This window comes from Antribacter gilvus, assembly GCF_003946865.1.
Taxonomy (GTDB): domain Bacteria; phylum Actinomycetota; class Actinomycetes; order Actinomycetales; family Cellulomonadaceae; genus Antribacter; species Antribacter gilvus.
Genome location: NZ_QXTH01000002.1, coordinates 1 through 57,671, shown reverse-complemented (window position 1 = coordinate 57,671; position 57,671 = coordinate 1). Strand labels below are relative to the sequence as shown.

Genomic DNA, 57,671 nt, shown 5'->3' with positions numbered 1-57,671 from the left:
CGGTGACGGGTGATGTGCGGGTGTGGGTCGTGGGTGGTGACACTCCGGAGGAGGCTCGTGCGTTCCTGAAGTCGACGTTCGAGGAGCAGAACCCGGGTTCGACGCTGACGATCGAGGAGCAGGCGTGGGACGGTCTGGTCGACAAGTACACGACGGCGTTGTCGGGTTCGGACGCGCCGGACGTGGTGGAGATCGGTAACACGCAGGCTGCGGCGTTCACGTCGGCGGGCTACTTCGCGGAGATCACGGGCGAGCAGTTCGAGGAGCTGGGCGGGGACGACCTGCTGCCGGGGTTCGTCGAGGCTGGTGACTGGGAGGGCGTGCACTACGCGCTGCCGTACTACTCGGGTTCGCGTGTGGTGTTCTACTCCGAGCAGGTGCTGGGTGGCACGGAGGTGCCCTCGACGCTGGACGAGTACGTGGCGACGGCGTCGTCGCTGAAGACGGCTGACCGGTCGGGGATCTACTGGCCGGGTCAGGACTGGTACAACGCTCTGCCGTTCATCTGGGAGAACGGTGGTTTCATCGCCGAGCCCAAGGATGACGGGACGTGGGAGGCCGGGTTCTCGTCCGAGGGTGGTCTGGCGGGTCTGGAGCAGATCCAGGAGGCGTTCAACACCTCGAACGCGCCGAAGGACGGTCAGGAGACCGATCTGCAGGTGCCGTTCTGTGAGGGCAAGGTCGCGTTCCTGTCGGCTCCGTCGTGGATCCAGTGGGGGATCAAGGCCGAGGAGGACGCTGAGGTCCCGGGCTGCCTGGCGACCTATGGGTCGGACCTGAAGGCGTTCCCGCTGCCGGGCAAGGACGGTGGCGCTGCTCAGGTGTTCGCCGGTGGGTCCAACATCGCGGTGGCGAAGAACTCGCCGAACCCGGAGCTGGCTTACAAGGCTCTGCAGATCATGCTGTCGGACGAGTACCAGACGATGATCGCCGCGACGGGTCTGATCCCGGCGAAGGTGTCGCTGGCCGGTCAGGTTCCCCAGGACGACCCGATCGCTGCTGCCGGTGTCGAGGCGGCCAAGACCGCGCGTCTGACCCCGGCCTCGCCGAAGTGGGCCGACGTGGAGGCCGCGGGCATCCTGCAGGCCGCGTTCACCAAGATCGCCGCGGGCCAGGACGTCGAGACCATCGCCAAGGACCTCGACACCGAGATCGAGAAGATCCTCAACAGCTGACACCCGGCTGCCGGCGCGGCGCCGTCCTCCCTTCGGGCGGCGCCGCGCACACCCTGCGCCTCGCACCGCCCCTCGTCGTCGCGCCGCCGTCCAGGCGCCGCCCAATGGAGATTGCAGATGACCACCTCGTTCCTCGATGCGCCTGCGCCGGCATCGCCGCCGCCGACGCGCCGAAGCAGCCGGCCCCCACGGCGCCGGAAGCCTGTCCTGCCCTGGCTGCTCCTGTCCGCGACGCTCGTCGTGCTCGGAGTCTTCACCGGGTACCCGATCGTGCGCCTCGTCGTCATGTCGTTCCAGGAGTACGAGCGCGCCCAGCTCATGGGCACGCCGGCCGAGTGGGTGGGGTTCGACAACTACGTCAGCATCCTCACCGACCTGGACGGTTTCTGGACCGTCCTGCTCCGCAGCTTCGTCGTGATGGTCATCTGCGTCGTGCTGACCATGGTGATCGGCACCCTGCTCGCCCTGCTCATGATGCGGCTCGGCAAGGGCCTGCGGGTGCTCGTCTCGGTCGGCCTGCTCCTCGCGTGGGCGATGCCGCCGCTGTCCGCCACGATCGTGTGGGGCTGGATCTTCGACACCGAGTACGGCATCGTCAACAACCTGCTGACGCGGATCACGGGTGACCGCTGGTTCGGCCACTCGTGGCTCCTGGACCCGCTCACCTTCTTCATGATCCTCGTGATCATCGTCGTGTGGGGTGCCGTGCCGTTCGTCGCGTTCACGATGTACGCCGGCCTGACGCAGATCCCCGGCGAGGTCATCGAGGCCGCACAGCTCGACGGGGCGAGCGCCCTCCAGCGCTTCCGCCTCGTCCAGATCCCGTACGTCAGCGGCATCATCACGGTGCTGATCGTGCTGTCGATGATCTGGGACCTGCGGCTGTTCACCCAGGTGTTCGCCCTGCAGACCATCGGCGGCGACCGTGAGGCGACGAACACGATCGGTGTGTACATCTTCCAGACGGGCATGGCCCAGGGTCACTACGGCGTCGCGGGCGCCATCGGCGTCATCTTCGTGTTCATCATGATGGGTCTGTCGAGCTACTACGTGCGCCGGACGGTTCAGGAGGAGGAGCTGTGAGCGCGGTCGAGAGCCGGACGGTCCAGGCAGGGCTCGGGATCCGGCCGCAGGCAGGTCCTGCGCGGACGAGCGGGCGCGGAGGTCCCGCCCGCCGGGTGGGCGACGTGGTGTGGGGGCTGGTCGCGGTCGCGGTGTTCGCCATGTCGGCCTTCCCGGTCTACTGGATGATCAACACGTCCTTCCTGCCCAACAGCGCCATCCGTGGCGAGGACATCGCCTTCTTCCCGACGCCCGACCTCTTCACGATGCGCAACTACGTGAGCGTCATCACCGACGAGTCGCGGGCCGCCTTCACGCCGGCCATGTGGAACTCGATCTGGGTCACGACCCTGACCGTCTTCCTCGCGATGATCCTGGGCTTCCTGGCGTCGCTCGCGCTCACGCGGTTCAAGTTCAAGGGTCGCCGCACCTTCATCCTCCTCATCCTCGTGGTGCAGATGCTGCCCGGCGAGGCGATGTTCATCTCGCTCTTCCGCATCATCGACAGCTGGCACATGCTCAACACGGTCATCGGCCTGGTGCTCGTGTACCTGGCGGGCGTGCTGCCGTTCACGATCTGGACGCTGCGCGGGTTCGTCAACGGGGTGCCGGCCGAGCTCGAGGAGGCGGCCATGATCGACGGTTGCACCAAGGCCGGCGCCTTCTGGCGCGTGACCTTCCCGCTGCTGGCTCCTGGCCTGGTCGCCACGGGCGTCTTCGCGCTCATCCAGGCGTGGAACGAGTTCATCCTCGCGCTGATCATCATGTCGCGGCCGGAGTCCATGACGTTGCCGATCTGGCTCAGGACGTTCCAGCAGGCCAACGAGGCGACCAACTGGGGTGCCATGATGGCCGGCTCCACGCTCGTGGCCCTCCCCGTCGTCATCTTCTTCCTGTTCGTCCAGGGGCGTATGACCGGTGGGCTCGTGTCCGGCGCGGTGAAGGGCTGATGGCGGCGGCACAGCAGATCGGCACGCCGTCGTCCGGGCTCTGCTCGGTCGGCCTCGACATCGGGGGCACCAAGATCCTGGGCGCCCTCCTGGGGCCCGACGGCGAGGTGCTCGCCACGGTCCGTCTGCCCACCGTCCGCGGCGCCGAGGGCATCGTGGCAGGTGCGGCCCAGGCGGTCCGTGAGGTCGTCGCCCAGGCCGGTCGCACCCTCGACGACGTGGCCGGCGTGGGCCTGGGGATCCCGGGCATCGTCGACCACGCGGCCGGCACGGTGCGGCACGCGGTCAACCTCGGCGTCGACGGGGCGGAGCTGCCGCTGGCAGACCTGCTCTCGGTGGCGCTCGGCGGCCTTCCCGTGGTGGTCGAGAACGACCTCAACGTGGCGGCGGTCGGTGCTGCGCACATCCTGGAGCGCAGCAAGCCCGACCGCGACCGCGCCGCCGGGAGCGGCGTCGCGCCCAGCGAGGACCTCGCGTTCGTCGCGCTGGGCACCGGCCTGGCGGCCGGGCTGGTCCTCGAGGGCCACCTGCGCCGGGGCGTGAGCGGGGCGGCGGGGGAGATCGGCCACGTGCCGGTGGACCCGGCCGGGCCCGAGTGCCCTTGCGGCCAGCGAGGCTGTCTGGAGACGATCGCGTCGGGCACCGCGCTGGCCGCGGCCTGGCCGGCGCGGCACGGCAAGCCGGCGCCGGTCGAGCTGTTCGAGGCGGCGGCAGCGGGGGACGCTGACGCGGTCGCGGTCAAGGCTCGGTTCGCCGAAGCGGTGGCGAGCGCCGTCCGTCTGCTGGTGCTGACGGTCGACGTGCGGCACGTGGTGCTCGGCGGGGGCGTCTCCCACCTGGGAGAGCCGCTCCTGGAGGCGGTGCAGGAGGCTCTGCGTGAGCAGGCCAAGAGCTCGCCGTTCCTCACGTCGCTCGCCCTGCACGAGCGCGTGGTGCTGGCGCCGCAGGGCGTCCCGGTGGCGGCCGTCGGGGCCGCCGTCCTCGGAAGGAGGGGCTGATGGAGGTCATCATCGCGGAGGCGGACAAGCTGGCCGGGCTGGCCGCGGACGCCGTCGAGAAGCTGCTGCGGGCCCGGCCGGCCGCGGTCCTGGGGCTCGCCACGGGCTCCAGCCCGCTCCGGGTCTACGACGAGCTGGCGCGCCGCCACAAGGACGGGCTCTCGTTCGCCCAGGCGCGCGCGTTCATGCTCGACGAGTACGTGGGTCTGCCCGCGGACCATCCGGAGCGGTACCGCAACGTGATCGAGAAGGAGATCGCGTCGCGGGTCGACTTCGCGCCCGGTGCGGTCCAGGGCCCGGACGGCCTCGCCGACGACCTCGAGGCCGCGTGCGCGCGGTACGAGGCGGCGATCGCCGAGGCCGGGGGCGTGGACCTGCAGCTCCTCGGCATCGGTACCGACGGGCACATCGCGTTCAACGAGCCCGGGTCGTCGCTGGCATCCCGGACGCGGATCAAGACGCTGACCCGGCAGACCCGGGAGGACAACGCCCGGTTCTTCGGGGACGACGTCGGGCAGGTGCCACGGCACTGCCTCACGCAGGGGCTCGCGACGATCATGTCGGCGCGGCACCTGGTCCTGCTCGCGACGGGCCGGGCCAAGGCTGAGGCGGTGCACCAGCTCGTGGAGGGCCCGGTGAGCGCCATGTGGCCCGCGACGGTCATGCAGCTGCACCCGCACGCCACGGTCCTGGTCGACGACGCGGCGGCCTCCCGGCTCCAGCTCGCCGACTACTACCGTCAGACCTTCGCGGACAAGCCGGACTGGCAGGGCCTCTAAAGGGCCGACGCCGTCCGGCGAGAATTTCCCGGCTGGGCCGATGCATATGCATCGGCCCAGTCCCTTTTTTTGTGCCCGCGGGGCGGGCTCGCTGTTGCACTTCCGTTCAGCAAGCGTCCGACAGATGTTACTGGGATTAACTCAGTAAGTTGGCCGCAGAATCGACCCTTTGTATACCCAGAGTTCATGTCACAGGAGCGTAACTTTCCGGTCCCGGGTGAGTCGTGTTCGATTCCGCAGGATCCCGGGGAAGCCGCCGGGTCAACGGGTGATTTCGCGGGTGAACATCAGGTATCCGGAGCGGTTTGTCCGGAGTTGGGATGGTTGCGGAGTCTTCCACGTCGCTGGCAAGGTCTGGTCTCGCACCGGTCGCGAAGCGTGCTCGGGGCGTCGGACACGACGCCCCGGCGGGCTCGGGATGCGGTCACACGGTCATGCCTGTCATGACTTCTTGTGCGAATTGTGGTTCGGCTCGGATGCCGGCTGTGACAGACGAGATACCGCTTATCACTGCCCGTGGATGAAACGAGACGTGGGGCCATGCCAGAGTCTTTCGTACCGATGTCGCTCGCCCAGCAGGGAATGTATTTCGACAGCCAGCTGCGCGACGCTTCCGATTACCACGTCATTCTGCACCTGAGGACCGAGCCGGTCGCCGCCGGACGGTTGGAGCGTGCCGTGCGACAGGTGATGGCGGAGCAGCCCGCGCTGCGGAGCAGCGCACGGAACGGCAGGGGTGGCGCCGGCTACGTCGTCGCCGAGTCGCTCGACCCGCCGTTCACGTCGTTCGACCTGCGCGACCGGGAGCACACGCTCGACGCGACGGCAGCCGAGGTGACCGAGACGCCGTTCCGGCTGGAGGACGCGCCGCTCTTCCGGGTCGTGCACCTCCGGCTCGCGGGCGAGGACCGCGTCATCGTCGTCTGCCACCACCTGGTCGCGGACGGGCAGTCCGTGAGCCTCCTGGCCGAACGGATCGTCTCCCTCGCGCGTGGCGACGGAGCCACCCGCGACGGCGACGACGCGGCGGCGACCCCGCCCGAGGCCGACGCCGGCTTCCACGCGTACCAGGAGAAGCAGGCCCGAGCGCTCCCGACGACGAAGGAGGCTCAGCACAGGAGCTTCTGGGAGGAGAACCTCGCCCGGCAGGAAGCCCCCGACCTGGCGCACTGGATGCGGCCGGGAACGGGAGAGGCGGTCGGGCGGGAGGTCCGCCTGCCCGTGGACCCGGCCCTGGCCGAGGCCCTGCGTGCCTGCGCGCGAGAGGCGGAGGTCTCGGAGTACACGCTGTACCTCGGCATGTTCGGCCTGCTGCTCGGCCGCTATGCCGACGCCGACCACGTCTCGGTGGCCACCCCCTTCGCTGACCGGCCCGGGCTCGAGACGGAGCGGAGCATCGGCTGCTTCATCAAGACGCTCCCCGTGCGGGTCGACGTGAACCCGCAGCTCACCGTTCGCGCGATGCTCGAGTCGCTCGGCGCGGAGGTCCTGGGGAGCTGGAAGCACCTGGCGTACCCGGTGACGCGGCTCCTCGGCGAGCACCCCGCGCTGAGCCGCGTGTACGACGTGACCTTCGTCCAGGACCGCTATCCCGCGTATCCCGACGGCGTGCTGGGAACGGTCCAGCAGGACCGGGTGCACTTCCCCGGCAGGCTCACCGTCCTGGTGGAGCAGGTCGGGGAGAGCACCGAGCTGGTGTTCCAGTACAAGGAGCCCACGCTGTCCGAGGACAAGGTGCGGCGCTTCGCGCGGCGCTACCTGGCGCTCCTCGGCCAGGTCCCCGGCTCGCTGGACGGTCCGGTCGCCGCGGTCCGGACCGACTCCGAGGACGAGTCCGCGGAGCTGCTGGCCGCCCTCTCGCAGACCCACTACCTCGACTGGGAGCCGGCCCACCTGGGCACGGTCTTCCTGGACAGGACCACCGGTGACCCGGCGCGGATCGCCTGGTCCGACGAGGCGCGCGACTACTCGAACGCCTGGGCGCACGACGCGGCGGTCGTGGTGCAGCGGCGCGTCGTCGAGGCTGTCGGCCACGAGAAGCGACCGGTCGCGGTCCTCCTGCCCCGGAGCGCAGAGCTCGTCGCCGGGGTCTTCGGGACGGTGCTCGCGGGCTGCCCGTACGTCCCGCTCTCCGAGGCCATGCCCGCGCAGCGCGTGGCCGAGATCCTCGGCGACGCGGCGGTCGCCGCCGTCCTGACGACGTCCACCGCCCAGGTGGACCTGCCCCCGGGGGTCGCCCGGCTGAACCTCGACGAGTGGGACGAGCTGGAGGCCCTGCGCACGGACCGGCGCACCCAGGTCCGCGAGCAGCCCGCCGAGGTCGCGTACCACCCGGACGACGTGCTCTACATCGAGTACACGTCCGGGTCGACGGGGCGGCCCAAGGGCGTGGTGATCCGCCACGCCAGCATCCAGAACACGGCGCTGGACCTGGAGCGCCGCTTCCCGCTGGAGGCCGACGACGTCTACCTCCTGAAGACGGCCTTCACGTTCGACATCTTCGGCACCGAGATCTACGGCTGGCTCTTCGGCGCGGGCAGGCTCGACATCCTGCCCGCCGGGCAGGAGGGGGACGCGCCGGCCCTGCTCGGCGCGATCCGCGAGCGCCGCGTCACGCACGTGAACTTCTCGCCCACGATGCTCCGCGTCCTGCTGGACGCGGCCGAGGCGGGCGGCCGTGCGGGGGACCTCGCCTCGCTGCGGTACGTGTTCAGCGGCGGGGAGGCGCTGCGGGCCGACGTCGTCGAGCGGTTCTTCCGGCTGTCCCTGGCGTGCTCCCTGGAGAACGTGTACGGCCCGACCGAGGCGACGATGTGGGCCACGCACAGCACGGTCTCCGCGGCGGACCGGGAGGCGGTGGCGCCGATCGGGACGCCGCTGAACGACTACCGGGTCTATGTCCTGGACCGCGACGGCGGCCTGTGCGGCGTGGACGTGCCCGGTGAGGTGTGCATCGCCGGTGCGGGGGTGGCCGTCGGGTACCTGAACCGCGACGACCTGAACGCGACGCAGTTCGTCGAGAACCCGTTCTTCGACGCGACGTCGGACCCCGCGCACGTGCGCCGCATGTACCGCACGGGCGACCTGGGGTACCTGCGTCAGGACGGGCGCTTCGCGTTCGTGCGGCGCATCGACCGCCAGGTGAAGGTGGGCGGCGTGCGGATGGAGCTCGGCGAGATCGAGGAGGCGCTGCTGCGGGCGGACGGGGTGGTCGAGGCCGCTGTCGTGGTCGACGACGCCGCGGTCCCGGCGCGGCTCGCCGGGTTCTTCACGACGCGGGAGGACGTCCCGGCGGAGCGGGTGCGTGCCGCTCTGGCGGAGACCCTCATGCCGCAGATGATCCCGTCGGTGCTGATCAGGCTGGCGGCGCTGCCGACGTCGGCGGCGGGAAAGCTGGACCGCCGGGCTCTCGTGGCGCTCCTGCCGGCGCGCGGTGCGGCACGCACGGCGCGCACGGCGCGCTCGGAGGGCGGGGCGCGCGTGGCGCCCGGGTCCGCCGCCCAGGAGCGGTTGGCCGAGCTGTGGCGTCGTGTGCTGGGGACGGACCAGGTCGACGTCGACCGGTCGTTCTTCGAGCAGGGCGGCAGCTCGCTCAGTCTCATGAGCCTGCAGCTCGAGCTGGGGGAGGAGTTCGGGCGCGACGTCCGGATCACGGACCTGCTGAAGCACCACAGCGTCGCGGCCCAGGCCGCGCTGCTCGGCGACACGGTGCCCGACGCGCCGCCGGCCCGGGCGGAGGTGCGGCTCGGCGGGGACGTCGCGATCATCGGCATCGGCCTGCAGGCGCCCGGCGCCACGGACGTGCACGAGTTCTGGCAGAACCTCCGGCGCGGCGAAGAGTCCATCACGTTCTACGACGACGACGAGCTGCGGGCCCTGGGCGTCCCGGAGAGCGACCTGCGGGACCCGGCCTACGTGAAGGCCCGGGGCCGGCTGGCGGACGCCGACACGTTCGACGACAACCTCTTCCCGATCTCCCCTGCTGAGGTGGACGTCACCTCGCCGCAGCTCCGCCTCCTGTACAAGTGCTTCTGGCAGGCGTGCGAGGACGCGGGGTACGACCCGCGGTCCCTGCCGGGCCGGGTGGGCGTGTACGCGGGCGGGAACGACGACTTCGCCTGGTACCAGAAGGCTCTGCTGAGCCCGTCGTCGTTCAGCGACGTCTACCAGAGGTTCACGCTGGCGACGAACCACTTCCTCAGCACGCGGCTCTCGTACCACTTCGACCTGACGGGCCCGTCGATGTCGGCCCTGACGGGCTGCTCGACGTCGCTCCTCACGGTGCACCTGGCCGTGCAGGCCCTGCGCGCGGGCGAGTGCGACCTGGCGGTTGCCGGAGGGGTCACCCTCGAGCTGCCCCACGAGGGCGGCTACCGGTACGTCGACGGGATGATGCTGTCCCCGGACGGGCACTGCCGCCCGTTCGACGCGGACGCCCACGGCACGGTCTTCTCCAACGGGGCGGCGCTCCTCGTGCTCAAGCCGGTGGAGGCGGCGCTCCGGGACGGCGACCTGGTCTACGGCGTGATCAAGGGATCGGCCGTCGGCAACGACGGCCGGAGCAAGCTGTCCTTCACGGCGCCCAGCGAGGAGGGTCAGTACGAGACGATCCGTGCGGCCTACGAGCGGTCCGGGATCGACCCGTCGACGGTGTCCTTCGTCGAGGCGCACGGGACGGGCACGCTCCTGGGCGACCCGATCGAGGTCGCGTCGCTCTCGCGCGTGTTCGCGGGCGCCCCCGAGGGCGGGTGCCTGCTCGGCTCGGTGAAGGGGAACGTGGGGCACACGGACTCGGCGGCGGGCGCCGTCGGCCTGAGCAAGGTGGCGCTGAGCCTCAAGCACCGCTACGTGCCGGGCACGCGGAACTTCTCGGAGCTCAGCCCGCACATCGATCTGCGGGGCACCCCGTTCCGGATCACCGGCGACGGGCAGGCCTGGCGCGGGGAGCGGCTGCGCGCGGGGGTCAACTCGTTCGGCGTGGGAGGGACGAACGTGCACGTGATCGTCGAGGAGGCCCCGCACACCGGGTCGGCGGAGGACAACCCCTACGAGCTCCTGCAGTTCTCCGCGGCGACCCCCGAGGCGCTGGACCGCACCGCGGAGCGCATCGTCCGTCACCTCGCGGAGCACGACGAGGTCTCCCGGAGCGGCGCCGCGGTCACCCTGCGCGGCCGGGCCGAGCTTGCGTACCGGAAGACGATCGTCGTGGCGACCGGGGACGGCGGCGAGGCCGCCCTCTGGGGCGACAAGGTCGCGTCCGCCAGGCCGGTGCGAGCCGCGGGTGGCGGTCGCACGGCGCTGCTGTTCTCCGGCCAGGGGAACCAGCACCACGCCATGGGTCTCGGGCTCTACACGAGCGCGAGCCCGGCGGGCGCCGTGTTCCGGCGGTGGATGGACGAGCTGGTCGGTCTCCTGCCCGCCGGCGACCGCGAGACCTTCCGGGACGTGGTCCACGGCGGCGAGGACGACGGCCGGATCCACCGGACCGAGTGGTCGCAGCTCGCCCTCTTCAGCACGCAGTACGCGACCACCAAGGTCCTCGAGTCGTTCGGCGTCCGGCCGGACGTCCTGGTGGGGCACAGCATCGGCGAGCTGACGGCGGCGGCCCTCGCCGGCGTCTGGAGCCTCGCGGACGCGGTGCGGCTCGTCCGCGAGCGCGGCCGGCTCATGCAGGGCCAGGAGCCCGGGGTGATGGTGGCCGTGACGGCGTCCGCCGAGCGCGTCGGGAAGATCATCGACGGAATGTCCGGCGTGTGGGTGTCGCTGGACAACTCGGCGGAGCGCTCGGTCCTGGGGATGACCCGGGAGGCCTTCGGCGCGGTGGTGCAGCGCCTGGAGGAGGAGGGCGTCCGTGGCACCAGGCTGCACACCTCGCAGGCCTTCCACACCCCGATGATGGCCGCTGCTGCCGAGGCGTTCGGCACGGCTGTGGCGGGTGTCGAGTCGAGGGACCCGTCGGTCCCGATCATCTCGAACCGTTCCGGCCGCGTCGTGGAGCGGGGCGAGATGACGGACCCGTCCTACTGGAGCGAGCACATCAGCGGCGAGGTGCACTTCTCCGAGAGCATCCGCACCCTGCTGGCGCAGGGACCTGTGTACGGCATCGAGCTGGGTCCCGGTCGCAGCCTCTCGACGTTCGTGGCGCACGACCCGGGCAAGCAGCCGGACCAGGTGTTCGTGAACGTGCTGCGGCACGCGGCGGAGACGGTGCCCGACGAGGCGTACCTCCTCGCATCGCTCGGCACCCTGTGGAGCGCGGGCCTGGCGGTGGACTGGCGGCAGCACAGCACGGCCCGGAAGGTCTCGCTCCCCGGGTACGTGTTCGACCGGACGGTCCACGCGCAGGACGCCGGGATCGCCGTCGGCCCGACGGCGGAGAAGCCCGCGCCGGCCGTCCTCGGCGCGTCTGTGGGTTCCCTGGACGGGGTCCTCGAGGCCTTCCGGCAGGTGCTCGGGTACCGGGACGTGGCCCCGGACGCCGACTTCTTCGCCCTCGGCGGCGACTCGCTGAAGGCGACCAGCCTGGTGGCGCACCTGCAGAGCCAGGTGGGCCTCGACGTCACGGTGGCCGACGTCTTCGCGTCGCCGACCCCCGCGGCGCTGGCGCGGCGCTTCGCCTCGAAGGGCGCCTCGGCGGAGCTCCGGAAGGCCCCGCACGCGGACGACCATCCGCTGAGCCCGGCCCAGACCCGCATGTACGTGGCCGCGAAGATGGACCCGGAGACGCTCGTCTACAACATGCCGTCGGCGACCCTCCTCGAGGGCGCGCTGGACCCGGAGCGGGTGCGCACCGCGCTCCGGCGGCTGGTCGACCGGCACGAGCCGCTGCGCACCACCTTCGCGCTGCGCGACGGCGAGGTGCGGCAGACGGTGGCACGACCCGGGACGGCCACGGTGCCGGTGGTCCGGCTCACGTGCGCGGACCACGCCGCCGAGGGTGCCCTCGACGCGCTGATCACCGGCTTCGTGCGGCCCTTCGACCTGGCGGACGGCCCGCTGTTCCGGATGGAGCTCGTCGACGGCGGCCCGCGAGGCACCCTGCTCCTCTTCGACATCCATCACATCGTCGCCGACGCGGTGTCCGTCGAGGTCCTCACGCGGGACTTCAGCCGGCTCTACGTCGAGGACCTCGAACCGCTCGCGCTGCAGTACACGGACTTCGTGGCGCACACCCGGGAGCAGGAGCGCCGCGGCGCGCTCGCCGCCTCCACGGAGCACCTGCTCGCCGCGCTGGAGGACGTCCCCACGCTCGACCTCCTCACCCCCGACCACCCCCGCGGCGGTCGGCAGCCCGCGGCCGGGCGGGTGACCCTGCGGCTCGGCCGGTCTCGCGCGGAGGCCGTGACGGCGCGCGCGGAGGCGAACGAGGCGACGCCGTTCATGGTCATGCTGTCCGCCTGGGGCGCTGTGCTGGCGCGCTACGCCGGGCGCGAGGACCTCGTGATCGGCGTGCCGGTCACGGGCCGCACCCTGGCGGCGACCCGCGAGATGGTCGGCATGTTCGTCAACATGATGCCGATCCGGCTCCGGCCCACCGCCACCTCCTCGTTCGGCGAGTACCTCGCCGCGAGCCGCGAGTCCGTGCTCGACGCCCTGACCCACCAGGACGTGCCGTTCGACCAGCTCGTCGAGAGGCTCGACCTGCCCCGGGTCCTCGGCCGGCACCCGCTGTTCGACATCTCGTTCGACTACCACAACATGGACCACCACGAGGTGCTGATCGACGGGATCACCGCCCGCCCGGTGGAGCTGATGCCCCTGGCCGTCGGCATGGACGTCGTCATCACCTGCAGCGAGGACGCGGACGGGCTGACCGTCCACGTCGACTACGCGGCCGACCTCTTCGAGCGTTCCACGATCGAGCAGCTCGTCCGCCGCTTCGACGTGCTGCTGGACCGCGTGTGTGCCGACGACTCCCGGCCGGTCGCCGGGGTCCCGCTGTACTCGGACGAGGAGCACCGGGCGATCCTCGCCGGCCCGCCCGGCACGGCGGGGGCAGCCGGCCCGGCCGGTCCCTTCCTGCCGATCCACGACGCCGTCGCGCGGCGCGCGGCGGAGACACCCGGCGCGACGGCCGTCATCGACGGGGACGGCCGGCGGTACACCTACGCGCAGCTCGACGGGCTGGCCAACGCGCAGGCTGCCCGCCTCGTGGCGGCCGGTCTCGAGGTGGGCGACCCCGTGGCGCTCTTCACCGTGCGCGACGTGAACCTCCTGGTGGCCCAGCTCGCCATCCTCAAGGCCGGCGGCGCCTACGTGCCGCTCGACCCCACGCAGCCCGAGGCGCGGCACGAGAGCATCGTCGCGGACCTCCGGCCGAGGTTCGCGTTCGCCCCCGCCGGGCTGCGGGCCACCGAGCGCATCGGCACGGTCCTCGACCTCGCCACCTGCACCGACGAGACGCTGCCCGCGTTCGACGGCCCCGCCGTCGGCCCGGACCACCCCGTCTATGCCGTGTACACCTCGGGCTCCACGGGCGCCCCCAAGGGCATCTCCGTGAAGCACCGGGGACTGGCCAACCTCCTCCGCGACCACACGGAGCGTTCCCTGTTCGCGCCCGGCGACGTCATCATCAGCCTGGCCGACCCGACCTTCGACATCTTCGCCTTCGAGAGCCTGATCCCGCTGGCCTCGGGCGCGACCGTGCACCTGTGCCCCGCCGACGACCGGAAGGACGCGGCGGCCGTGGCGGCCCGCATCGCCCGCCACGGGGTCACGCATGTCCAGGCCCCCGTGTCGAAGATGGCGGCGCTGTGCGGCAACCGCAGCTTCCGGGCGCAGCTGCCCGCGCTGCGCGTCGTCGTCTGCGGCGGCGAGCACTTCTCCGAGAACCTGCTGACGCTCCTCCAGCAGGAGACCCGGGCCCGCATCTTCAACATGTACGGCCCCACCGAGACCACCGTGACGGCGACCGTCAAGGAGTTCGCGCCCGGCGACGAGGTGACGATCGGCAGCGCGGTCTCCGGCACGGCGGTCCTGGTCGTGAGCGAGAGCGGCACGATCCAGCCCGACGGCGTGCCCGGCGAGCTGTGCATCGCCGGCGAGGGCCTGGCCGCCGGCTACCTGAACAACCCCGAGGAGACCCGGCGCGCGTTCACCACGATCGCGGAGCTTCCGGGCGTGCCCGTCTACCGGACCGGCGACGTCGGGGTACGACGGCCCAGCGGGGAGATCTCGCTCAAGGGCCGCCTCGACTCGCAGGTCAAGGTCAACGGAAACCGCATCGAGCTCGGCGAGATCGAGCAGACCGCCATGCGGGCCGACGGCGTCTCCTACGCCGTCGCGACGGTCGAGGACGGCGACCTCGTCCTCTACTACACCGCGGACGGCTCGGCCGACGCGTCGGCGGCGATCACGTCGCAGATCACGCGGGCGCTCCCCACCTACATGAAGCCCCAGCGCCTGCGCCGGGTGCAGGAGATGCCGAAGCTCCCCAACAACAAGGTCGACCGGAAGGCGCTGACGAGCGTGCCCCTCGCGCAGGACGTCCCCGAACCCGTCGAGAGCCGCCCCGCCCCCGCGGCCCCCGACCTGCTCGCCGCGATCCTCGCGGCGTGGGAAGAGGTGCTCGGCCACCCGGCGCGGCCCACCGACAACTTCTTCGACGTCGGTGGCAGCTCCTACAAGCTGATGCTGGTCAACAACCGCCTCGGCGACACGCTGCGGCAGGACGTGCCGCTCGTGAAGCTCTTCGAGAACCCCACGCCGCAGAGCCTGGCGGACGCCCTGGGACAGCCCGCGGCGCCCGCGGTGCCCGCCACGCCGGAAACCGGCGCCACCCCGGCCGGCCACGACGCGATCACCCTGGACGACGTCGCCGGCTTCGGCTCGTGGGCGGACGAGGAGCGGACCGCCGACGCGCGCAAGATCGCCGTGATCGGCCTGGCCGGCGTGTTCCCCGGGGCCACCAGCGTCGCCGAGCACTGGGACAACCGGCTGAACGGCGTCGTGAGCATCTCCCGGTTCACCCGCGACGAGATGCTCGCCGCCGGGATCGACGAGGCCACGATCGACGACCCGCGCTACGTGAACGCCCGCGGCTTCGTGGACGCCTCCACCTTCGACGCGGAGTTCTTCGGCTACTCCACCAAGGACGCCGAGACCATGGACCCGCAGATGCGGCTGCTCCACGAGACCGCGTGGCACGCCCTGGAGGACGGCGGGTACGTGCCCGGCGACTATCCCGGCGACATCGCGCTCTTCGCCGGCAGCGGCACGAACTTCGCCTGGATGGCCGGGTTCCTCAACCGCCAGGACGACCCCATCGGGGCGTTCGAGGCCATGACGATGAACGAGAAGGACTTCCTGGCGACGAAGGTCGCCTACAAGCTCAACCTCACCGGACCCGCCGTCAACGTGCAGACGGCCTGCTCCACGTCCCTCGTCGCGATCCACGAGGCGGTCCGGTGCCTGCGGCAGGGCGAGGCCGACATGGCGCTCGCGGGCGGGGTGGCGCTCAACTTCCCCCGCCAGGAGGGCTACGCCTGGCACGAGGGCATGATCTTCAGCAAGGACGGCGGGTGCCGCCCGTTCTCCTCCGACGCCGAAGGAACCGTGGCCGGCCAGGGCGGGGGCGTCGTCCTGCTGAAGCCGCTCGACCGCGCCCTCGCGGACGGCGACCACGTCTACGCCGTGATCGCGGGCACCGCCACCAACAACGACGGCAGAAGCAAGGTGGGCTACACCGCTCCGAGCCAGAAGGGGCAGGAGCGTGTCATCCGCGCCGCGCTGGCCGACGCGGGCGTCGACGCCGACGGCGTCGGCTACGTGGAGACCCACGGGACCGGCACCACGCTCGGCGACCCCATCGAGTACGCGGCGCTCGCGGCCGTGTACGGCAAGGGCGGTCCGTGCGCGCTCGGCGCGGTGAAGGCGAACATCGGGCACCTGGACGCGGCGGCGGGCGTCGCGGGGTTCATCGGCGCCGTCGGCGTGCTGCACCGCGGGCAGGTCCCCCCCATGGCCGGCTTCCGCACCCTGAACGAGAGCATCGACCCGGCCGGCGCCCTCTATGTCCCCTCCGGCGACGCGCCCCCGGACCACGGCGTGCGCCTCGCCGCCGTGAGCTCCTTCGGCATCGGCGGGACCAACGCGCACCTGATCCTGGAGTGCGCCCCGCCGCGCGCGGAGGACGAGCCGGACCAGGACGACGCCGGGACGGAGCACCTGCTTCCCGTCTCCGCGCGGACCGAGGGATCCCGCCTCCGGATGCAGGACGCGCTCGAGGCCTTCCGCCAGGAGGCCCGCTCCGCGCGCGACCTCTCGTACACCCTGGCCCACGGGCGCGCGGAGCTCGAGTCCCGGGCGGTGGCGCTCGCCGCGCCGGGCAGGCCGCTCGTCTGGATCGAGCCGTCGGACCCGCCCCTGGCGCTCGCCGCGTCGGACGACGTCGAGCTGTCCGTACCGGCCACGCTCCGCCAGGACCGGACCCCCGTGGGGACGGCCTTCCTCGAGGCGGTCGAGCGCGAGCTGCGCGTCTTCGACGACGGGCTGCGCACCGCCGTGCGCAGGGCCGTGCTCGACGAGCGCTCGACGGACCTCGCCGTCGGCCGCATCTCCCAGCTCGTGATCCGGGCGGCGCTCGTCCGCCTCGGCGGGCCGGAGGTGCTCCACGCCCCCGCCGGGGCGAACCGCCTGCTCCGGATCGCGCGCGCCCTGGTGCTGGGCGAGATCGGGCCCGGCGAGGCCATGCGGGCCCTCCGGTCGGGCGCCGCCCCGGCGACCCCCGCCGAGGGCCCCGGCCGTACGCCCGAGGTGGTGGACGGCCCGCTCGACCCCCGGCTCCTGCGGCGGGTGCTCGCCTCGCGGTGGGTGCACCACGGGAACGTGGGGCGGAGCCTGTTCTGCGCGACGGGGAAGCGGCTGCCGATGCCGGGATACGCGTTCGAGCCCAGGCGCCTCGTGTCCGACATCAGCCTCCGCGACCTGCGCGCCGCGGGCGGGGTCGCGTCCGCCGCGAGCGGCGCGCAGGACGCGCTCCGTCAGGCCTGGCGCGACGTGCTCGGCACGGAGCCGGGGGACGACGACGACTTCCTCCGCTCCGGCGGGGACTCGCTCACGGCCGCCCACCTGTGCGCCCTGGTCGGGGACCGGACCGGCCTCTCGCTCACGGTCGCCGAGGTCTTCGCCGACGCTCGCTACGGCGCGGTCCGGGACCTCCTCGCGGCGAAGGGCGACCCCGGCCCGGCCCGGCGGCGAGAGCCCCGGGCGACCACGACGCCGTCGGCCACCGTGCCGGTGACCTCGCCGGCCTCGCCCGCGCAGAAGCGGATGTACGCGGTCTGCGCGCTGCAGGACGACACCACCGCCTACAACCTGGCGATCGCCTACAAGGTCACCGGACGGCTCGACCTCGACCAGCTCAGGACCGTCTTCCGGCGGCTGCTGGAGCGGCACGACCAGCTCCGGACGTCGTTCCACCTGGAGGGCGGAGCGCTGGTGCAGCGCGTCCATGCCGACGTGCCCGACGTCGTGTCGGTGGCCCGGGCCACCCCGGCGGAGGTCGAGGCGCGGCTCGCGGCCGAGCCCCGCCCGTTCGACCTCGCCACGGCCCCGCTCGTGCGGGTCGAGGTGCTGACGGTCGACGAGGAGCACCACTACCTGCTCGTCGACCTGCACCACATCGTCGGGGACCAGCGTTCGCTGGCGATCCTCGCCGACGACCTCGGCGACGCGCTCCAGGGCAAGGACCTGCCCGCCGCCCCGATGCGCTACGCGCAGTACGTGGAGGCCCTGGCGGCGTCCGAGGAGTCCGGCGCCTTCGAGGAGGACGTCGCGTTCTTCACGACGATGCTCGCGGGCGAGATCCCGAGGCTCGAGCTGCCCACCGGCACGACCCCTCCGGAGCCGTCGACCTTCGACGGCGCCCGCCACAGCTTCGTCTGCTCGGCCGGGCGGAAGGACGTCGTCGAGCTCGCCCAGCAGTGCGGGGCGACGCCGTACATGGTGTTCCTCACCGCGCTCACCAGGCTCCTCGGCCTGTACAGCGGCCAGCGGGAGTTCGTGCTCGGCACGGCCGTCTCGGGGCGAACCGTGCCGGGCAGCGACCACACCGTCGGCATGTTCGTGAACACCCTGCCGCTGCGGGTCACCGACGCGTCGGGGCGGACCGTCCAGGAGGCGGTCGCGGCCTCCCGCGACCACGTGCTCGCCGTGCTGAGCCACCAGGACGCGCCCTTCGAGGCGGTGCTCGCCGGGCTGGACCTCCACCCGGGCGGCGACACCCACCCGCTCTTCGACGTCCTCCTCAACTACGTGAGCTTCGGGACCGGCGAGCTGGAGCTCGACGGCGTGCGGCTCGAGCCGGTGCCCCCGGGGCGGATCAAGAGCCGGTACGCCCTGTCGATCAGCGTCGCCGAGGGTGCGGAGGGCCTGTCGGTCGACCTCGAGTACCGCACGGAGCTGTTCGACGCCTCGACTATCGCGCGTCTGGCCCGTCAGCTCGACCAGCTGCTCCTGGAGATGACCGCGGACGCCGGCCGCCGGGTCGCGGACCTGCGCCTCGAGACCGCCGACGAGCACCGCCGGCGCCGGGCGGCCCTGACCGCCCCGGGACCGTCCGTCGACGACTCGCTGCTCGACCGGGTCCGCGCCTCGTTCGCTCGGCACGCGGACCTGCCCGCCCTGCGCTGGGAGCAGCAGGAGTGGACCTACGCCGAGGTGGACCGCCTCACCGACGCGCTCGCGGGCGGGCTCCAGGCCGCCGGGGTGGGTCCAGGGGACTTCGTCCTGAGCCTGACGGAGCGGGACGCGTGGCAGGTCCTCGCCCGGGTCGCCGTGCTGAAGTGCGGCGCGGTCGAGATCCCGCTGGACCCCAAGGTCCCCGCCGAACGGGTCGCGCTCACCCTCCAGGACAGCGGCGCGACGGTGGTCCTGGCGACGGACCTCGGCGCACATCCCTGGCCCGACGGCGTCGCGGCGCTCCAGCCGCAGCAGCTCGAGGGGGAGTACCGGGCACCCGCCGGGATCACCGCCGCGAGCCCGATGGTCATGATCTACACCTCCGGGACGACGGGTCAGCCGAAGGGCACCCTGGTCAGCCACGGCGGCGTGCTGAGCACCTGCACGGACAACGGCTACATGAGCTACGGCCCCGGCGACCGGGTGCTCCACCTCACCGCCTACACGTTCGACCCGTCGCTGCTCGACGTCTACAGCGCGTTCCTGAGCGGCGCGACGCTCGTGATGGGCAGCCACGCGGTGAACATGGACATGCGGCTCCTGGCGGACCTCCTCCGGGAGGAGCGTGTCGACGCCGGGATCCTCATCACGGCCGTCTTCCACCTCCTGATGGCGGAGAACCCCGCGGCGGTCGCCGGCATGTCGGCCCTGTACGTCGGGGGCGAGGCCATGCAGCCCTGGGCGGCGCAGCGCGCCTACGACGTGCTGGGCCCCGGCAAGCTCTACAACCTCTACGGACCCACCGAGGCGTCCGTCACCACGACGTACTTCCGGGTGGACGAGCCGCCGGCCTTCGACCGCATGCCGATCGGCGTCCCTGCGACGAACCGGGACCTCTACATCGTGCACCCCGACGGCACGGACGTGCCGCGCGGCGTCCCGGGCGAGCTCTGCGTGGCGGGTCCCAGCGTGGCCATCGGCTACCACGAGCGTCCCGGGCTCACCGCCGAGAAGTTCGTGGGCTCGCTGGGTGCGATCCCGGGCCCCCTGTACCGCACGGGGGACCGGGTCGTGCTCGACGACGCCGACCGCATCGTCTACCTCGAGCGGATCGACCGGCAGATCAAGCACGCGGGCTACCGGATCGAGCTCTCCGAGATCGAGCTCGTCCTGCAGGGCTGCCCGGGCGTGACGGAGGCCGTCGTCGTCCACACGACCGAACGGAACGACAGCCAGCTGACCGCCTTCTGCACGGGCGAGACGGCGCCCTCCGGGCCGGAGCTGCGGGAGCTGCTCCTGGGGAAGCTGCCGCGGTACATGGTGCCGCAGCGGGTCATCCGGATGCGGGAGCTCCCGCTCACCTCGCACGGCAAGGTCGACCGCAAGGTGCTGGCGACGATGATCGGGCGCATCGAGGCACCGGCGGCGGCGGGGGCCGCCGGGCCCGCGACGACCCCGGCGACGACCCCCGCGACGACCGGCCCGGCGTCGGGCGCGGACCCCGAGGTACTGGCAGCGTTCCGTGAGGTGCTGGGCGACCCGGACCTGACGGCGTCCGACGACTTCTTCCAGGCGGGGGCCCAGTCGCTCCAGGCGATAGCGGTGGTGCGGCGCCTGCGGGAGTCCGGGGCGGAGCTGCAGGTGAGCGACGTCTACCGGTACCCCACGGCCGAAGGCCTCTCGACCGTCCTGCGACGGGTTCCCGCGAGCGCCCCCGAGCCGCCGCGGGAGAAGCCGCGGCGCACGCTCCCGGCCGAGCAGGTCCGGCGCATGGCCGTGCGGGCGGTCGAGGACGCCCGGCGGGTCGCCGCGGCGTTCGGCGCGGAGGAGCCGGGGTACGGCTTCGGGGCCGGGGCGGTGGCGAGCCTCCACCGTTCGAGCGGGGCGGAGACCGGTGGCTTCCTGCAGACGGTCGACGGCTTCGACGTGGAGGACGTGAAGGAGGCGCTCACCGCGCTGGCGTGCCGGCACGAGGTCCTCCGGGCGCGGGCGGCCGGGGACTCTCTGGAGATCCTCGGACCGGACGTGCTCGAGAGCCTGCCCGCGCTCCTGGCCGTGCAGGACCTCCGCCGGCTCGACCGGGACCAGGTCCACGAGCTCGTCGACGCCGCCGCGCACGCGCTCCAGGAGGAGCCGTTCACTCAGAGCCTGCTCTGGCGCTGCGTGATCGTCCGGGTGTCGGACGAGTCGGTGCGTCTCGTCTGGGCGTTCCACCACAGCGTCTTCGACGGGTTCAGCACCGGGATCCTGCGGGACGAGCTGCTGCGCCTCCTGCGGGGCGAGGACCTCCCCGAGGCGCAGCGGTACAGCGAGTTCCTGGCCGCCCTCGAGGTGGACCACGACTGGCAGGGGGAGCTGGAGTCGTTCGACTACGCGGGCTGGCTCGCCTCGAACAGCGCCATGACGAAGGCGCTGGCGGCGCAGGGCCACGCGCTCCCGGAGCGCGTGACCCTCCCGCTGGACGGCGGGAACCCGCTCGACCTGGCCCTGCGGGCGGCGCACGCGCAGCTCGCCGCGCTGACCGGCGAGCAGCAGGTCGCCGTCGGCCTCGTGGCCGGCTGCCGCCGCTGGAAGGGCGACGACTACTGGGGCTGCCTGGGCGAGTTCCTGGACGTGGTCCCCGTGCTCCTGCAGGGGGACGACCAGGCGGCGGTGTCGGGCCGGCTCGCTGCGGCCCAGGACCGGGGCTTCCACTACGTCCACTCCCTGTCCGGCGGGGCGGGCGAGGCAGGTCTTCTGACGGAGCTCCAGGCCGTCTACCGGAACGACACCGGGCGGCTCGGCCTCCTGCTCGTGAACTTCCAGGGGCACATCGCCCCGGAGGACGTCCCGGCGGGCCTGCCGGACGACGCCGCGGCGGGGCGCCCCGGCGGGGCGGGCGGCTCCGCCCTGGCGCTCGCCCACCTCAACGTCTGGCACGACGACGAGTCGCTCCACCTCGAGTGGGTCGCCGACGAGACCACGCGGGAGGCGGGCGACCGATGACGACCGGACCGGCCATCGTGATCACGGGGCTGTCCCTGCGGCTCCCGGGAGCCACCGACCAGGGGGAGTTCTGGCAGCTCCTCGTCGACGGCGTCGACCGCACGCGGACCGTCAGCGAGAAGCGGCGCCTGCTGGCCCGGGCGCCCGCGTGGGACGACACGATCGGCGAGATCGACGACATCGACCTCTTCGACGCCGAGTTCTTCGGCATCGAGGACGACGAGGCCCGCTTCATGGACCCGCAGCAGCGGATCGTCCAGGAGCTCGCCTACGACGCGGTGTGCGACGCGGGGCTCCTGGAGTCGGCCGGCTCGGACGCCCGGCGCTACTCCGTCTACATGGCGATGACGACCAACGCCTACTACCCGCTGGTCTGCCGCTACATGGACGAGCACGGCTCGGGCGACGTCCATCCCCGCACGATCATGAACAGCATCAACGGGGCGCTGGCCGCGCGGGTGTCGCACCAGTACAACCTCACCGGTCCGGTCATGGCGGTGGACACCGCGTGCTCGTCGTTCCTCACGGCGATGGCGCTGGCCGCCGGCTCCATCCGGAACGAGGAGTGCGAGGGCGCCGTGGTGGGTGGCGTCAACCTGCTCAGCGGCGCCTACAGCACCATGCTCTGCAACGCGGGCGGCATCACCACCTCCCACGCGTTCACCCGCGTGTTCGACGAGGCGGCCGACGGGACGCTGATCGGCGAGGGCGCGGTGGTCGTCGTCCTCGAGCGCGAGGACGTCGCGATCCGCAGGAACCGGAAGATCTACGGCCGGATCGAGGGGTTCGCCATCAACAACGACGGGTCCTCGCTGAACATCATGGCGCCGAACCCCCGTGGCCAGGCGAACGTGATCCGCGACTGCTACGCGGGCGGCGTGGACCACACCCGCATCAGGTACATCGAGACGCACGGGACCGGCACGCGGATCGGCGACCCGATCGAGCTGAACGCCCTCTCGCAGGTGTACAAGAAGGAGGACTTCGGGGACGCCCGGGTGGGCATCGGCTCGGTGAAGACGAACATCGGGCACCTGCTCAGCGCCGCGGGCGGCGCAGGGCTCGCGAAGCTGCTGCTGAGCCTCCGCCACGGGCAGATGGTGCCGAGCCTGCACCTCGAGACGGTGAACCCGCTGCTCCAGCTGGAGCGGACCCCGTTCGACGTGGTCACCGAGCCGCGGCCCTGGGCGCGCGAGGGGGACCAGCCGCGCGTCGGCGCCATCACGTCGCTCGGCCTCGGGGGCACGAACGTGCACTTCGTGATCGAGGAGGGCGCCCCCGAGCTCACCGGCACCGAGCTGCCGGTGCCCCTGCTCTGCTTCTCCGCCAAGTCCCAGGAGGCCCTGCACCGGATGGTCGAGAGCGTGCGGCGCTACGTGGCCGAGGAGGAGCCCGACCCGTACAACCTCGCCATGACGCTCGCGCGGTTCCGTCCCGCCTACGGCTGGCGCGCGACGGCACGGCTCGACCCGCCGGGCACGCTGTCGGACCTCCGCGTGAACGACGAGGAGCGGGCGGTCCGGCGGGTGCTGCTGCGGCAGACGCCGGCCACCCTCGCCCGCGAGGCCTTCCTCCGCGAGGTCCTGGCGGGAAAGGTCCGGCCCTCCGACGCCGCCCCGGGCCGGGCCGAGCTCGCCGTCTCGGTCGGGGACGACGACGGCGGCCCGCAGGCCTTCGCCGTCGACCCCGGCCTCCCCGAGATCGAGACCGCCGCCGAGCTGTTCCTGCGGGGGTGCCTCGTCCGGTGGGACCGCTTCTTCCCGGACGGGTCCGGGACGCTCGTCACCCTGCCGTCCTATCCGTTTCACAGCACGCCGCACTGGCTGAAGTTCTGAGAGGAATCACCATGGACGTGGATCACATCAAGACGGTTCTCATCAAGGAGATCGCCGCCGAGCTCTCGATCGCCCCCGGGGAGATCGACGACCAGTCCAGCTTCATGCGGCTCGGGGTGTCGTCGGTCCAGGCGCTGAAGATCATCAACCGGCTGCGCAAGGAGCTCGACATCGACGTCAACCCCGTCGCGCTGTTCGAGTTCAAGACCGTCGAGGACATCAGCGACTACCTCGCCGAGGAGGCGTCGTGACCCAGGCGCTGCAGACCGCGAACCACCAGTACCACGAGCGGCTGAAGCAGGTCCTCCCCGGAGGCGTCCACTACAACTTCAACATGCCGTGGGAGGAGGTCCCGCTCCACTTCGTGGACGGCCGGGGCAGCCGCCTGACCGACATGGACGGGAACGAGTACCTCGACCTCTACGCCCGCTTCGGTGCCATGATCCTGGGGCACGCGCACGAGGAGTACCTCGACGCCCTCCAGGACGCCGTGCGGCGCGTGCTCTGCGTGAGCCACACGGACGCCGACGCCGACGCGCTCGAGCTGATGGCCGCGCACATCCCGTCCGCGGAGATGATCCGGTTCGGCCTCTCCGGCACCGAGATCCTCCAGACGGCGCTCCGCCTGGCGCGCGCCTACACCGGGCGCAACCGCTTCCTCCGGTTCGAGAACCACTACCACGGCAACGCCGACAACATCATGGGCGGGCGGGTCACCGACCCCCAGAACCCGGTCCCCGTCGACTTCAAGGGCGACTACAAGGGAACCGCCGGCCGCGCCACGAACGTGATGGCCGACCAGTCGTACCTGCTGCCGTGGAACGACACGGAGCTCCTGGAGAGCTTCTTCGGCGAGCACGGCGACACGCTCGCGTGCGTCCTCACCGAGCCGGTCTGCGTCAACGGCGGGTCGATCGAGCCGGCGCCCGGCTTCCTCGAGCGGCTGCGCGCGCTCTGCACCGAGCACGGCGTGGTGCTGATCTTCGACGAGATGATCACGGGCGTGCGCACCGGCCTCGGCGGCGCCCAGAAGGCGCTCGGCGTCATCCCCGACCTGACCACCCTCGGCAAGGCGATCAGCGGCGGCGGCGTCCCCGTCTCGGCGCTCGCGGGCAGGCGCGAGCTCATGGCGCTGCTCGAGAGCAAGAAGGTCATCCACGCCGGGACGTACAACGGGTACCCCCTCGGCGCAGCCGCCGTCGCCGCGACCTTCACGATCCTCGCGAGGGACGACGAGGCCGTGCTGCACGCGATGCACCGCCGTGCCGGGCAGCTCCGGTCGACGCTCGTCGAGGAGGCCGCCCGGGTCGGCCTCCCGCTCGTGGTGCAGGGGCCCCCCGGGGTCGCCTCCTACCACTGCTCAGAGGAGCCCCTGGAGCACCCGGGGCAGTACGACTTCGACCTGATGAGCAAGGACATCATCGTCGCGACGGCATTCCAGCGGCACGGCGTGCTCGTGTCCAGCATCTCGCGCCTCTACCCCAACGCCCAGCTGTCGGACGACGACCTCGAGGTCTTCGAGACCCGGGCCCGCAGGGCGCTCGGCGAGGCCAAGCAGTCCATCGACGAGATCTTCGGGTCCTGAGAGAAATGGCAAACCCCGTGTCTGAGACCGCCCCCCTCGCCAAGCGTCCGCTCAAGCCGTACACCAGGTATCTGGTCCTGTACCTCGCCCTGACCGTCGGCTCCGTCTGGGCCCTGGTGCTGTTCTACCTGCCGGACTACGAGTTCGCCGTGGGGCTCTTCGGCGAGCTGGAGCTCTCGAACCCCCTGGTGGTCGCGGTCCTGAACAGCCCGGCGATCGCCGCGGTGATCGTCCTCTTCCTCTACGACGGCTTCCGCGGAGTCCTGAACTTCCTGCGCACGCTGGTCCCGCGTCCGAAGGACCTCCTGTGGATCCCGGCCCTGGCCGCGATCATGCTCGCGTACGTCTACGCCGTCCGGGGCGTGTGCCTGCTGTTCGGGATCCCGGTGCCGCCCGACCCCGAGAACCCGCTGGAGATGGCGGGCACGTTCTTCGGGCTCTTCCTCGGCGAGGTCGGCATGCTGGCGATCGCCATGGGCTGGTTCGGGTTCTTCCTGCCGCTCATGCACCGGGTCACCGGCAGCCACATCAGGTCGGGCATCGCGACCGGCCTCGGCATCGGCATCTTCGTGGCCCCCGGGAACCTGTTCTCGTCGTTCGAGCTGGCCACCGCCTGGCCGCTGTACGTCACGCAGCTCAGCGTCCTCGGGATCGGCATGAGCTTCCTGCTGAGCCGGATGAAGGGCAACGTGCTGTTCTTCCTCGTCCCGTTCTGGGTCTCGGCGTCCGGCAGCCACTGGGAGATGTACGTCTTCATGACCCCGACCCAGCTCGTGCAGATGGTGCTCTTCGGCGCCCTGGTCGTGCTGCTCTGGTTCGTGCTGAAGCGCCAGGCCGGCGGCGAGCTGGACCCGCCGTTCGTCTTCCCCGAGTACCTCGAGAACGAGTACACGGTCCGGACGGGGGCGGTCTTCCCCGGCGTCGGGAACAAGAGCAAGGAGCTCGACCCGGCACCCAGCAGCGAGCCGGAGCTCACCGGCGCGCGTCACGAGGAGACGGCTTGAGTGCGCCCGTCATCCGGAACCTCGGTCCTGTGGAACCTCCGACCCTCTGACGCCGGCCGGCAGATCGTGATGTTCCCGTTCCTGGGTGGGTTCGGGGCGTCCTTCAACCGGCTCGTCCGGGAGCTGAGCGGCGACTGGGACGTCTGGACCGCCAACCCTCCGGGCCACGGTCCGTCCGTCCGGCCGCCGGTCAGCCGGCTCGGCGCGCTCGTCGACTGCTACCTGGAGAGCCTGCAGGACGTGCTGCGGCCCGACGCCGTGTTCTTCGGGCACAGCATGGGCGGCGTCGTGGCGTACCACGTGCTGCGGTCGATGGAGGGGCGGCCGGCCTTCGACGGGCGGCGTCCGACGGATCTCGTGCTCTCGGCGTCGCGCGCTCCACGGCACGTGCCGGCTGCGGGCTTCGCGACGCTGCCCGAGCAGGACCTGCTGAGGCACCTCCAGGGCTTCGGGGCGATCCCGGACGAGGTGGTGCGCGACCGGTCGCTGGTCGAGCTGTTCCTGCCGGCCTTCCGGGCGGACTACCAGGTCCTCGAGGACGCGCAGCGGCTGCCGCCGGTCGCGGTCGACGTGCGCACCCGGCTCGTCCTCGGCGGGCGCGACCCGCAGACGCCGGACGGCACCGCGGAGGAGTGGCAGGAGTACCTCGCCTCGCCCCTCCGGACCGAGGTGCTCGAGGAGGAGGGGCACATGTTCGTGCTGACCGCCGTCGAGCCGCTCGACCTGATCCTCGCCGACGTCCGCGCGGGCAGCAGGCCGGCTCTCGAAGGGGTCCGCTGATGACGGTGGAGTCCCCTCCGGGGGCGGCCTGGACCGAGGCGGAGGTCGCTCGCAACTTCCGCACCTTCATGATCATCTGGGCGGCGCAGCTCGTCGCCCGCCTCGGCAACGGCCTGACGGCGTTCGGCCTCGGCGTGTACGTCTACCGGGCGACCGGGAGCAGCACCTCCGTCGCGCTGGTCACGCTGGCCGCCTTCCTGCCCGGGGTGGTCCTGGCCCCGCTGGGGGGCGTCCTCGCGGACCGGTTCGACCGCCGGCTGCTCATGATCCTGAGCGACGCGTTCTCGGCGGTCGGCCTGGTCGCGCTGCTCCTGCTGGTCGACCGCGGGCTCGGGACGGTGCCCGTCGTCTGCGCCTGCGTCGCGGTCAGCTCGGTCTTCACGTCCGTCATGGACCCTGCCTACCGGGCCACCGTGACGGACCTCCTGACCCCGGACCAGTACGCGCGGGCCGGCGGGCTGGTGCAGTTCGCCGCCGCGTCCCAGTACCTCATCTCACCCGCCATCGCGGGCTTCCTGATGGCGCGGTTCGGGATCGAGGTCGTCCTCCTGATCGACGTCGGCACCCTGGCGGTCACGACCCTCTGCGTCGCGCTCGTCTGGCGAACCATCAGGACCCGGAGGCAGCCGTCGGAGCGCGGCTTCTGGGCCGACTTCGGCTTCGGGGTGGGATTCCTGGCCAGAAACCGGGGGATCACCGTCCTGATGCTCCTGGTGACCCTGGTGACCTTCTGCATGGGCTTTCTCCAGACCCTGCTCACGCCGATGCTCCTCGACCTCTCGAACGAGGAGACCCTGGGGATCGTCCGCTCCGTCGCGGCGATCGGCATGGTGGTCTCGAGCCTGGCCATCGGCATCTTCAACATGGGGAACCGCCACCTCACGTACATGGCCTACGCGCTGGCGGTCGCCGGCGTCGCCGTCCTGCTCCTGGGCGCCACCCCGAACGTGCTCCTGATCGGCGTCCTGGCCTTCGTCTTCTTCATGACCCTCCCCCCGCTCAACACGAGCGTCGAGGTGCTGGTCCGCTCGTCGATCCCGAACGAGACACAGGGGAAGGTGTGGGGCCTCGTCGGGCTCATCTCGCAGCTCGGCTACCTCGTCGCCTACGCCGTCTCGGGCGTGCTGGCCGACGTCGTCTTCAACCCGCTGCTCGTGCCGGGCGGTGCGCTGGCCGGGAGCCTCGGGTCCCTCGTCGGCGTCGGCCCGTCGCGAGGGATCGGCCTGATGCTCATGGTCGTCGGGCTGCTGCTCGTCGCGACGGCCGTCGTGGTCCCCCGGGTAAGGAGTATCCGGAAGCTCGAGAACGACCTGCTCGAACAATCGTGGGAATCAAAGGAGTAAGGCAATGTGGATCGTCGTCATCATCGGGATCGGGCTGCTCACAGCCTTTGCACAGCTCGCCGTACAGGGATTTCCGGCTGACAGCGTCGAGGTGATGAGAGCCGTCCTGCTGCACCAGTTCGCGGTCTCTCACGGGATCATCGCGGTCGGTGGCTTCATCATCAACGTCCTCTACCCCAAGAGGACCGCCGCGCAGCTCGGCTGGCCCAGCGGGCCGTTCCAGGTCAAGTACGGGTTCGCCCAGCTCGGCCTCGGGGTGATGGGCGTGATGTCCATCTGGTTCCAGGGCAACTTCTGGGTCGGCACCCTGGTGACCCTGTACATCTACGGCCTCAGCGGGCTGTGGACCCACACGCAGGAGATCGTGCGGAAGCGCAGGGAGGGCGGCAAGACCGACTGGGTCGAGGTCAGCAACATCGTCCTCGACGTGGTCTACCACGTGGTCCTGACCTGGATGTCGCTGCAGATCCCGGGGATCTGGAGCTTCGAGTGATCAAGCCAGAGTCCCTGTACTCCCGGTACGCGGTGAACGACCTGGTACGGAACAAGGGCGTCAACGCTGCGCTGCTGGTGATCCTGGTCCTGAGCGCGTTCCTGATGGCGACGGGCGCGATGGTGATCGAGCGGCTCGCGGGCTCGGTCGGCCAGCTGTTCGCGCAGGCGCAGCCACCGCACTTCCTGCAGATGCACAAGGGCGACTACGACGAGCGGGCGCTGGAGCAGTTCGCGGCGGACCGCCCGGAGATCGACGCCTGGCTCATCGAGGAGATGCTCGGCTACGACAGCGCGTCGCTCGCCTGGGTGCGCCCGGCGACCGGCGAGTCGGGCGACCTGACCGAGAGCCTGATCGACAACCTCTTCGTCACCCAGAACGAGGAGTTCGACTTCCTGATCGACGAGTCGGGGCAGATCGCGCAGCCCGCGCAGGGCGCGGTGTACGCCCCGGTGGCGTACCAGCAGAAGTTCGGCCTCGAGGCGGGCGACGAGCTCACCGTCCGGACCGACGACGGCCCGTACGCCCTGCGCATCGAGGGGTTCGTCCGGGACTCGCAGATGGCGTCCTCGTTGTCGTCCTCGACGCGGTTCCTCGTCTCCGCCGAGGACTTCGACGGGCTGGAGAGCGCCGGGGGAGCCTCCCCGGAGATCATCGCCGAGTACCGGCTGACCGACGCGGGCGGCGCGAGCGACTTCCAGGCGGCGTACGAGTCCGACCCGGCCCTGCCGACGAACGGCCCGGCGGTCACCGACCAGCAGATCCGGATCATCCACACGATCAGCGACGGCCTCGTCGCGCTGGCCCTGGTCTTCGTGAGCCTGCTCCTCATCGTGATCGCGCTGCTCAACCTCCGCTTCGTGATCCGGGGAACCCTGGAGGACGAGGTCCGTGAGATCGGCGCGATGAAGGCCGTCGGGCTGCCGGACAAGGCGATCACCGGCCTGTATCTCTCGAAGTACAGCGTGATGACGCTCGTCGCCTGCGTGCTGGGGGGCCTCCTCGCCGTCGTCGCGACGAACCTCCTGACGCGGAGCGTCCAGGTGAACTACGCCGAGGCGCCGCTCGGGGTGGCGACCTTCCTGGTGCCGGTGCTCGCGCTGGCCGCCGTCTACGTGATCGTCGTGGCGATCTGCCGTCGTGTGCTCGGCGCGGTGCGGAAGATCGAGGTGGTCAACGCCCTGGTCCACGGCAGCACCCTCGACGAGAAGCAGGCGGCACGCCGCGCGAAGCGGCAGGCCCGGTGGGTCCGGCGGACGAGCCTCACGTCGTCGGCCGGCGACATCAACCTGCGGCTGGCTCTTCTCGACCTGCGGGCCGAGGGCGGGCAGTGGGTCCTCGTCCCGGTCGTCTTCTTCCTGACGGCGGTCCTCATCACGCTGCCGACGAACGTGCTCAGCACCTTCGAGAGCCCCCGGATCGTCACCTACATGGGTGCTCCGGAGACCGACCTGAGGGCCGACGTGCAGTACCAGGAGGACGTCGACGGCGTCCAGGAGGCGCTCGTCGCCGCCATGCGGGGCGACGAGCGCCTGACGGACGTGTCGACGTACGCCAACCTGCAGTACCAGGTCGAGGGCGAGGAAGGTCCCGAGATCCTGCGCGTCGAGATCGGCGACTACTCGGGCGCGACGGTCCGGTTCACCGACGGTGGCGCCCCGGAGGCCGGGCAGATCGCGCTCTCCGCGCTGAACGCGGACAAGTACGGGGTGGCGACCGGCGACGAGCTGACGATCCGGCGGGACGGCGAGCAGGTGACGGTGCAGGTCAGCGGCGTCTACCAGGACGTCACGGCCACGGGCTACACGGCCAAGATGCAGGGCGAGGTGTCGCAGGGTGCCGAGGCCTACGTCGTCTACGCGGCGGTGGCCGAGGGAGTGGACCCCGCCGTCGTCGCGGCCGGGCTCGGGGAGCAGTTCCCGACGACCGTGGTGCTGCCGATGCGGGAGTACGTACGGGACACGTTCTCGAACATGACGAACGCGTTCCGCAACGCGGCCTGGCTGTCCCTGGTCTTCGGGGTCGGCGTGGCGGTCCTGATCACAAGCCTGTTCCTCAAGCTCCGCCTCACGAGGGACCGGTCGAAGATGGGCGTCCTGACCGCCGTCGGCTTCTCGGCGAGCGAGATCGTCGCCCAGGTCCGGATCAAGACGCTGGTCGTGGTCGTCGCCGGGACCGTGCTCGGGGTCGTCTTCTCGGCCACGGCCGGCGAGTCGCTCGTGGGCGGCCTCCTCGCGCTGAGCGGCCTGGGCATCACGCAGCTGTCCTTCATCCCGCAGCCGTGGCTCGTCTACGTGCTGTACCCGCTGGTCCTCGCCGGCGCGGGATACCTCGGCGTGGTCCTGCTCACCCGGGGCATCCGCAGCGCCGACAAGAGCATGTGGCTCAAATGACGATGGGAGACTTCATGCCGAACCAAGGAACCGTGACCCTCGAGTCGCGGGCGCTGACCAAGACGTACTTCTCCACCGACCCGCCCACGCAGGTGCTCGGCGGGATCGACCTGACAGTCCGCGAGGGCGAGTTCGTCGTCATCATGGGGGCGTCGGGCTCGGGCAAGTCGACGTTGCTGTACAGCATCAGCGGGATGGACCGGCCGACGAGCGGGAACGTCCTCCTGGAGGGGCGCGAGCTGACGTCCCTCGACGACGCCGAGATGGCAGGCGTCCGGCTGACACGGATGGGCTTCGTCTTCCAGCAGGCGCACTTCCTCAGCAACCTCGACGTGCGCGACAACATCCTCCTGCCCGCGCTCAAGGCGGCGCCCAAGGAGAAGGACGCCGCGATCGCGCGCGTCGACGCCCTGATGGAGCGGTTCGGGATCGCGCACGTCAAGGACCACGGCATCACCCAGGTGTCGGGCGGTCAGCTGCAGCGCGCCTCGATCTGCCGGGCCCTGGCCGGCGAGCCGTCCATCCTGTTCGCGGACGAGCCCACCGGCGCGCTGAACAGCAGCATGTCGGAGGAGGTCATGAACGCCCTCACGGACGTGCACAGCGACGGCACCACCGTCGTCATGGTGACCCACGACCCGGGCTGCGCCGTGCGGGGCGACCGCGTCATCTACCTCCGGGACGGCCTGCTGGTCGACTCCCGGGAGCTGGGCACCTGGAGCGCCGAGCAGGCCACGCAGCGCGAGGACGACCTGCTCGCGTGGCTCCGGGACCTGGGCTTCTGACGATGCAGCGAGAACGACCAACCACCACAGGAGAGAGGCACATCATGACCGAGCCGGAGTTCAAGAGCGCGCTGGCCGAGTTCACCTCGAAGCCGGCTGACGAGCTGGAGATGACGGACGACCTGTCCGAGATCGGCGTGGACTCGATCAGCATCTTCGAGTTCATGATCAAGGTCGAGGACGTCGTCGGGCGCCAGGGTGTCGACATGGGCGACTCCGTGTCCACCGTGCAGGACCTCTACGACACCGTGCTGGAGGCCGCGAAGCAGCAGGCGTGAGGCTCCACCCGAGGTCGCACGAGACAGTTCCTGGCGCAAAGTGACGGAGAAGCATGGAAAAGGTCGTCATCACTGGAATGGGCGTCGTCAGCCCGATCGGCAAGAACCTTCCTGAGTTCGAGGAGAGCCTGTTCGCCGGGCGCCACGGGATCGTGCCCGTGGATCATTTCGACACCGGCGACGTGGGCGTGCGGGTCTACGCCCCCGTCAAGGGGCTGGACCCGGAGGCGCACTTCGAGTCCCGGGAGCTGCGGCGGATGGACGCGCACCACGTGTTCGGCGTGCTCGCGGCCCGTGAGGCGGTCGAGGCCGCACAGATCGTCGGCGCGGTCGACCCGTACCGGCTCGGGGCCTTCATGAGCACCGGGTTCGGCGGCGTCGACACGCCGCTCGGCGAGCTGGAGACGATGCAGGAGGCGGGGCCGCGGAAGGTCTCGCCCATGCTGGTGCCTCGATGGATCGGCAACATGCTGTCCGGCCTCGTGTCGATCGAGGTCGGCGCACGCGGGCCGGCGCTCGCGCACCTCGCAGCGTGCGCGTCGAGCTCGGCCAGCATCGGCGAGGGGCTGCGCGCGATCCGCCACGGGTACGCGGACGCCGTGGTCTGCGGCGGCTCGGAGGCCGCCACGCACCAGCTGGTGATGGCGGGCTTCGAGAACCTGCGGGCCCTGTCCACCGCCACGGACCCGGACCGCGCGAGCATCCCGTTCGACCAGGACCGGGCCGGTTTCGTGATGGGCGAGGGTGCGGGCGCCCTGGTGCTCGAGAGCGAGTCGCACGCGCGGGCGCGCGGCGCCACCGTCTACGCCGAGGTCTCGGGCTACGGCATCACCAGCGACGCCTGGCACATCACGTCCCCCGGCCCGGAGGGCGAGGCCCTCGACCGGGCGATCACCGACGCGCTCGACGAGGCGGGGGACAGGGACGAGACGGTCTACGTCAACGCCCACGGGACCGGGACCGTCAAGAACGACCAGGTCGAGGCGGCGGCGATCGGCCGCCTGTTCGGCGGCAAGGCGCTGGTGTCGTCGACGAAGTCCATGACCGGGCACCTTCTTGGCGCAGCCGGCGCGGTCGAGGCCATCGCCTCGGTGCTGGCGGTCCGCCGGGGGCTCGTCCCCGCGACCGTGGGGACGACCGACCTCGATGCCGACATGCAGATCGACGTCGTGCGCGGCGGGTCGCGGCCGGCGCAGCTCTCCCGTGCCATCTCGACGTCGCTGGGGTTCGGCGGGCACAACGTGTGCCTCGTCATCGACCACGCGGAGTGACGATCGAGCTGGTCGTCGCGCGGTCGGACCTCCTGGACGGGACCACGTTCGAGCGGATCCGTGCAGGAGTCCCGGCCGCGCGCCGGCGGAGGAGCGACGCCTACCACCGGCAGACGGACCGCTACGCGAGCGTGGTCGCCTTCTCCTTGCTGCAGCACCTCTGGCGGGAGCGGTCGTCCGGTCCCATGCCGGACGTCGTCGTCGGCGAGCTCGGGAAGCCGCGGTTCGACGGGTCTCCCGGCTGGCACTTCAACTGGTCGCACGACGCCTCGGTCTGCGTGTGCGTGCTGTCACCCGTCCCGGTGGGCGTCGACGTGCAGTCGCGGGTGCCGTTCCACGACGGCCTGTTCGACCGCATCGCCGCGCCGGGCGAGCGCGGTCTGCGGGACCCGCTCCTGCGTGCGGACGACCTCAGCCCGCTGTGGACGCGCAAGGAGGCCCTCGTCAAGCGCACCGGGCGGGGGCTCACCACCCCGTTGCAGCAGGTCGACACCGTCTCGGCGCCGGACGTGCTCACCCTGTCCGACGACGCCCTGGGCGTGCGGATCAGCGTCAGCGCGGAGGGGCTGAGCGAGCACGACCTCTTCTCCCGGCTGCGCCCCCGTCGTGTCGAGCCCGCTCCGGGGTCGGCCTCGTGGGTGGGGGAGCCGGGCCGGGGTGCCCTCCGCCGCGTAGACTTCGGGGCATGACGGATCCCCTCTCTCACCCGCCGGCCGACCCGTCCCAGCCAGGTGGTTCCACGAGCGTCCTCGAGCGCGAGGAGACCCGGGAAGAGACGCAGCCGGGCGACCACGAGCGCTTCGCGCACTACGTGCGCAAGAACAAGATCACGGAGTCCGCGGTCACGGGGAAGCCCGTCATCGCGCTGTGCGGCAAGGTCTGGGTTCCCGGCCGCGACCCGAAGAAGTTCCCGGTCTGCCCCGTGTGCAAGGAGATCTTCGACGGTCTCCGCAGCCCGCAGGACGGCGAGGGCGACTCCACCAAGTGACACTGCGCCAGCACAACCAGGCAGAGTCCCCGCTTCCCCGAACCCCGTCGTCCGTCGCCGCCTCCCAGCTGAGCCCTGCGTTCCCGCGGCGCGCCCCCTGGGGCACGGCGTCGAACCTGCGCGCCTGGCAGGCGGAGGCGCTCGAGCTCTACCGCGAGCGGTCGCCGCGCGACTTCCTCGCCGTCGCCACGCCGGGCGCCGGCAAGACCACCTTCGCGCTCCGCGTGGCCACCGAGCTGCTGGAGCAGGGCGAGGTGCGCCGTCTGACGATCGTGGCGCCCACCGAGCACCTGAAGCACCAGTGGGCCGACGCCGCGGCCCGCGTCGGCATCCGGATCGACCCGTCGTTCAAGAACAGCCAGGGCCGGCACGGCGCGCACTACGACGGCGTCGCGGTGACCTACGCGCAGGTGGCCGCCAACCCCGCGCTGCACCGGGCGCGCACCGAGGCGGGCCCCACGCTGGTGGTCCTCGACGAGGTGCACCACGGCGGTGACGCGCTCACGTGGGGTGACGCGGTGCGGGAGGCGTTCGAGGACGCCACGCGAAGGCTCGCCCTGACGGGCACGCCGTTCCGCAGCGACACGTCGCCCATCCCGTTCGTCACCTACGAGCAGGACGCCCAGGGCATCCGCCGGTCCAAGGCCGACTACACGTACGGCTACGGCGAGGCCCTCCGGGACCACGTCGTGCGGCCGGTGCTCTTCATGTCCTACACCGGCAACATGCGCTGGCGCACCAAGGCGGGGGACGAGGTGAGCGCGCGCCTCGGCGAGCCGCTCACCAAGGACATGACCTCGCAGGCCTGGCGTACCGCGCTGGACCCGGAGGGCGAGTGGGTCCCGTCGGTGCTGGCGGCGGCCGACAAGCGGCTCACCGAGGTGCGGCGTGGCATCCCCGACGCGGGCGCCCTCGTCATCGCCACCGACCAGACCGACGCGCGCGCCTATGCCGCGCACCTCGCGCGGATCACGGGCAAGCAGCCCACCGTCGTGCTCTCGGACGACGAGGGAGCGAGCGGCCGCATCGACGAGTTCGCGTCGGGCGACGGACGGTGGATGGTGGCCGTCCGGATGGTGTCCGAGGGCGTGGACGTGCCGCGACTCGCGGTCGGCGTCTACGCCACGAGCGCGTCGACGCCGCTGTTCTTCGCGCAGGCCGTGGGCCGGTTCGTCCGGGCGCGGAAGCGGGGCGAGACGGCGTCGATCTTCCTGCCGAGCGTGGCGCCCCTGCTGGTGCTGGCCAACAGCATGGAGGAGGAGCGCGACCACGCGCTCGACCGGCCCCGCACCGCCGAGGAGCAGGGCATCGACTACGACCCGGAGGCGGCGCTGCTCGCGGCCGCGAACCGGGAGGAGAAGGCGTCCGGCGACCTGGTGCAGGGCACCTTCCAGGCGCTGGAGGCGCAGGCCAGCTTCGACCGCGTCCTGTTCGACGGCGGGGAGTTCGGCACGGGCGGCGACCTGGGCTCCGCGGAGGAGCTCGACTTCCTCGGCCTGCCAGGGCTGCTCGAGCCCGACCAGGTGACCACGCTCCTGCGGCAGCGGCAGGCGGAACAGCTCAAGTCCCGCGGCGGGGCGCCGAGCGCCCGCGAGGTGGAGGCGCAACGCGCCGAGCACGAGCACCGGAGGGCGGGAGAGCTGCGCAAGGAGCTGTCGAAGCTCGTCGGGGCGTGGGCCAAGCGCAGCGGGCAGCCCCACGGCCTGGTCCACACCGAGCTGCGGAAGCGGTGCGGCGGCCCGGAGGTCCCGCTCGCCACGGCCGACCAGCTGGAGGCACGGGTGGAGCAGGTGCGTCGCTGGTTCGTGGGCGCGAAGTAGCGATTCTCGTCGGATCGTGAGGCGACACGCCGCCGCGTGACGTCTACGCCTGCCCGTGGGTCCGTCCTGCCCTACCTTGGGCACATGAACGACGAGCCCCGGGGCACCGGCGCCCCGCGCACCGCTGTGCCGCCGCAGGACTCGCCGCCAGCATCTCCGCAGAGCCTCCCCGCCGCGCGGCTGCCTGCGGTGCGGTCCTCGGTGGCGCTGCTCACGGACCGCTACGAGCTGACGATGCTGCAGGCCGCGCTGGCCGACGGCACCGCGCACCGGCACTGCGTGTTCGAGGTCTTCACACGACGCCTGCCCCCGGGCCGCCGCTACGGCGTCCTGGCGGGCACCGGTCGCGTCCTGGAAGCGCTGCCACACTTCAGGTTCGCCGACGAGGAGCTGGAGTTCCTCGAGCGCACGGGCATCGACGACTCCCGCACGCTCGACTACCTCGCGGGCTACCGCTTCAACGGCTCGATCCGGGGATACGCCGAGGGCGAGACCTTCTTCCCCGGCTCGCCGGTGCTGCAGGTCGAGGGCACCTTCGCCGAGGCGGTCGTCCTCGAGACGCTCGTGCTGTCGATCCTCAACTACGACTCGGCGGTCGCGTCGGCGGCGTCGCGCATGACGAGCGCGGCGGGTGACCGGCCGTGCCTCGAGATGGGCGCGCGCCGGGCGCACGAGCAGGCGGCCGTGGCCGCCTCGCGCGCGGCGGCGGTGGCGGGCTTCGCCGGCACCTCGAACCTGGAGGCCGGGCTCCGCTACGGCCTGGACACGATCGGCACGGCGGCCCACGCGTTCACGCTCCTGCACGACGACGAGCGGTCCGCGTTCGTGTCGCAGGTCGAGTCGCTCGGGGTCGGCACCACGCTCCTCGTCGACACCTACGACGTGCGCAAGGGAGTCCAGACCGCCGTCGAGGTGGCGGGTACGGGGCTCGGGGCGGTCCGGCTGGACTCCGGGGACCTCGGCGTGCTGGCGGCCGAGGTGCGGCGCCAGCTCGACGAGCTCGGCGCCACGGAGACCTCGATCGTCGTCACGTCCGACCTCGACGAGCACGCCATCGCGGCCCTCGCCGCCGCACCCGTCGACGTCTACGGCGTCGGCACGGCGCTCGTCACGGGCTCCGGCGCACCGACGTGCGGCATGGTCTACAAGCTCGTCGCCCGCGAGGACGCGACCGGCGTGCTGCAGCCGGTGGCCAAGGCGTCGGCCAACAAGGCGTCCGTGGGTGGCCGCAAGAGCGCCGGCCGTCGCCTCGGTGACGACAGCCGGGCCACCGAGGAGATCCTCGTGACCGGTCCGGACGAGGCGGTCTCCGGCTGGGTTCCGGAGAGCGAGGACGTGCGACCGCTGCTCGTCCCCCTGGTGGTCGACGGCGCCGTGGACTCGCGCTGGGTGGGGGCGTACGGGGTGCAGAACGCGGCCGCGAACCACCTCGCCTCCCGGGGTGAGCTGCCGTTGACGGGGCTGCGGCTGTCGGCCGGCGACGCGGCGATCCCGTCGGTGGACCTGCGACTGCCCTGAGCCCCGGGCCAGCGACGGTGCGTCTGCGCAACAGTCAGGTCACGGCGCGGCGCCCCGGCGGGCCAAGGCCGACGAGCAGGCCCCTGTTCGGCCTAGAGTGGGGGGGTGACTTCTTCCCTCACGCCGCTGATCGTGCCCGTGGGATCCGCAGGGACGGCTGTCGAGGAGGACACCAGCACGAGCGCCGCCCACGGGCTGGCAGACCCGTGGGTGACCATCGTCTGGAACGATCCGGTGAACCTCATGTCGTACGTGAGCTACGTCTTCGAGAGCTATTTCGGCTACCCGCCCGTCAAGGCGCGCACCCTCATGCTGCAGGTGCACCAGGAGGGCCGCGCCGTCGTGTCCACCGGGGGTCGTGAACGCATGGAGGTCGACGTGCAGGCGATGCACGGGTTCGGCCTGTGGGCCACGCTGCAGCAGTCGGGCGCGACCGGCGCCGCGGGCGCGCAGGGAGCGGCATGACTCCCTTCCGCGCGATGCGGCGTGGGTACGAGTCCCAGTTCGAGCCCGTCGAACGAGCAGTCCTCGCCAAGGTGGCGCGGGACGTCGTCGGGCTGCTCCGGGAGGAGGCAGGGCTCGGGCCGACGGCGCCGCAGCCGGCCACCGACCCCGCGTCGCCCTGGGCGTCGGCCGAGGACGGGCGGGCGCGGGCCGGCTCGTCCCGCCCCGTGTGGACCACGGGCGACAGCCTGCGCAGCCCTGACGACCTGAGCTCCCTGACCGGCCCCACGGACGCCGAGCTCGCCCGCATGACGGGCCTGACGGGCGTGGCCCGCGTGCCGTCCGACCCGGCCGTGCTGCGGCTGCTGCCGGACGCGAGCAAGGACGACCCGGACGTGGCGGCGGAGTTCCGGCACCTCACCCAGGCCGACCTCGCGCAGTCCAAGGTGGCTCGCCTGGAGGCGCTGGCCGACCTGCTCGACCCGCGGGACGCCCCTGAGCGGGCGCTGGCCCAGGCGGGCCGCCACGGGGCGTCACAGCCCGTCCGGGTCCGCCGCGAGGACGCCGCGATGATCTCGGGCGCCCTGAACGACGTCCGGCTCGTCATCGCGGAGCGCCTGCGCCTCGACTCGGACGAGGACGTGGAGCGGCTCACCGACCAGGTCATGTGGGAGAACGAGGCGGGGAACGAGGTCCCGGTCGCCGACGACGAGCGCGCCGCGGCCCGGTTCTGGGCGGGCGTCTTCGTGATCACGGGCATCGCGCTGGAGAGCCTCGTCGACGTGATGCTGGCCGACCTCCGCCGCAGCGCGGGGATGGACCCGGGCCCCGAGCCCGAGTGACTACCTCGGCGGAGAACTAGCGCGGAGAACTCTGCCGAGACGGTGCCTTCGTCGGACGAGGTGACTATCTCGGCGCGCCCGGCGTGAGCGCCGCCAGGACCGCCGGGGCCAGCAGCCGGAAGGCCGTGCCGCGGTGGCTGATCGCGTTCTTCTCCGCGGGGTCCAGCTCGGCGGCGGAGCGGCCGCCCGGGGCGGCCTGCTCGTCGGGCACGAGGACCGGGTCGTAGCCGAACCCGTTCGTGCCACGTGGCGAGCGCAGCAGGACGCCGCGCATCTCGCCGAGACGCACCTCCTCGTGCCCGTCGGGCGTCACGAGGGCCGCCGCGCAGACGAAGCCGGCGCCACGGTGCTCGTCGCGCACGTCCGACAGCTGGGCGAGGAGCAGCTCCAGGTTGCCGGCGTCGTCGCCGTGCCGGCCGGACCAGCGGGCCGAGAAGATGCCGGGAGCCCCGCCGAGCACGTCCACGGCGAGGCCGGAGTCGTCGGCGACGGCAGGCAGGCCGGTCGCCCGGGCCAGGGCGCGGGCCTTGAGCAGCGCGTTCTCGGCGAAGGTGACGCCGTCCTCGACGGGCTCGGGAGCGCCCAGGTCGCCGGCGGTCGCCACCGCGCCCTCGCCCATGTCGAGCCCGGCCTCGGCCAGGATCGCCGTCAGCTCGACGAGCTTCTTGCGGTTGTGGGTCGCCAGGACGAGGCGGACGCCGTCGGGCACCATCACCGGGTGAGCTCCTGCGCCAGGGCCGCCTGCTGGATCGCGGTGAGCTGACGGGTGCCGGCCACGGCCAGGTCGAGCAGCGCGTCGAGCTCGGCCCGGTCGAACGGTGCGTGCTCGGCCGTGCCCTGCACCTCGACGAACGTGCCCGAGCCGGTCACCACGACGTTCATGTCGGTCTCCGCGCGGACGTCCTCGACGTACGGCAGGTCGAGCATCGGGACGCCGTCGATGATGCCGACGCTCACCGCGGCCACGGTGTCGGTCAGCACGGGCTTGCCGCGTGAGGCGATGTGGCCGTGGCGGGCGCCCCAGGCCACGGCGTCGGCGAGCGCCACGTAGGCGCCGGTGATCGCGGCGGTGCGGGTGCCGCCGTCGGCCTGGAGCACGTCGCAGTCGAGCACGATGGTGTTCTCGCCGAGGGCGGAGACGTCGATGATCGCGCGCAGCGAGCGCCCGATGAGCCGCGAGATCTCGTGCGTGCGGCCCCCGATGCGGCCCTTGACGCTCTCGCGGTCGGACCGGGTGGAGGTGGCGCGGGGGAGCATGGCGTACTCAGCGGTGACCCAGCCCTCGCCGGAGCCCTTGCGCCAGCGCGGCACGCCCTCGGTGAAGGAGGCGGCGCACAGCACGCGCGTACGGCCGAACTCGACGAGCACGGAGCCCTCGGCCTCGTCGAGCCAGCCGCGCGTGATGGTCACGGGGCGGAGCTGGTCGGGGGTGCGCCCGTCGGCGCGGAGAACGGCAGGGGGAGTGGAGGTCACGCACCCAACCCTAACCGCCCCCGCCCGCCCTCCCCCTGTACCGACAGCGGGACGGGGCTTCAGAGCAGGTAGACCGCTCCCGGCGTCGCCACGTCGATGTGGCCGTCGTACACCTCGCGCGCCTCCGCCACGGAGGCGGCGGGGTCGTTCCAGACGGGCAGGTGGGTGAGCAGGAGGCGCCTGGCCCCGGCGTCGGACGCCACGAGGCCCGCGCGGCGGCCGGTGAGGTGGATGCCGGGCTCGACGCCGTCGTCGCGGCCCTCGACGAAGGCGGACTCGGAGAGCAGGAGGTCCACGTCGCGGGCGAGGGCGACGACGCCGTCGCACCGGTCGGTGTCGCCGGTGTAGGCGAGCGTGACGTGCTCGCCCGGGCTCACGGACGACGGGGCGGTGACCCGGACGCCGTACGCCTCCACGGGGTGGAACACGCGGTACGGCTCGAGCGTGAAGGGGCCCACCTGCACGGCGGAGCCGGGCGACCAGACGCGGAAGTCGTAGTCGGCGTCCATGGACTCGCCGTCGCTCAGGCCGTAGGCGAGGGCGACGCGCTCGGCCGCCCCGGACGGGGCGAAGACGGGCAGGCGCCGGCCGGTGCCGGTGCGCAGGGACCCGCGCTCGGGGTGATAACGCAGGTAGACGAAGAGGCCGGAGAGGTCGGCGCAGTGGTCGGGGTGCAGGTGGGAGATGCCTACCGCGTCGAGCAGGAGCGGGTCCACCAGGGACTGCAGCGCGCCGAGGCCGCCGTTGCCCAGGTCGAGGACCACGTTCCAGTCGCGGCCCTCGTGGCCGGCGGCCTCGGCGACGTCGGCCGGGACCTGGAGCAGGTAGGTGGAGGCGGGCGACCCGGGCCCGGGGAAGGAGCCGGAGACGCCCACGGTGACGAGACGCATCAGACGGCCTCCACGAGGCTGACCTCGGGGCCGAGGAACCGGCGGGCGAGCACGGAGAACGGCGCGGCGCTGCCGGTGGTCAGGAAGCGGTGCTCGGGCGGCCCGGCGAGCGGCGAGCGCTCCAGGCCGTGCTCCACGAGGTTGCGGTACACGTCCTTCGCCGTCTCGTCAGCGCTGGACACGAGGGTGACGCCCTCGCCCATCACGTACGAGATGGCGCCCGCGAGCAGGGGGTAGTGCGTGCAGCCCAGGACGAGCGTGTCGACGCCGGCCTCGCGCACGGGGTCGAGGTACTCGTGGGCGTACTTCAGCACCTCGTCGCCGGAGGTCTGGCCGTCCTCGACGAGGCGCACGAACTCGGGGCACGCGGCGGTCGTGAGGCGCAGCCCGGGGGCCACGGCGAACGCGTCGTCGTAGGCGCGCGACCGGATGGTGGCCTTCGTGCCGATGACGCCGATCCGGCCGCTGCGGGTGGCGGTGACCGCGGTCCGCGCGGCGGGCAGGATCACCTCGACCACGGGGATGCCGCGGCGGTCGGTGTAGCGCTCCCGCGCGTCGCGCAGCGCCACGGAGGACGCGGAGTTGCAGGCGATGACCAGCATCTTGACGCCGTCGTCGACCAGGCGGTCCATGACCGCGAGCGCCATCGCGCGCACGGCGGCGAGGGGCTTGGGCCCGTAGGGGCTGTTCTCGGTGTCGCCGAGGTACAGCACCTGCTCGTGGGGCAGCTGGTCGAGGATGGCCCGGGCGACGGTCAGCCCGCCGACTCCCGAGTCGAAGATCCCGATGGGCGCGTCGTTCACCCGAGGAAGCCTAGCCGTGACCTGTTGCCCAGGGCGTGACCCGTGACTCGCGCCACGCGTGACGCGGACCACGCGGCACACGCCGTCGTGCGCCTGCGGGGCCGGGCGGTCAGGAGGTGCCCGCAGACCGCTCCGCGGCACGTCGCAGGCCCGTGACCAGGGCGCGCCAGCCGATCATCGTGATGGCGAGGAAGACGGCGGTCACGCCGGCGAAGGCCCAGGCGACGCCGTCGCCGGCGAGGGCACGCAGGGCCAGGCCGAGCGCCACGGTGGTGCACCAGACGAGCACGCCCACGGGCCAGAGGCGGTCGGGGGAGCGCCACGCGCGGGTCCAGGCCCAGCCCACGGCGGCACCGACGGCGAACGGCCACACGACGCGCACGAACGCCTCGGCGAGGGAGCCGTCGTGCGAGGCGATGCCGATCAGGGCGAACGCCGCGACGCTGACGGTGTCCGCGACGACGGCCGGCCATACGGGGGAGCTCTTCACGGTCCTGAGGGTATCTGCCGCCCGGTGGCGGAATCTCCACGGCGCGACACGCCGGGGCGACACGACGTGTCGGAAATTTACAGACCTGAAACTTGTCGCACCTCTTGCGGACTCACCCACCGACCAGGATTCTGGGTGCCCCGCCGATCGGCGGGAACCATGACGAAGGAGACAGCATGCGCAGGAACTTCTCCCGCACCGTGCTCGGCGGGCTGGCAGCGATGGCGCTGACCAGCGCCGCCGCCGTGGCCCTGGTGGCACCCTCCCAGGCCCAGCCGAACCCCCACGCCTCGGACGTGGCGGTCCACGCCGCCGCGACGACGCGGGCGGCCCACGACAAGGTCGTCGAGTACTGGACCCCGGCCCGCATGCGCGCCGCGATCCCGGCCGAGACGCTGGTCGACGCCAAGGACAAGAGCACCGCCGGCGGCACCGTCGCTGCCGGCAAGCCCACCGCGGTGTCCCCGCAGGGCCAGCCGGCCGGCAAGGCCAAGCCGGGCGGCGGCAGCGGGTTCCTCGGCGACTACTACACGGGCGGCGGCGCCGTGGTCGCCACCACAGGCAAGGTCTTCTTCACGCTCGGCGGCTCGAACTACGTGTGCTCGGGCAGCGCCGTGACGTCCGGCAACGAGGACGTGGTCCTCACCGCAGGCCACTGCCTCAACGAGGGCCCCGGCGCCTACGCGACCAACTTCGCGTTCGTCCCGGCCTACGACGACGGCGCCCGCCCCTACGGCACCTTCACCGCCCGGCAGCTCGTCACCACGACGCAGTGGCGCGACAGCGGCGACTTCGACTACGACATCGGCTTCGCCGTCATGAACACGGTCGGCGGCCAGCACCTCACCGACGTGGTGGGCAGCCAGGGCATCGCGTTCAACCAGCCGCGCGGCCAGTACATGCACGCGTTCGGCTACCCGGCCGCGCGGCCCTACGACGGCACCGACATCGCCTGGTGCCACGGCACCACCGTCGCCGACACCTGGGGCGGCAGCCAGGACCACGCCCTCTCGTGCAACATGACGGGCGGGTCCTCCGGCGGTCCTTGGTTCGCCGGCTACAACACGACCACCGGCGTCGGCACGCTCGGCTCGGTCAACTCGTTCGGCTACACGGGTCTGAAGAACTACATGTTCGGCCCGTACCTCGGCTCGGTGGCGCAGAGCCTCTACACCACGGCCTCCGGCCTGTGACACCGACGCCGAGGTAGTGCGTTCGTCCGACGAAGGCACTACCTCGGCAAGGACAGCCCGCCGGGGTAGTGCGTTCGTCGGACGAACGCACTACCTCGGCGTCCGGCGTCGTCACACCCCCAGCCGACGGCGCAGCTCGCGCACCTGCCGCCGGGAGACCTCCACCCGGCTGCGCTGCCGGTCGTTCATGACGAGGACGAGGGCGCCCTTGAAGTCGGGCACGAGCTCACGGACGTGGTCGAGGTTCACGAGGTAGGACCGGTGCGTCCGGTAGAAGTGGCCGTGCAGGCGACGCTCCAGCTCGTTGAGCGACCAGGTCACGAGCAGGCGGTCCTCCGACAGCTTGAGGTAGGAGTACCCGCGCGCCGCGCTCGCGTAGACGATCGCCGACGGCTCCACCAGCACGGTCCTGCCGTCCTTCTGCACCGGGACCCGGGACAGCGGCGCGACCTGGGTCTCGGCCGGGCCCGCCGCCGACGCGGCCGCGGTGCCGCCGCCCTCGCCGTCGTCCACCACGCCGCCGAGCGCCCGCTCGAGGGCCCGGCGCAGCCGGTCGGAGTCGAACGGCTTGACGAGGTAGTCGGCCGCAGCCAGGTCGAACGCGGCGACGGCGTGGTCCGGGTAGGCCGTGGTGAAGATGACCTTGGGCGGGTGCGGCAGGTCGCGCAGAGCCGCGGCGACCTCGAGGCCGCCCGCTCCCGGCATGCGGACGTCCAGCAGGACCAGGTCGTAGGGGATCGACCGGAGCAGGACCAGGGCTTCCTCGCCGTTGGCGGCCTCACCCACGATCTGCACGTACCCGATCTCCTCCAGCAGGTAGCGGAGCTCGGCACGGGCCGGGGCCTCGTCATCGACGATCAAGGCGCGGGGGCGCATCCCGTCAGCGTAGCGGCATCCTGATGTCCACGACGGTGCCGCCGCCGGGCGAGGACTGGATGTCCAGGGCGAACCGTTCGCCGAACAGCGTCGCGAGCCGGAGCGAGATGTTCCGCAGCCCCACGCCGCTCCGCCCGGACCGTCCAGGGCCGCCGTCCCCGGACGGCCAGTCGTCGCCCGGCTCGCCGGCCGCCGGGGACCCGTTCGTCAGCCGTTCCAGCACGTCCGCCGGGATCCCCACGCCGTCGTCCGTGACCCGGATCGACGTGGTGCGCGTGAGCGGGTCCACCCGGGCCCGGAGCGTCACGGTCCCACCCTCCACCTTGTCGGCGAGGCCGTGCTTGACGGCGTTCTCGACCAGCGGCTGGATCATCAGCACGGGCACGTGCGCCGTCAGCACCTGCGGGTCGATGTCGTACCGCACCCGGAGCCGGTCGCCGAACCGGGCCTGCTCCAGGGAGAGGTACGTGCGCACGAAGAAGTACTCCTGCGCGAACTCCGCGACCTGCCCCTCCTGGCGCACGGCGTACCGGAAGAAGTCCGACAGCCGCAGCAGGAGCTGGCGGGCCTCGTCCGGGTCGGTGCGCGACTTCGACGCGATCGTGTTGAGCACGTTGAAGAGGAAGTGGGGGTTGATCTGCGCCCGTAGCGCGTCGAGGCGGGCGTCGGCGGCGAGCTTGCGCTCGCGGTCGAGCTCGGCCAGCTCGACGTGGAGGGACAGGATGGCCGCCATGTCCTCGACCTGGTCGCGCGGGACCGGCCCGGTCCCCGCACGGAAGACGCCCACCGTGCCGACCACCCGGGTGCCCACCGTGAGGGGCACCACGACCGCCGAGCGGAGCCGGCAGCCGGGGTCGGCGCACGCGAGCGCGCGGGGGGTGCCGCCGACGACGGTCCGTCCCTTCGCGATCACGCGCCCCGCCAGGGTGGACGCGACCGTCGCGCCGGCGCGGTGGTGGTCGTCGCCGGCCCCCACGAACGCGAGGACCGTCTCCCGGTCCGTGATGGCGACGGCGTCGCCGCCGAGCAGGGGCAGCAGCAGCTCGGCGGTGCGACGTGCGGCGTCGGCGGTGAGCCCCGACCGCAGCGGCATGGAGCGGCGCACCGGCAGGCCGGCGCCCGCCCGACCGGACCGGGTGCCCCCGTGCCCCGCCTCGGCACGCGCGCTCTCCCGCGCGCCCCGGCGCAGGCCCGTCGCGGCGCGCGGCCCGCGCAGCGCCGACGGGTAGCCCACGACCAGCAGCACCGAGACGACGGTCCCGGCCACGACGGTGGTCCCGACCGCCAGGGGCGGCGACACGATCACCTGCGTCACGAGGTAGACGAGCGCCCAGGTGGCGACGAGCGCCCCGGCGAGGACGCCGCTACCCGCCCGCACGGCGGCCTCCCCGGCGGCGCGGGCCCGCGGTGTTCGCGATCGTGAGCCGGGCGAGCCGCTCGGCCTGCCGGTCCCCGGCCGTGCCGTGCAGGGTCAGCCACTGCTGCTCGACGTCCGGCGGCGGGGCGGTCCGGCGGGACACGAGGACACAGACCGCCGTCGCGAGCGGCGCGGCGACGAGGGTGGGCGTCACGAGCATGTCGTCGAGCCCGGGCCCGACCGGGAGGGCGCCCACGACGAACATCGCCACGGTGCTCAGCCCGCCGGTCGCCATGCCCGCGACGGCCCCGGCCGCCGTCGTCCCGCGCCACCAGATGGCGAGGATGAAGACCGGGGTGAGCGCCGAGCCGGCGACCGCGAACGCCCACGTGACCATCGCCGCCACGATCGAGGGCACGGTCGAGGACAGGTTCTCCGGCCGCAGGACCAGGGCGAGCACGGCCGCCGCCACGGCGACGACCGCGGTGCTGGCGCGGCCCGCCCAGACGGCCTGCTTCTGGGTGGCACCAGGGTTGATGTGCCTCTCGTACACGTCGTGGCCCCAGGACGCCGCCGCCGCGAGCAGGAGCCCCGCGATCGTCGACATCACCGCGACCAGCGCGCCGGCCGCGATGACGGCGAGGCCCTGGTCGCCACCGTAGATGCGGCCCAGCACCGGGAGGGCGTGCTCGGGCACGCGCAGCACCCCGTCGACGGTGAGCTCCTGGAGCCACGGCCGGTCCGGGGCGGCACGCGCGATGACGTCGCGGGAGGCGGTGCCGAGCATGACGGCCAGGGCGTAGAAGAGGCCCGCCAGCCCGATGACCCACACCGTGGTCATCCGGGCGGCCGTGCCGGTGGGGCTCGTGAAGTACCGGTTCATCACGTGGGGGAGCCCTGCCGTCCCCATGACCAGGGTGAGGATGAGGGCGAACTGCGCGAGCGGGCCGTAGGCGGCGCCCGGCTCCCCGAACGTGGCGTCCGCGCCCGGCTCCAGCCGGTTCTCCTCGGGCTGCAGGTGCCAGCCCGCCGAGTCGTGCACGGGGTTGGCGAGCGGCTCGGACGACAGGTGCGAGACGGCGCCGGCGTAGCCGAAGCCACCGGCCAGCACCGCCCCGGCGAGCCACACCAGGGCGGCCAGCAAGACCAGGAACTGCACCGCCTGCGTCCACGTGGTCCCGCGCATCCCGCCGAACGCCACCAGGACGGCGATGACGGCGGTGGACACCACGACGCCCGTCGCGTAGGCGGAGATGCCCGGCAGGCCGCGCCCGACGAGGAGCTGCCAGGTCATCCCGCTCCCCACCGCCTGGGGCACGAGGTAGGACAGGATGACCAGCTGCACCACGGCGACGGCGACCAGCCGGACCCGTTCGGAGCCGAGCCGCCGTCCGAGGAAGTCGGGGATGGAGAACTCGCCGAACCGGCGCAGCGGCGCGGCGACGAAGAGCAGCACGGGCACGAACCCGGCGGCGAAGCCGACGGCGTACCAGACGCCGTCCAGCCCCGACACGTAGACGGCGGCGGCGACCCCGAGGAACGACGCCGCCGAGAAGTAGTCCCCGCAGATCGCGAGCGCGTTGGTGGCGACGCCGACCCGCTGGCCCGCCAGGTAGAAGTCGACGGTCGACGTCCCGCGCGGGCGCACCAGGAGCGTGATCACCGCGATGATCGCGATGACGATCGCGAGGGTGCCCGCGCCCGCGGCGTTCACTGCTGGTCCTCGTGCCGGTCGGCGCCGTCGGCCCCGGGATGGTCGCCGCCCAGCATCCGGGACTCGACGGCGTTCGAGAGCGTCGCGGCGGCGAGGCCGACGACGAGGAAGAAGGCGTAGAGGCCGAACGCCGCCATGGCGAAGCCGGGGCTCAGCCCGCCCTCGATGCGCGCGTCGGACCACCAGCCGAGGGTCAGCGACAGCGCCGGGACCCCGGTCACGACCGCGAGGAAGAGCAGGAAGTGCGTGATGGCCACGCGCCGCAGCGTGCGGAAAGCCGCGTCCACCTCCGCGGGGGTGTCGTGCTCGTCCACGTCGTCGGGATCCATGCACAGCACCCTAGGGACACTGGCCTATGAGGACGACCTGCTCAGGCGCCACGCCGTCCGCAGCAGGATCACCGCGCCGCCGGCGACCATGACGAGCCCCATGCCGGGGAGGGCCTTGCCCCAGGAGTCCGTGGCGGCGCTGACCTCGACGAGCCGGACCACCTGCCAGGCCGCGAGGAACGCGACAGGCAGGCCCGCGACCAGGCAGTGCGCCACCGCGACCCGGCGGAAGGGGAGCACGGCACCCGCGAGGGCGACGAACGCGGCGCAGAGCGTCCACAGGCCAGGCCCGGCGTGACCGGGGATGGACCCGACCGGCGTCGACACCCACGGCAGCACCGACCCCACGACGATGATCAGCCCCCCGAGGATCATGCCCACGCTGCCCGGGTGCAGGACGCGCCGGCGTACGGCGGTTCCGGAGGTGCTCGACGTCGAGGCCATGGCACCGATGGTAGGGGCTCCGGGCGCCGTTGCGGGAGGGAGCCTGGCGAACGGGGCCACTGTCCCCGCGAGCGGTCGCCCAGGGCCCGCGGACGGTCCGGAACTTCCGGCAGGTGCCGTTCGTGGGCGGTCTTCGACCGCTCACGAGACCGGGGCCACCGTCCGTACGTTCGGCCCTTGCGGCGCGCCCGGTCCTACCGATTCGCTCACCCTGGGGGCATTCCGTCACGGACAGACCACGCAAAGGAGCGTAGACATGGCTGACACGGCTGAAGGCGCGGGTGGCGCACCGCCGCCAGGCGCGGAACCGGACAACGACTGGCGCAAGGAGTACTGGCGCAAGAACCTTCGCCTGATGGTCGTCCTGCTGGTGATCTGGTTCATCGTCTCGTTCGGCTGCGGCATCCTCTTCGTCGAGCAGCTCAACGAGGTGGTCATCGCCGGCTTCCCGCTCGGGTTCTGGTTCGCGCAGCAGGGGGCGATCTACACGTTCATCATCCTCATCCTCGTCTACGCGGTGCGGATGGACAGGCTCGACGACGAGTACGGCGTCAGCGAGCGCAACGGTGACGGGAGCCGGGCATGACCGACATCCAGTTCTGGGCGCTGTTCTTCGTCGTCCTGACCTTCGCCGTCTACATCTTCATCGCGTGGCGCAGCCGCGTGAAGGAGACCAAGGGCTTCTTCGTCGCCGAGCAGAACATCCCGAGCATCGCCAACGGCGCCGCCGTGGCCGCCGACTGGATGTCGGCGGCGTCGTTCATCTCGATGGCCGGCCTCATCGCGTTCCTCGGGTCCGACGGCTCCATCTACCTCATGGGCTGGACCGGTGGCTACGTTCTGCTGGCCCTGCTGCTCGCCCCCTACCTGCGCAAGTGGGGCAAGTTCACCGTCCCGGAGTTCGTGGGCGACCGCTACTCCGAGACCGTGCGGTCCGTGTCCGCCCTCGTGGCGATCATCGTGTCCTTCACCTACGTGGTGGGGCAGATGGCGGGCGGCGGCATCGTCTTCAGCCGGTTCCTCAACCTGGAGACCGCGGGCGGCGTCGCTGTCGCCGCGGCCGTCATCTTTGCGTACGCCGTGCTGGGCGGCATGAAGGGCATCACCTGGACCCAGGTGGCGCAGTACTCCGTGCTGATCGTGGCGTACCTGATCCCCGCCTTCGCGGTGGCGCAGACGATGACGGGCATCCCGGTGCCGCAGATCTCGTTCGGCCAGATCCTCGGCGAGCTGAACGCCATCAGCGCCGAGTTCGGCCTCAGCCAGTACACCGAGGCCTTCACCGCCAGGCCGCAGCTCGACGTCTTCCTGGTGACCCTGTCGCTGATGATCGGCACCGCGGGCCTGCCGCACGTGATCATCCGCTTCTACACCACCAAGACGGTTCGTGGGGCGCGCTACTCGGCGTTCTGGGCCCTCGTGTTCATCGGCCTGCTCTACACGACGGCCCCGGCCGTGGGCGCGTTCACCAAGCTGAACCTCCTGGAGGGCGTGCAGGGGGTCGCCGCGAACGCGCTCCCGTCCTGGATCCAGAACTGGGCCGCCACCGGCCTGGTCACGGTCAGCCCGGGTGTCGAGACCATCAACACGATCAGCAACAACGCCACCTCCGGCGCCGACCTCATCGTGAACAACGACATCCTGGTCCTGGCCAGCCCGGAGATCGCCGGCCTCCCGGCCCCGATCGTCGGCCTGGTCGCGGCGGGCGGCCTGGCGGCCGCCATGTCGACGGCGGCCGGCCTGCTGCTGGTCATCTCGTCGTCCGCCTCGCACGACCTCTACTTCCGGTACCTGGACCACAACGCGAGCGAGTCCCGTCGCCTGCTGGTCAGCCGGATCGCCATGGCGGCCGCGGTCCTGGTCGCGATCTACTTCGGCATCAACCCGCCGGCGTTCGTGGCCCAGGTGGTCGCCTTCGCCTTCGGGCTCGCCGCGTCGACGTTCTTCCCGATCCTGCTCCTGGGGATCTTCTGGAAGAGAGCGAATGCCGTCGGCGCGGTGAGCGGCATGGTCGTGGGGCTCGTGTTCACGGCGAGCTACATGATCTACACCCTCCCGGTGTTCGGGACGGCGGCCAACGAGCACGTCCTGGGCATCAGCCCCGAGGGCATCGGCGCCATCGGCGCCCTGGTCAACGCGATCGTGACGGTCGTCGTGTCGTTGCTGACCAAGCCACCGTCGCACGAGGTCCAGGAGATGGTCGAAGGCATCCGGTACCCGTCCGCGCGGCGGACGGAGACCACCTCCGCCTGACGCTCCACCCACGCCCGACCCCGGTGCCGAGGTAGTGCGTCCGTCCGACGAAGGCACTACCTCGGCCCTCCCCCAGCGCCGAGGTAGTGCCTTCGTCGGACAGGGGCACTACCTCGGCGCTGCGACTGGTGCCGGGCTCCGCGCGCGGGGTACGTAGGCTGGAGGCATGCACCTCGTGGCCCAGGACCTCGCCTTCGCCTACCCGGGGCGGCCCGTCCTCGACGGGGTGAGCGTGACCGTGTCCGACGGGACGCGGCTCGGCGTCGTCGGGGAGAACGGCTCGGGCAAGTCCACGTTCCTGCACCTCCTCGCCGGCTCCCTCGCCCCCAAGAGCGGCGAGGTACGGCGCCAGGGCAGCGTCGCCCTCGTGGAGCAGGAGCTCCACGTGGCGCCGGACGAGACGGTGGGCGACCTGGTGTCGTCCACGCTCGACGGGCTCCGCCAGGCAGCCGCAGCCCTCGAGGCCGCCGCGGCCGCCTTCGACCACGACACCGGCGACCTCGCCGAGCTGGGCCGCACGCTCGCCCGTGCCGAGCACCTCGCCGCCTGGGACGCGGACCGGCGCGTGGACGTCGCCCTCACCCGGCTCGGTGCCACCCGCGACCTGACCCAGCCGCTCGCGAGCCTCAGCGTGGGCCAGCGCTACCGCGTGCGGCTCGCGTGCCGCCTGGCCGAGCGGTCCGACCTGCTCCTGCTCGACGAACCCACCAACCATCTCGACGACTCCGCGATCGACTACCTCACCGGCGAGCTCGTCGCCTGGCGCGGCGGCCTGGTCGTCGTCACCCACGACCGCGAGCTGCTCGACGACGTGGCCACCGCCATCCTCGACCTCGACCCGTCCTGGGACGGCAAGCCCGTGCTCTACGGGCAGCCCGGCTACCTCGCCTACCGGTTCGCGAAGTCCCAGGCCCTGCACCGCTGGCGGCAGCGCTACCGGGCCGAGCGCAAGCGGGCGGCGGCGCTCGCCGAGCGGCTCGACGCGTCCTACGAGGGGCTCTCCGACGAGTGGCGGCCCGAGAAGGGCTCCCAGAAGCACCGGCGCGCCACCCGGGCGCGCATCCATGTGAAGGCCGCCGACCGGCTGGTGCAGAAGCTCGAGGCCGAGGCCATCGAGGTGCCCGTCCCGCCGGTCGAGCTGGCGTTCCCGGACCTGCCGGCCATGTCGCCGGGCTGGGACCCGGCGGCCCCCGTGGTGGAGGTGCGCAGCCCCCGGGTGGACGGCCGGCTGGACCTGCCGGGCACCCGGGTCGCGGTGCCGCCGTCGGGCCGCCTGCTCATCACCGGGGTCAACGGCACCGGCAAGTCCACGCTGCTCGCGGCGCTGGGCGGCACGCTGCCGCTGGGCCGCGGCACGCGGACGCTGGTGCCGGGGGCACGGATCGGCGTCGTGATGCAGGAGAGCGCCCCGCTGACGGGCGCCGCGGCCCGGCGCACCGGGTTCGAGACGTACGCCGACGAGGCGCTGGCCCTCCTCAGCGCCGGCGAGCTCGACCCCGACCACGTGGTGCCGGTGGCGTTCCTCGGCCTGCTGTCGGAGGAGGACCTGGAGCGGCCGCTCGGTGAGCTCTCCGTGGGCCAGCGGCGGCGGTTCGAGCTGGCCCGGGCGCTGCTGCACGCCCCCCACGTCCTGCTCCTCGACGAGCCGACCAACCACCTGTCGATCGACCTCGTCGACGAGCTGACCCGGGCGCTGCGCGTCACCCCGGCGGCCGTGGTGGTGGCCACGCACGACCGCCGGATGCGCGAGGACCTCGCGGACTGGCCGAGCCTGGAGCTCGCGCCGCGCTGAGCACGCCGCGCTCAGGCCCGGCAGCCGGGCAGAGCGCGCCGCGCCCAGGCCCGGCAGGTCGCCTCAGTGGCTGTGCGCGTCCGACTCGGAGCTCTCGAGCTCCTTGCGCACCTCGTCCATGTCGAGGCCCTTGACGGCCTCGACCACCTGCGCGAGCGCGGGCGCCGGGAGCGCGCCGGCCTGGCGGTACACGAGGATGCCCTCGCGGAACGCCATCAGCGTGGGGATCGACGTCACCTGCGCGGCCGTGGCGATGCCCGGCTCGGCGTCGGTGTCCATCTTGGCGTGGACGATGTCGGGGTTCGCCTCCGAGGACGCCTCGAACACCGGGGCGAACATGCGGCACGGCGGGCACCAGGTGGCCCAGAAGTCCACCAGGACGATGTCGTTCTCGGCGACGGTCTGGTCGAACGTGGCGTCAGTGACCTCGATGGTCGGCATGTGGGTTCCTTCCCGAAGTTGTTCCTCCCGTGCAGCGTCGGCCCGACGGCGGCTATTCCCGGCGAGCGCGCTACGCCGCCGTCATGCGGACCTGGTACAACGGACCCCGTGACCGACACAGCGGACTACCCGGCGGACGACTTCTACCGCGACACCACCCAGGCCTCGGGCTGGCTCACCGACGAGGACCTCGCAGTGGTCCGCGCGCAGCTGCCCCTCGTCTATGTGGACGCTGTCCCCGTGCGGGTCGACGAGTCGGGCGACGTGGTGTCGGTCGGTCTGCTCCTGCGCGTGAACACCCAGGGCGTGATCACCCGGGCCCTCGTGTCGGGGCGTGTGATGTATCACGAGCGCATCCGGGACGCGCTGCTGCGGCACATCGAGAAGGACCTCGGCCCGGTGGCGCTGCCCCAGGTGCCGCCGTCGCCCCAGCCGTTCACCGTGGCGGAGTACTTCCCGACGCCCGGCATCACGGCGTACCACGACCCGCGCCAGCACGCGGTGGCGCTCGCCTACGTGGTGCCTGTGACGGGGGACTGCCGGCCGCAGCAGAACGCCCTCGACCTCGCGTGGATGACACCCGAGGAGGCGTGCAGCGAGGCGGTGCAGGCCGAGATGGCGAACGGCCAGGGGACGCTGGTCAAGCAGGCGATGGCGCACGTGGGTCGCCTGCTCTGAGGGCCCGCAGGGCCGCGCGTGAGGCGCCGCACCTCGCAAAGCGGGCATGCGCTACCGTTCCGGGCGTGAGTGACTGGTCCAAGAAGATCGCGACGGTGCTGGGCGGCTCCTTGCTGCTGCCCTTCACCGTCGAGCTCGGGACCGCGGTGCTCAAGAACGAGCCGTTCAGCGTCGAGCGCGCCGCGATCTTCATCGCGGTCCTCGGTGGCGGCTCCGCCGTGCTGGTCGGGGTGCCGAGCCTGTGGGCCGCGGTCACGCGGCGCCGGACCTCGCCCCTGGGAGAGCCCGGCCCCAGCACGCCGAAGAAGATCGACGTCCACCCGTTCGTCCGGTACGGGCCCGAGACGGAGGGCCTCGTCGACCTCTTCACGGAACGGCTCGACGCCACCGACCTGCACTATCTCGTGTACTACGCGCGCGGGAAGGCCGTGTTCCGGGTCGACATGCTCGACGACCCGTCGGTGTCCGGGATGCTCGGGCTCACCGGGGCGGAGGGGCGGCGGGCGGCCTACGAGCGCCAGGGCGAGGACCTGCGCGCGCTCGTGGCCACGATGGACGCCGACTTCGACGAGATCGACAGCGGTCGGCTGATGCGGGTCGTTCTCGACGTCGAGAAAGGCGCCCTCTACTACTTCGTGGTGCACGCCGAGTCCCAGCGGGCCGTCGTGGGCGTCACGCTGGGGCAGCACGCCGTCGTCGACACGGACGTCGAGATGCAGCGGCTCGTCGACGACGTCCGGGGCTACCTCGGCTACGCCCGCCCCGGGCCCTAGACTTGGCCCGCGCGCGAGTGGCGTAATTGGCAGCCGCGCTGGATTTAGGTTCCAGTGCCTTCGGGCGTAGGGGTTCGAGTCCCCTCTCGCGCACCCCGTGGACGACGCCGGTCCGGTCGCCTCCCGCAGGAGGCGACCGGACCGGCGTCGTGCTTCCTCAGGTGGCCGCGCGTCAGAGGCCGAGGCCGGTCAGCAGGCGGTTGAGGAGCGCGGCGACGCCGTTCAGGGCGCCACCCACACCGCCGCTGCGGTCGAGGAGCCCGGCGACCGAGCAGAGCAGGTTCCCGAGCAGGTTCCCCGGTCCGGGCACCGCGGTGACGTCGAGCACCACCGGCTCCAGGTCCACGACGAGACCGAGCAGGTCGAGGTGCAGCGGGCCGAGGTCCAGGTTCAGGATGTCGCACGCCTGGTCGGCCTGGACGTCCTCGACGACCGAGGTGAAGCCGACGCCCTCCGCGGGGAGGCCGGTGCCGGTGAGCGTTCCGGTGAGGGTCAGCGCGCCGTCGACGACGTCGGCCGTGAGGTTGCTGATCTCCCCGACGAACGGGGCGCCCTGGAACGTGCCGGTGACGGCCTGGGTGGTCTGCACCGGCGCCGGTGCGGCGGCGACCGGGCCAGCCGCGGGTGCGACGGTGGCGGCGGACGCTGCGGCCGCGGGCAGCAGCCCGAGCGTGCCTGCCATGGCCAGGGCGGTCAACGTCCCGGCGAGCTTCCTGCGCAACATGGTTCTCTCCTTGCGATCGTGCCCGACGGCGCCCCGCCCGCCTTCTTCGACCGGGTGCGCCTGACGCGGGTTCTCCGCGTGGGCGCCATCCCTTCGACGTTACGACGGACCGCGTTCGAGCGCCGGTTCTCCGGGCGGCCCGAGGAGAGGCGGGCCGCCCGGCGCCACCGGTCAGTCGAGGCCGAGCGCCGTGCGCAGGCGGGCCACGTGACCGGTCGCCTTCACGTTGTACTGCGCGAGGGCGACGGTCCCGTCGGGCGCCACCACCACGGTGGAGCGGATCACGCCCGTGTACGTCCTGCCGTAGTTCTGCTTCTCGCCCCACGCGCCGTACGCCTCGAGGACGGCGTGGTCCTCGTCCGCGGCGAGCGGGAACGTCAGCGACTCCTCGGTCGCGAACTTCGCCAGCTTGGCCACCGGGTCGGGCGAGACGCCCACCACGGCGTAGCCCGCGCCCTGGAGGGACGCCAGGGAGTCGCGGAAGTCGCACGCCTCCTTGGTGCAGCCGGGCGTGCTCGCGGCGGGGTAGAAGTAGACGATGACGCCCTTGGCGGCGCTGCCTCGCAGGTCGGCGAGGCTCACGGTCGAGCCGTCGGCGGTCGGCAGGGTGAAGCCGGGGGCCTTGTCCCCGGTGTTCAGCTGAGTGGTCACGATGCTCCTTCGGTGGTCCTGTCCCGAGCGTATCCGGGCCGAAAGGACCTCTCCGCGTCACGTAGCGTTGGACCTGTGAGCACCGCTGTGAAGAACCCCTCCTCGTCCGGCGCGGACGTCACGCCGGGCGACCTGCCGATCCGGATGCTGCACGACCGTCTCCTGGTCCAGCCCGAGATCGACGCCTCCGAGCGCCAGTCCACCTCCGGGCTCGTCATCCCCGCGACCGCCGTGGGGCCCAAGCGGCTCGCCTGGGCCGTGGTCGTGGCGGCGGGGGAGCACGTGCGTCAGGTGGCGGTGGGCGACCGCGTCCTGTTCGACCCCGAGGACCGCGCGGAGGTGGAGCTGGGCGGCACCGACTACGTGCTGCTGCGCGAGCGCGACGTGCACGGCGTCGCCAAGGTGCAGGAGACGGAGGGCGCCACCGGCCTGTACCTCTGACCGGTTGTCGTGCAGGTCACAGACCTGCGGCACGGCTTCGAGTTCCGACGTGGCCCAGGCTCCTGGTAGTGTTCCTTTCCGTCGCACGCGCCATTAGCTCAATTGGCAGAGCAGCTGACTCTTAATCAGCGGGTTCTAGGTTCAAGTCCTAGATGGCGCACCAGCGAGGCCCTCCTCCGTCAGGTCGAGGGCCTCGTCGCGGGAAAGGTGACGCCGTCGGTCCTCGGGCCTGGTAGCCTTTCCGTCGCACGCGCCATTAGCTCAATTGGCAGAGCAGCTGACTCTTAATCAGCGGGTTCTAGGTTCAAGTCCTAGATGGCGCACCAGCTTCAGGCCCCCGGCAGTGGCAGTTTCTAGGGGTCCTCGCAACACCTGATGGCCTACGTGGTCGTCAGTAGATCACGCAGACGCTCGGCTGGGGTATCCCAGCCGAGCGTTTGTCGTGGTCGGGCGTTGAGTTCCTGTGCGACGTGCTCGAGGTCCTCGCGGCCGTAGGCGCGCAGGTCGGTGCCCTTGGGGAAGTACTGGCGGAGCAGGCCGTTGGTGTTCTCGTTGCTGCCGCGCTGCCAGGGTGAGTGCGGGTCACAGAAGTAGACCGGGACGCCGGTGGCGACGGTGAACTGCTTGTGCGCGGCCATCTCGCAGCCCTGGTCCCAGGTCAGGGAGCCGCGCAGATGGGCCGGCAGGGTGCCGATCAGGTCTGTCAGGACGTCGCGGACTTCCTCGGCCGTGTGCCCACCGGGCAGGTGTCCGAGCATGACGTACCTGGTGGAGCGTTCGACCAGGGTCACGATCGCGGACTCGCTGCGGGTGCCGACGATCAGGTCGCCTTCCCAGTGCCCGGGCACGGCCCGGTCCGCGACCTCGGGCGGACGCTCGGAGATCATCACCATGTCGTCGACGAACCGGGGCGTGCGCTGGTCCGGCTTCTTGTGGGGCTTGCGGCGGGTGCGTCCGGTGCGCAGCGCGGTCGCGACTTCTCGTTTCAGCGCGCCGCGGGCCTGGACGTACAACGCCTGGTAGATCGTCTCCACACTCACCCGCATGTCCTGGTCGTCGGGGTGCTCCTTGATCAGAGCGTGGCAGATCTGCTGCGGTGACCATCGCAGCCGCAGCCGCTCGGCCACGAACTGGCGCAGCGGCCCGTCGGCCAGCAGCTTGCGCACCTTGGGACGCGGCCGTGACCGGGCCCAGGCGCTGTGAGCCCGGTAGGGACGGTAGGTCCCGTCCTGGGACCGGCGGTCGATCTCACGCTTGATCGTCGAGGCCGGCCGCCCCAGCGCCCGCCCGATCGCCCGCAACGAGCCACCCTCACGGCGCAGATCGGCGATCTGCTCCCGCTCGGCCAGGGACAGGAACCGCGGGTGCAGCGTCTTGTCCAGCGCGGACATCGCTGCCGAG

General features: G+C 72.0%; 44 protein-coding genes and 3 tRNA genes (1 of these 47 running past the window's edge). 33 read left to right on the top strand and 14 right to left on the bottom strand.

Annotation, left to right across the window (positions count from 1 at the left end):
- The 23 genes from D1350_RS03815 to D1350_RS03705 form a co-directional block, all read left to right on the top strand.
- Positions 1–1,175, top strand: partial view of an extracellular solute-binding protein gene (locus D1350_RS03815; RefSeq protein WP_240643863.1) — the 3' portion only. The gene continues 100 nt to the left of window position 1, outside the view; the window shows 1,175 of its 1,275 coding nt (coding positions 101–1,275); the start codon falls outside the window, past its left edge; its stop codon occupies positions 1,173–1,175.
- Positions 1,176–1,292: 117 nt separating this feature from the next.
- On the top strand, positions 1,293–2,258 hold the full coding sequence (locus tag D1350_RS03810; protein WP_125774098.1) for a carbohydrate ABC transporter permease: 966 nt from the start codon (positions 1,293–1,295) through the stop codon (positions 2,256–2,258).
- Entirely contained in the window at positions 2,255–3,187 is a 933-nt protein-coding gene (locus D1350_RS03805; protein ID WP_240643862.1) for a carbohydrate ABC transporter permease, read from the top strand. The genes D1350_RS03810 and D1350_RS03805 overlap by 4 nt, the downstream gene beginning before the upstream one ends.
- On the top strand, positions 3,187–4,185 hold the full coding sequence (locus tag D1350_RS03800) for an ROK family protein (protein ID WP_125774096.1): 999 nt from the start codon (positions 3,187–3,189) through the stop codon (positions 4,183–4,185). Before D1350_RS03805 ends, D1350_RS03800 begins: the two co-directional genes overlap by 1 nt.
- Positions 4,185–4,964, top strand: a complete 780-nt coding sequence (nagB, locus tag D1350_RS03795; RefSeq protein ID WP_125774094.1) for a glucosamine-6-phosphate deaminase — start codon at positions 4,185–4,187, stop codon at positions 4,962–4,964. The genes D1350_RS03800 and nagB overlap by 1 nt, the downstream gene beginning before the upstream one ends.
- Before the next feature lie 540 nt (positions 4,965–5,504).
- On the top strand, positions 5,505–21,569 hold the full coding sequence (locus D1350_RS03790; RefSeq protein WP_125774092.1) for a non-ribosomal peptide synthetase/type I polyketide synthase: 16,065 nt from the start codon (positions 5,505–5,507) through the stop codon (positions 21,567–21,569).
- Positions 21,566–23,404, top strand: a complete 1,839-nt coding sequence (locus D1350_RS03785; protein ID WP_125774090.1) for a polyketide synthase — start codon at positions 21,566–21,568, stop codon at positions 23,402–23,404. The genes D1350_RS03790 and D1350_RS03785 overlap by 4 nt, the downstream gene beginning before the upstream one ends.
- Before the next feature lie 11 nt (positions 23,405–23,415).
- On the top strand, positions 23,416–23,655 hold the full coding sequence (locus D1350_RS03780; RefSeq protein ID WP_125774088.1) for an acyl carrier protein: 240 nt from the start codon (positions 23,416–23,418) through the stop codon (positions 23,653–23,655).
- Positions 23,652–24,989: an aspartate aminotransferase family protein gene (locus D1350_RS03775; RefSeq protein WP_240643861.1), complete on the top strand. Its 1,338-nt coding sequence runs from the start codon at positions 23,652–23,654 to the stop codon at positions 24,987–24,989. The genes D1350_RS03780 and D1350_RS03775 overlap by 4 nt, the downstream gene beginning before the upstream one ends.
- 17 nt (positions 24,990–25,006) lie before the next feature.
- Positions 25,007–25,993: a hypothetical protein gene (locus tag D1350_RS24035; protein WP_206074413.1), complete on the top strand. Its 987-nt coding sequence runs from the start codon at positions 25,007–25,009 to the stop codon at positions 25,991–25,993.
- Between the two features lie 69 nt (positions 25,994–26,062).
- Positions 26,063–26,773, top strand: coding sequence for a thioesterase II family protein (locus D1350_RS03765; protein WP_125774086.1), 711 nt, complete (start codon positions 26,063–26,065; stop codon positions 26,771–26,773).
- Positions 26,773–28,116 carry an MFS transporter gene (locus tag D1350_RS03760; protein WP_125774084.1) on the top strand — a complete coding sequence of 448 codons (1,344 nt, stop codon included), beginning with the start codon at positions 26,773–26,775 and terminating at the stop codon, positions 28,114–28,116. The genes D1350_RS03765 and D1350_RS03760 overlap by 1 nt, the downstream gene beginning before the upstream one ends.
- A gap of 4 nt (positions 28,117–28,120) precedes the next feature.
- On the top strand, positions 28,121–28,609 hold the full coding sequence (locus D1350_RS03755; protein WP_125774082.1) for a DUF6790 family protein: 489 nt from the start codon (positions 28,121–28,123) through the stop codon (positions 28,607–28,609).
- The gene (locus D1350_RS03750; RefSeq protein ID WP_240643860.1) at positions 28,606–31,002 is read left to right on the top strand and encodes an ABC transporter permease; all 2,397 of its coding nucleotides are present in this window, start codon (positions 28,606–28,608) and stop codon (positions 31,000–31,002) included. The genes D1350_RS03755 and D1350_RS03750 overlap by 4 nt, the downstream gene beginning before the upstream one ends.
- On the top strand, positions 30,999–31,787 hold the full coding sequence (locus D1350_RS03745) for an ABC transporter ATP-binding protein (protein WP_240643859.1): 789 nt from the start codon (positions 30,999–31,001) through the stop codon (positions 31,785–31,787). Before D1350_RS03750 ends, D1350_RS03745 begins: the two co-directional genes overlap by 4 nt.
- Positions 31,788–31,831: 44 nt before the next feature.
- A complete protein-coding gene (locus tag D1350_RS03740; RefSeq protein ID WP_164545015.1) occupies positions 31,832–32,065 on the top strand; it encodes an acyl carrier protein in 234 nt (77 codons plus the stop codon).
- A gap of 53 nt (positions 32,066–32,118) precedes the next feature.
- Positions 32,119–33,336, top strand: coding sequence for a beta-ketoacyl-[acyl-carrier-protein] synthase family protein (locus D1350_RS03735; protein ID WP_125774078.1), 1,218 nt, complete (start codon positions 32,119–32,121; stop codon positions 33,334–33,336).
- Positions 33,333–34,025 carry a 4'-phosphopantetheinyl transferase family protein gene (locus tag D1350_RS03730; protein ID WP_125774076.1) on the top strand — a complete coding sequence of 231 codons (693 nt, stop codon included), beginning with the start codon at positions 33,333–33,335 and terminating at the stop codon, positions 34,023–34,025. Before D1350_RS03735 ends, D1350_RS03730 begins: the two co-directional genes overlap by 4 nt.
- Positions 34,022–34,324 (top strand): DUF3039 domain-containing protein, encoded by a 303-nt coding sequence (locus D1350_RS03725; protein WP_125774074.1) that lies wholly within the window; start codon positions 34,022–34,024, stop codon positions 34,322–34,324. Before D1350_RS03730 ends, D1350_RS03725 begins: the two co-directional genes overlap by 4 nt.
- Complete coding sequence (locus D1350_RS03720; protein ID WP_125774072.1) at positions 34,321–36,144, top strand: DEAD/DEAH box helicase; 1,824 nt, start codon at positions 34,321–34,323, stop codon at positions 36,142–36,144. Before D1350_RS03725 ends, D1350_RS03720 begins: the two co-directional genes overlap by 4 nt.
- Positions 36,145–36,228: 84 nt before the next feature.
- Positions 36,229–37,662, top strand: coding sequence for a nicotinate phosphoribosyltransferase (locus D1350_RS03715; protein ID WP_125774070.1), 1,434 nt, complete (start codon positions 36,229–36,231; stop codon positions 37,660–37,662).
- Positions 37,663–37,800: 138 nt separating this feature from the next.
- Positions 37,801–38,127, top strand: a complete 327-nt coding sequence (gene clpS / locus D1350_RS03710; RefSeq protein WP_125774749.1) for an ATP-dependent Clp protease adapter ClpS — start codon at positions 37,801–37,803, stop codon at positions 38,125–38,127.
- Complete coding sequence (locus D1350_RS03705; protein WP_125774068.1) at positions 38,124–38,948, top strand: DUF2017 family protein; 825 nt, start codon at positions 38,124–38,126, stop codon at positions 38,946–38,948. Before clpS ends, D1350_RS03705 begins: the two co-directional genes overlap by 4 nt.
- 64 nt (positions 38,949–39,012) lie before the next feature.
- Here D1350_RS03705 and rdgB read toward each other — a convergent pair whose 3' ends face one another.
- The 5 genes from rdgB to D1350_RS03680 form a co-directional block, all read right to left on the bottom strand.
- Positions 39,013–39,660 carry an RdgB/HAM1 family non-canonical purine NTP pyrophosphatase gene (rdgB, locus tag D1350_RS03700; protein ID WP_125774747.1) on the bottom strand — a complete coding sequence of 216 codons (648 nt, stop codon included), beginning with the start codon at positions 39,658–39,660 and terminating at the stop codon, positions 39,013–39,015.
- Positions 39,660–40,421, bottom strand: a complete 762-nt coding sequence (gene rph, locus D1350_RS03695; protein ID WP_125774066.1) for a ribonuclease PH — start codon at positions 40,419–40,421, stop codon at positions 39,660–39,662. The genes rdgB and rph overlap by 1 nt, the downstream gene beginning before the upstream one ends.
- A 59-nt stretch (positions 40,422–40,480) precedes the next feature.
- Complete coding sequence (locus D1350_RS03690) at positions 40,481–41,311, bottom strand: MBL fold metallo-hydrolase (RefSeq protein ID WP_125774064.1); 831 nt, start codon at positions 41,309–41,311, stop codon at positions 40,481–40,483.
- Entirely contained in the window at positions 41,311–42,114 is an 804-nt protein-coding gene (gene murI / locus D1350_RS03685; protein ID WP_125774062.1) for a glutamate racemase, read from the bottom strand. Before murI ends, D1350_RS03690 begins: the two co-directional genes overlap by 1 nt.
- Positions 42,115–42,223: 109 nt before the next feature.
- Positions 42,224–42,604 (bottom strand): DUF3054 domain-containing protein, encoded by a 381-nt coding sequence (locus tag D1350_RS03680; protein ID WP_125774060.1) that lies wholly within the window; start codon positions 42,602–42,604, stop codon positions 42,224–42,226.
- 176 nt (positions 42,605–42,780) lie between these two features.
- Between D1350_RS03680 and D1350_RS03675 the strand changes: the two genes are divergently transcribed.
- Positions 42,781–43,797 carry a trypsin-like serine peptidase gene (locus D1350_RS03675; RefSeq protein WP_125774058.1) on the top strand — a complete coding sequence of 339 codons (1,017 nt, stop codon included), beginning with the start codon at positions 42,781–42,783 and terminating at the stop codon, positions 43,795–43,797.
- A gap of 111 nt (positions 43,798–43,908) precedes the next feature.
- Here the strand turns inward: D1350_RS03675 and D1350_RS03670 are convergent, their stop codons facing one another.
- From D1350_RS03670 to D1350_RS03650, 5 genes are read right to left on the bottom strand one after another with little or no spacing between them, the layout of a single operon-like run.
- Entirely contained in the window at positions 43,909–44,673 is a 765-nt protein-coding gene (locus D1350_RS03670) for a LytR/AlgR family response regulator transcription factor (RefSeq protein WP_125774056.1), read from the bottom strand.
- A gap of 4 nt (positions 44,674–44,677) precedes the next feature.
- Complete coding sequence (locus D1350_RS03665) at positions 44,678–46,051, bottom strand: histidine kinase (protein WP_125774054.1); 1,374 nt, start codon at positions 46,049–46,051, stop codon at positions 44,678–44,680.
- Positions 46,038–47,744: a solute symporter family protein gene (locus tag D1350_RS03660; RefSeq protein WP_125774052.1), complete on the bottom strand. Its 1,707-nt coding sequence runs from the start codon at positions 47,742–47,744 to the stop codon at positions 46,038–46,040. The genes D1350_RS03665 and D1350_RS03660 overlap by 14 nt, the downstream gene beginning before the upstream one ends.
- Complete coding sequence (locus tag D1350_RS03655) at positions 47,741–48,073, bottom strand: hypothetical protein (RefSeq protein WP_125774050.1); 333 nt, start codon at positions 48,071–48,073, stop codon at positions 47,741–47,743. Before D1350_RS03655 ends, D1350_RS03660 begins: the two co-directional genes overlap by 4 nt.
- Before the next feature lie 24 nt (positions 48,074–48,097).
- Positions 48,098–48,517, bottom strand: coding sequence for a hypothetical protein (locus tag D1350_RS03650; RefSeq protein WP_125774047.1), 420 nt, complete (start codon positions 48,515–48,517; stop codon positions 48,098–48,100).
- Between the two features lie 256 nt (positions 48,518–48,773).
- Here D1350_RS03650 and D1350_RS03645 point away from each other — a divergent pair, with 256 nt between their 5' ends.
- The 3 genes from D1350_RS03645 to D1350_RS03635 all read left to right on the top strand — a co-directional run bounded on the left by D1350_RS03645 (position 48,774) and on the right by D1350_RS03635 (position 52,562).
- Positions 48,774–49,103: a DUF4212 domain-containing protein gene (locus D1350_RS03645; RefSeq protein WP_125774045.1), complete on the top strand. Its 330-nt coding sequence runs from the start codon at positions 48,774–48,776 to the stop codon at positions 49,101–49,103.
- Positions 49,100–50,770 (top strand): sodium:solute symporter family protein, encoded by a 1,671-nt coding sequence (locus tag D1350_RS03640; RefSeq protein ID WP_125774043.1) that lies wholly within the window; start codon positions 49,100–49,102, stop codon positions 50,768–50,770. The genes D1350_RS03645 and D1350_RS03640 overlap by 4 nt, the downstream gene beginning before the upstream one ends.
- A 166-nt stretch (positions 50,771–50,936) precedes the next feature.
- A complete protein-coding gene (locus tag D1350_RS03635) occupies positions 50,937–52,562 on the top strand; it encodes an ABC-F family ATP-binding cassette domain-containing protein (protein ID WP_125774041.1) in 1,626 nt (541 codons plus the stop codon).
- Between the two features lie 63 nt (positions 52,563–52,625).
- Here D1350_RS03635 and trxA read toward each other — a convergent pair whose 3' ends face one another.
- The gene (trxA, locus tag D1350_RS03630; RefSeq protein WP_125774038.1) at positions 52,626–53,003 is read right to left on the bottom strand and encodes a thioredoxin; all 378 of its coding nucleotides are present in this window, start codon (positions 53,001–53,003) and stop codon (positions 52,626–52,628) included.
- Positions 53,004–53,111: 108 nt separating this feature from the next.
- Between trxA and D1350_RS03625 the strand changes: the two genes are divergently transcribed.
- From D1350_RS03625 to D1350_RS03615, 3 genes are all read left to right on the top strand, one after another.
- On the top strand, positions 53,112–53,681 hold the full coding sequence (locus tag D1350_RS03625; RefSeq protein WP_125774036.1) for an NUDIX hydrolase family protein: 570 nt from the start codon (positions 53,112–53,114) through the stop codon (positions 53,679–53,681).
- 65 nt (positions 53,682–53,746) lie between these two features.
- Positions 53,747–54,454 carry a hypothetical protein gene (locus D1350_RS03620; RefSeq protein WP_125774034.1) on the top strand — a complete coding sequence of 236 codons (708 nt, stop codon included), beginning with the start codon at positions 53,747–53,749 and terminating at the stop codon, positions 54,452–54,454.
- 11 nt (positions 54,455–54,465) lie between these two features.
- Positions 54,466–54,547, top strand: a tRNA-Leu gene (locus D1350_RS03615).
- Positions 54,548–54,626: 79 nt separating this feature from the next.
- On the opposite strand, the gene D1350_RS03610 is transcribed toward D1350_RS03615, so the two are convergent.
- Positions 54,627–55,178 (bottom strand): ABC transporter substrate-binding protein, encoded by a 552-nt coding sequence (locus D1350_RS03610; protein ID WP_206074412.1) that lies wholly within the window; start codon positions 55,176–55,178, stop codon positions 54,627–54,629.
- 171 nt (positions 55,179–55,349) lie between these two features.
- The gene (gene bcp, locus D1350_RS03605; protein ID WP_125774032.1) at positions 55,350–55,829 is read right to left on the bottom strand and encodes a thioredoxin-dependent thiol peroxidase; all 480 of its coding nucleotides are present in this window, start codon (positions 55,827–55,829) and stop codon (positions 55,350–55,352) included.
- Positions 55,830–55,973: 144 nt separating this feature from the next.
- On the opposite strand from bcp, the gene D1350_RS03600 reads away from it, so the two are divergent.
- The 3 genes from D1350_RS03600 to D1350_RS03590 all read left to right on the top strand — a co-directional run bounded on the left by D1350_RS03600 (position 55,974) and on the right by D1350_RS03590 (position 56,596).
- The gene (locus D1350_RS03600; protein WP_125774743.1) at positions 55,974–56,270 is read left to right on the top strand and encodes a GroES family chaperonin; all 297 of its coding nucleotides are present in this window, start codon (positions 55,974–55,976) and stop codon (positions 56,268–56,270) included.
- 87 nt (positions 56,271–56,357) lie between these two features.
- Positions 56,358–56,433, top strand: a tRNA-Lys gene (locus tag D1350_RS03595).
- Positions 56,434–56,520: 87 nt separating this feature from the next.
- A tRNA-Lys gene (locus tag D1350_RS03590) sits at positions 56,521–56,596 on the top strand.
- Positions 56,597–56,650: 54 nt separating this feature from the next.
- Here the strand turns inward: D1350_RS03590 and D1350_RS03585 are convergent.
- On the bottom strand, positions 56,651–57,671 hold a 1,021-nt coding region (locus tag D1350_RS03585), incomplete at its 5' end, for an IS30 family transposase (RefSeq protein ID WP_206074411.1).

Coding starts and splice junctions, on each gene's coding strand:
- D1350_RS03780 (WP_125774088.1), top strand. CDS start 23,416: ATGGACGTGGATCACATCAAGACGGTTCTCATCAAGGAGATCGCCGCC.
- D1350_RS03760 (WP_125774084.1), top strand. CDS start 26,773: ATGACGGTGGAGTCCCCTCCGGGGGCGGCCTGGACCGAGGCGGAGGTC.
- D1350_RS03705 (WP_125774068.1), top strand. CDS start 38,124: ATGACTCCCTTCCGCGCGATGCGGCGTGGGTACGAGTCCCAGTTCGAG.
- D1350_RS03650 (WP_125774047.1), bottom strand. CDS start 48,517: ATGGCCTCGACGTCGAGCACCTCCGGAACCGCCGTACGCCGGCGCGTC.
- D1350_RS03755 (WP_125774082.1), top strand. CDS start 28,121: ATGTGGATCGTCGTCATCATCGGGATCGGGCTGCTCACAGCCTTTGCA.
- D1350_RS03655 (WP_125774050.1), bottom strand. CDS start 48,073: ATGGATCCCGACGACGTGGACGAGCACGACACCCCCGCGGAGGTGGAC.
- D1350_RS03610 (WP_206074412.1), bottom strand. CDS start 55,178: ATGTTGCGCAGGAAGCTCGCCGGGACGTTGACCGCCCTGGCCATGGCA.
- D1350_RS03640 (WP_125774043.1), top strand. CDS start 49,100: ATGACCGACATCCAGTTCTGGGCGCTGTTCTTCGTCGTCCTGACCTTC.
- D1350_RS03740 (WP_164545015.1), top strand. CDS start 31,832: ATGACCGAGCCGGAGTTCAAGAGCGCGCTGGCCGAGTTCACCTCGAAG.
- D1350_RS03725 (WP_125774074.1), top strand. CDS start 34,022: ATGACGGATCCCCTCTCTCACCCGCCGGCCGACCCGTCCCAGCCAGGT.
- D1350_RS03715 (WP_125774070.1), top strand. CDS start 36,229: ATGAACGACGAGCCCCGGGGCACCGGCGCCCCGCGCACCGCTGTGCCG.
- D1350_RS03600 (WP_125774743.1), top strand. CDS start 55,974: ATGCTGCACGACCGTCTCCTGGTCCAGCCCGAGATCGACGCCTCCGAG.
- D1350_RS03735 (WP_125774078.1), top strand. CDS start 32,119: ATGGAAAAGGTCGTCATCACTGGAATGGGCGTCGTCAGCCCGATCGGC.
- trxA (WP_125774038.1), bottom strand. CDS start 53,003: ATGCCGACCATCGAGGTCACTGACGCCACGTTCGACCAGACCGTCGCC.
- D1350_RS03670 (WP_125774056.1), bottom strand. CDS start 44,673: ATGCGCCCCCGCGCCTTGATCGTCGATGACGAGGCCCCGGCCCGTGCC.
- D1350_RS03635 (WP_125774041.1), top strand. CDS start 50,937: ATGCACCTCGTGGCCCAGGACCTCGCCTTCGCCTACCCGGGGCGGCCC.
- D1350_RS03690 (WP_125774064.1), bottom strand. CDS start 41,311: ATGCGTCTCGTCACCGTGGGCGTCTCCGGCTCCTTCCCCGGGCCCGGG.
- D1350_RS03645 (WP_125774045.1), top strand. CDS start 48,774: ATGGCTGACACGGCTGAAGGCGCGGGTGGCGCACCGCCGCCAGGCGCG.
- D1350_RS03675 (WP_125774058.1), top strand. CDS start 42,781: ATGCGCAGGAACTTCTCCCGCACCGTGCTCGGCGGGCTGGCAGCGATG.
- D1350_RS03810 (WP_125774098.1), top strand. CDS start 1,293: ATGACCACCTCGTTCCTCGATGCGCCTGCGCCGGCATCGCCGCCGCCG.
- D1350_RS03785 (WP_125774090.1), top strand. CDS start 21,566: ATGACGACCGGACCGGCCATCGTGATCACGGGGCTGTCCCTGCGGCTC.
- rdgB (WP_125774747.1), bottom strand. CDS start 39,660: ATGGTGCCCGACGGCGTCCGCCTCGTCCTGGCGACCCACAACCGCAAG.
- nagB (WP_125774094.1), top strand. CDS start 4,185: ATGGAGGTCATCATCGCGGAGGCGGACAAGCTGGCCGGGCTGGCCGCG.
- D1350_RS03745 (WP_240643859.1), top strand. CDS start 30,999: ATGACGATGGGAGACTTCATGCCGAACCAAGGAACCGTGACCCTCGAG.
- D1350_RS03790 (WP_125774092.1), top strand. CDS start 5,505: ATGCCAGAGTCTTTCGTACCGATGTCGCTCGCCCAGCAGGGAATGTAT.
- D1350_RS03800 (WP_125774096.1), top strand. CDS start 3,187: ATGGCGGCGGCACAGCAGATCGGCACGCCGTCGTCCGGGCTCTGCTCG.
- D1350_RS03765 (WP_125774086.1), top strand. CDS start 26,063: ATGTTCCCGTTCCTGGGTGGGTTCGGGGCGTCCTTCAACCGGCTCGTC.